Genomic DNA, 57,671 nt, shown 5'->3' with positions numbered 1-57,671 from the left:
TGAGCAGACATGGAGTTTTTCAGTGCAGTTTCTAAGCGTTTTAAGATGAGCTTCGCCACACCTTCACAGGTTTTTAGCGCAACATTACCGACAAAGCCATCACAGACTATCACGTCAGCCTTGCCGGAAAAAATGTCATTACCTTCGATGTAGCCAATGTAATTGATATCCGCACATTCGGATAAGAGTAAGGAGGTTCTTTTGATTTGATCCGAACCTTTAATTTCTTCTTCGCCCATATTTAGCAAAGCTACTTTGGGTTTGACTATGCCTTCCACCTCTTCGGCCATCACAGCACCCATCACGGCAAACTGGAATAAGGTGTCAGAATCACAATTCACTGTTGCGCCCAAATCCAGCATAAAGACCGGACTGCCGACCGTAGAAGGCAAACTGCTGATTAAAGCAGGACGTTCAACACCATTGAGCATCTTCAATACAAAATGCGCCATAGCGATCAAAGCCCCGGTATTACCGGCACTGACACAAGCGGCCACTTTGTTTTGTTCGACTAAATCCAACGCAATACGCATCGACGACTGGCGCTTATTGCGCAAAGCCACAGAAGGTTTGTCGGTCATCAAAACTAATTGGGAAGCATGCTGAATAGAAAGCTGAGGATGGTTTAAATAACCCGCCTGTTCTAATTCATTGGTAAGTATTTCTGAATCGCCGCAGAGGACAAGATCTACATGGGGGAATTCGCACAGAGCTTCAATAGCTGCGGGAATAGTTGATTGGGGGCCATGGTCGCCCCCCATCATGTCTAAAGCTATACTAAGTCGTAGTGGTTGCAACAAGTGCATCCAACCTTACTTAATTACTTTACGACCTTTGTAGTAACCATCTTCAGTGATGTGGTGACGACGGTGCGTCTCACCTGAAGTTGCGTCTACAGACAGCGTTGGCCCAGTCAACGCATCATGAGAACGACGCATGTCACGTCTTGCACGAGATTTTTTGTTTTGCTGTACAGCCATTGCCTTTCTCCTAAAAAAACTATTTTTTCTTCAATTCTTGCAATATTGCAAATGGGTTCGGTTTTTCTGGTTCTGGTTCTATTTCTCCCCAGCTCATTTGCACTTTGGTTGGATCGCAAGATCCTTCGTCGTGCATAGGAAACAAGGGTAAAGCCAGAATTAATTCGTCCTCAACCAATTGCCTCAAGTTAACTTCGCCGTGTTCGTTTTTTTCGACCACTTCGTAGCGCTCTGGAATATCGTCATGAGCCGAATCTTTGTCACTCCTAATTGGAGTGTATGCAAAACTGGTATTCAGTTCCAGAGTCATGTGTTCACTACAGCGCTCACACTTCACTTGTACCTGACAACTAGCCTGGCCTTCAATAAAAACCAGGCCCTGTTCATCAGTTCCGCAATTTATTACTACGTCTACATTACCCTCTGAACTTACTAACGAGTCCGTTAATCTGGTTAAATTAACCAGAGGAACTATACCATCAAAGGTTGCACGTTTCTGTGCAGCTCGGGTTGGATCAAGGGTAATTGGAATTTTTACCTTTTGCATAAGGCGCGCATCATATAGATCGAGGCTAGAGCTGTCAAAGGATTCCTGCCTCTTTTTTGTTAATTATTCCCGCCTAAACCGCTGTTCTGACGGCCGTTCTGGCTGAATTCAGCCAAAGTAACTCAAGTTAGAGCGCAACCACATGCTTTTAACACCCACTACGCATCGACAAAGGGTGAAAATGTATGGAAAAAGTACAGCTAACAAAGTTGCAACTTCAGTCAGTAAAGGTATAGTGCGGCGCATTGTCCCAACGAGGTGCTTTTATGTCAACCACAGCTTTGTATTTAGCCTCTACTTCTTTATATCGTAAGGCTTTACTGGAAAAACTAACATCGAACTTTTCTACCGCAAAACCTGACGTCGACGAAACCGCTCTACCGGGCGAAACACCGGAACAACTGGTTAGCCGCTTAGCTGTATTAAAAGCACAAGCTGTAGCCAATAGCCTGACACAAGGTTTAGTCATAGGTTCAGACCAGGTGGCTGTATTTAACAATCAAATCCTCGGCAAACCTCATACCGCGGAAAATGCCTATAAACAGTTAAAAAGCTTTAGCGGCCATTGTGTCACCTTTTTAACTGGCCTGGCTCTGGTCAATGCCGAAACAAAACAGCATCAGCTTTGTGTCGAGCCATTTAAAGTGCATTTTCGTCAACTGACGGATGCTGAGATCCTTGCTTATATAGATAGAGAGCAACCACTGAACTGCGCTGGAAGTTTCAAAAGTGAAGGTTTAGGTATCAGCTTGTTTGAAAAGCTTGAAGGCGACGACCCAAACAGCTTAATAGGCCTGCCGTTGATTCGTTTATTACAGATGCTACGAAATGAAGGCAGGGATTTGCTCACCCAGCCTTGATTGGTGCACGCAGTATCAATAGATGGCCGGATGTAGGGGCCGTGGCTTGTCCCGGCCCGTCACTGAGCACCGCGGTTTAGTGAAGACGGGCGGGTACAAGACCCGCCCCTACAATTTGATATAAACAGAAATCAAAGCGCAGTTAACAACTCTGGCAGCGAATCAATAATAGCTTTGGGCTGATAACGGCTTAGCTCTTCCCTGCCATGCACTCCATGAGTCACCCCAATGCGTGGCATTTCTATGGCTTGCGCCATTGCCATATCGTGAATAGTGTCCCCGACCATAATAGCTCGGTGAGCGGGTAAGTTCAGTTCAGCCAGAATTTGCTTTAGCATATCAGGGCTGGGCTTCGATTCTGCTTCATCGGCGCAGCGGCTGGTGCTGAAGTACGGTTCTAATCCGGTTTCTTCAAACATCCGCTTTAAGCCTTTACGGGCTTTGCCTGTCGCCACAGCCAATAAAACACCTTGCTGCTTTAACTCTCGCATCACCTGCTCAGCCCCTTCGAATAAAGGTGTCGGCGGATGCTCATGCGATAAATACTGATCGCGGTAATGTTCAAACACAGTCTGACGCTGTGTGCCATTGATACCAGGGAATAAAATATCAAACACAGGGTCGAGGCTCAGGCCAATAATTTGTTTCACCTGATGTTCAGTCGGCACCACTAAACCAGACAGCTCTGCAGCAGAGCGCATCGAAGAAACAATACGCCCCACTGAGTCCATCACTGTGCCGTCCCAGTCAAATACCACTAAAGCAATATCAGAACTCATTATTTTCTCTTCAGTTTTTCAAGCACATTACTTAATGCGTTATCCAAAGGCGCTTCGCAGGTTAACAACTTGCCAGTGCCTGGATGGGTAAAGGTCAGAGTTTTGGCATGCAAATACAACCGGTTTAAACCGAGTTTCTGCATTTGTGAGGTAAATTCGTTATCACCGTATTTATCGTCACAGGCAATAGCGTGACCTTTACAAGCGGTATGCACCCGAATTTGGTGAGTACGACCAGTGACAGGGAAAGCTTCAACTAAAGTGCCTTCTTCATAACGCTGCAAAATTTTAAAACGGGTCTCCGAAGGCTTACCTAAAGCTTCGTCCACCTTCACCACGCGCTCACCACTTTGTAAGGTATTTTTGCGCAGCGGATCTGTGACTTTTTTAATTTTGCTGTCCCACTGCCCTGCCACTAAAGCCCAGTATTTTTTCTCTACTGTTTTTAAGCGCAGCTGTTCGTGCAGATTGGTCAGCACAGAGCGTTTTTTAGCGATCAGTAAACAACCTGAAGTATCACGGTCTAATCTGTGCACCAGCTCAAGATGGCGAGCTGTTGGACGCAATGCTCTTAATGCTTCAATCACTCCAAAAGATAAACCGCTGCCACCATGCACTGCCATGCCTGTAGGTTTGTTCAGCACTATTAAATCGTTGTCTTCAAAAAGAATATGAGTTTCAAGGTTTTTCACCATAGCGAGACCGGTTGATACCGGCTCTTTTTCCGGCTCGTCATGAACGACCAATGGTGGCACCCGCACCTGATCACCAGCTTGCAGCTTGTATTCAGGTTTTATTCGTTTTTTGTTAACCCGCACTTCACCTTTGCGCAAGACCCGATAAATCACACTCTTTGGTACGCTCTTCAAGCGCGCCATTAAGAAGTTATCTATGCGTTGACCGGAATAATCTTCTTCTACATCAATATATTGCACCGGAGTTTTGATATTTTCAGTCATGCGTTTCAGTTACTCTGCTAAGCTTAAATTAAGTTGCTATTGGTCGCTAATTAGTGGGATAATTACCGGGCTAATTATGCCAAAAACGGCAATTAGGGCGCTCAAAGTGACGTAAGAGAAAATGTGAGGCACCGTTCGGGAGGCAGATCATACCGAATTCGTTGGGAAAACCAACGTATTTATACTCTGCGGGCGAGAATAACGCTATTTGTCTGAAGTAATGCTGCGTAATTTATTACTGACAGAGACAAAACACAGATTCCGGTCACTTAGGCAAAAAAAAATTGCGACAACGCAGCGCGGTATCGCGCGATCTCTGTGTCAGATCACAGCAAAAAACATTTAAGTGCGGCCCTGACAAAGCGGCACCAAATATACTGAAGCAGGTTGAAGTTAGAGTAAGTTGACAAGCACGCAAACCAGGTTGGGATCAGAACCCATAAAACAGGCAGAGCAAAAGCAGTCAACTCTAGATAACAATAGCCCGGCAAAAGTATAAAATGAGTTAGCTCAAGCATTCCCAGTCGAGAGACTGCAGCATTGATATGTTTGATCATCTGAAACGCGGACGCAGGATGTCGTTGCGTTGTGGCCTATGCAATAGAGTCACAAAACAATGAAAAGAATGTTAATTAACGCCACGCAGGAAGAAGAAATCCGCGTAGCACTTGTCGATGGACAAAAATTATACGACCTGGATATCGAAAGCCCGGGGCACGAACAGAAAAAAGCCAATATCTACAAAGGAAAAATCACCCGGGTTGAGCCCAGTCTGGAAGCTGCTTTTGTCGATTATGGTGCTGAACGCCATGGCTTTTTACCTCTGAAAGAAATCTCCCGCGAATATTTCCCTGCCGGTTATACCTTTGACGGTCGTCCTAACATTAAAGAAGTGGTCAAAGAAGGTCAGGAAGTCATAATCCAGATCGATAAAGAAGAACGTGGCCAAAAAGGCGCAGCCTTAACCACATTCATCTCTTTAGCTGGTTCTTATTTAGTGCTGATGCCAAACAATCCTCGCGCCGGTGGTATTTCCCGTCGTATTGAAGGTGACGAGCGTCAGGATTTAAAAGACTCGCTGGATCAATTACAACTGCCAGACGGCATGGGTTTAATAGTTCGTACCGCTGGTGTGGGTAAGTCTCACGAAGAGCTGGATTACGACTTAAAAGCCTTATTAAAGCACTGGTCTGCTATTACACACGAAGCGCAAAACCGCCCTGCACCATTTCTGATCCATCAGGAAAGCAACGTGGTTTTCCGTGCTATTCGTGATTACCTGCGCCGTGATGTCGGTGAAATACTGATCGACAACCCACGTATTTTCGAAGAAGCCAAAGTTTATATTCAGCAGTTCCGTCCTGATTTTGCCCACCGTGTCAAAATGTATCAGGGCGAAGTGCCACTGTTTATGCACTTCCAGATTGAAACTCAGATTGAATCCGCTTTCCGCCGTGAAGTGCGTTTACCTTCTGGTGGCTCTATTGTCATCGACAGCACTGAAGCTTTAACGGCTATTGACATCAACTCGTCAAAAGCAACTAAAGGTGGTGATATCGAAGAAACCGCTTTTAATACCAACTTAGAAGCAGCCGATGAAATTGCCCGTCAGTTACGTTTACGTGACTTAGGTGGTTTGATTGTGATCGACTTCATCGATATGACGCCAGTGCGCCATCAACGTGAAGTAGAAAACCGCTTAAAAGACGCCGTAAAACAAGACCGTGCCCGTGTACAAATCGGCCGCATTTCACGTTTTGGTTTACTGGAAATGTCACGTCAGCGTTTACGTCCTTCGTTGGGTGAATCTGCCACTCACGTTTGTCCACGTTGTCATGGCCGCGGCACTATCCGCAGCACTGAGTCTTCCGCTCTGTCGATTTTACGTTTAATCGAAGAAGAAGCGATCAAAGACAACACCAGTCAAATTCATGCTCAGGTGCCGGTTTCTGTGGCCACTTACCTGATGAATGAAAAACGTGATTCAGTGCGTCGCATTGAAAGCCGTCATGGTATCCGGATTTACATCATTCCTAACGAACACATGGAAACGCCAAACTATGAAGTGACGCGCATCCGTATCGACGAAGAGATTGAAGAATCCAGCTACAACATGGTGAAAGCTCCTGCTGTCGGCAGTGCTGTGTATCACCCAATTGGCGAAAACGTCAAAGAAAAACCAGCAGTGTCGGCTATTAATATGGCTGAAGCCTCAGCTGCAGCAGCACCCGCCCCTGCTGCCCGTAAAGTAGAAGTGGCCGAAGTAAAAGATACAGGCCCTGGCTTGGTCGATTCTGTGGTGGGCTGGTTCAAATCGTTGTTCGCTGCAGCACCTGCTCCTGAAGTAAAAGTGGAAGAAGCACCACGCCGCACGAATAATCGTGATAACAACAGACGTCGTAACAACAAGAATCGCCGCCGTCAGGAAGGGGATGAAAAAGTTGCAAAAGACGACAACGCTACTCCAGCGAAAGCAGAGCGCACTTCAGAACGCAGCCAGGAACAACGAGCGCCAAGACAGGATAAACCTCGTCAGGAACGTGGTGAACGCCAGGAACGTGGAGAGCGCGCAGAACGTGCTGAACGACCAGAGCGTACTGAGCGTCCGGAACAGAAAAAACCTGTGGCAGAACGTCAAGCTCCTGTTAAAGCTGTAGAAAACGACGAAGAACATAGCACTAAGATTGTTGAGCGCCGTCAACGTCGTCAGATGCGAAAGTCTGTGCGTCATGAAAAAGAAGGCGTTGCCGCAGTTGCAGTAACAACAGCTGTTGAAGCCTCAGTAGTCGCCTCTCCTGTGATTGACACTTCTGTAGTTGCGCCAGTCGCCACCGACACAGCTGTAGCTGAAATTGCAGTAGCAGCACCAGTACAACAAGTTGTTGCAAAAACTGAAGCTGCGGTTCAGGCAAATGTTCCAGCCGATGTTATTGAAACAGGATCAACTGAAACTGTAACTGTGGATACTGCAGATGCAGAAAGCAATGATGCTGAGAAAGAAGCAGCTGAAGGCCGCAGCCGCAGCCGTCGTTCTCCTCGTCATTTACGCGCTGCTGGTCAGAAACGTAAAAAAGAGCAACAGGACCAGGAAGCTGAAGAAGCTTTAGCTGCCCGTTACCCAGAAGATCAGGACGCTGCAGTAAGCACTGAACAACAATTGGATCTGCCAATCACAACTGCAGCAGAAGAAACTGTAGTTGTAGTTGAAGCTGCGCCAGTGGCTGCTGCACCAGCTCCAGCGGTAGAAGCTGCGCCAGTGGCTGTTGAACCAGCTCCAGCGTTAGAAGCTGCGCCAGTGGCTGTTGAACCAGCTCCAGCGGTAGAAGCTGCGCCAGTGGCTGTTGAACCAGCTCCAGCGGTAGAAGCTGCGCCAGTGGCTGTTGAACCAGCTCCAGCGGTAGAAACTGCGCCAGTGGCTGTTGAACCAGCTCCAGCGGTAGAAACTGCGCCAGTGGCTGTTGAACCAGCTCCAGCGGTAGAAACTGCGCCAGTGGCTGTTGAACCAGCTCCAGCGGTAGAAACTGCGCCAGTGGCTGTTGAACCAGCTCCAGCGGTAGAAACTGCGCCAGTGGCTGTTGAACCAGCTCCAGCGGTAGAAACTGCGCCAGTGGCTGTTGAACCAGCTCCAGCGGTAGAAACTGCGCCAGTGGCTGTTGAACCAGCTCCAGCGGTAGAAACTGCGCCAGTGGCTGTTGAACCAGCTCCAGCGGTAGAAACTGCGCCAGTGGCTGTTGAACCAGCTCCAGCGGTAGAAACTGCGCCAGTGGCTGTTGAACCAGCTCCAGCGGTAGAAACTGCGCCAGTGGCTGTTGAACCAGCTCCAGCGGTAGCAGCTGCGCCAGAGGCTGTTGCACCAGCTCCAGCGGTAGCAGCTGCGCCAGAGGCTGTTGAACCAGCTAAGGTCGTTGAAACTACACCTGTAGCTGCTGAAACTGCGCCTGTTGCTGAAGCTGTGGCAGAAGAAGCGCCAAAAGCAAAAACACGCAAAGCGCCTGTGAAAAAAGCAGTAGCTGAAGTAAAGGCCCCTGTTATTTCTGGTAACAGATACGCGAAAATGGTCACAGCGGATATGACTAAACCTGTGGTAGAGGCTGAAGCTCCGGCTACAGTTCAGACTACAGCTCAAACCACTGGCATGGATAATAGCGAACGACCTCTGGTCATCAGCTCCGAACGTCCAGGAGGCTCTGCCTCTGCCCGTCAGATGAGTGTTGCTCCTATGACTAAACCTGGTTCAGTTGAATAAGCTGGCTTAAAACCAAAAGTGAGGCCACCGCAAGGTGGCCTTTTTGTTTGCTATATACTGACGCTATCTCTGCCGCTTAGTATTTTTACTCTGATGCAAAATGCGCCAGCACCTTGTCCAGCACCTGCTGACGAATTTCATCCTGCTCGAACAAGAGTTCGTGTTTAGCGCCTTTAATCACCTGCAAACCACCGACACAGCCTGAATTTGAGTTTTCCGCCAACAGGGTGCAAAACTCTTGTTGTGCATGTGCTGACACTATAGTGTCCAGCTCTGCCTGCATCACCAGCACTGGAATTTTTATGGTCTTGGCTTGCTGCCGCATTTGAGGTAATACGGCGCAAGCCTGATCCAGCCAGCCCCAGGTAGCACCGCCTAATTGCAGCTGTGGATTATCCTGATACAAAGTTTGCATCCACTGATAACGCTGTTTTGAGCCAGTCAGCTCATTGCCATCAAAAGAACCGGCCACATAAGGCTTGTCAGCAAAACCGGCATAACCTTCTGTGGAAAACAATGTCACTGTTGATGCCAGACGACAGGCGTCCCATTCGTCATATGCCAGCTTGCCATTAATGCCATGCATAGGAGCGGACAAAGCCGCTTTTTGAAATACGTCGGGGTGCTGCTGTAAATACAAGGTACTGATAGCGCCCCCCATAGAATGGCCTAGCAGATACAAAGGTAGTTTTTTATCCACTTGCTCTTTATCTGCCAGCACAACCCGACTGACCAGTTGATGCATATCATCAATATAATGCTGAAAATCGTCTACATGACCTTTGTGTGGATTATCGGTTAAACGACTCGACAGGCCCTGTCCTCTGTGATCAAACATCAACACCTGATACCCCTGCTGGGTCAGTTGATAAGCCAGTTCCTGATACTTCAGATAAGATTCAGTGCGGCCATTAACCACCACTATTGTGGCTGTTACCACAGTGGGTGTGATGACTACATAATGTAAGATGTTGCCATCTGACAACTTCAGTTGCTGTGGTGTCACAGTTTGCCAGAAGGGTTGAATCTGCTGTTGATATGCGGCCGTATAATTATCCGCAGCCTTGACGTCTTTGATAATAAAACCAGATAACAACGCAGCGGCTATTAATGTGTAGTGAAACTTCATCCCTTGTCCTTATTCATTTGACTCAGCATCTGAATGACTGAGCGCCTTAATTTGTCATGATAATAAGCGGCTCTGGCGAGATTGGCCGGGTCCAACGATTGATTCTCCAGCACGACTAAGGTCAGTTGATGCTGAGGGAAATGATTAAAAACTGAGACATAACCAGGAATATAACCGCTATGACTCCATTCAACTCCTGCTGCAGTGTGCGAAATTTGCAGCCCATAACTGTAATAGACTTCACCCCATCGGTGCGGACGTAACAGCTGTGGTGTTGTCATTTGTTGCAGACTCGTTTTTGTTAGCTGCTGTCTCATGCACAAAGGTAACAATGCAATATCAGCAGCGGATGAAACTAAACCACCACTGGGCTCTGCTTCAACTGGCATAAAACCTGTGATGGTTTTTAGCCGGCCTTGCTCTTCATGCCAGCCCTGATTTACCACGTCAGCCTTGTTGGCAAAACCAGAGCTGTGCATCTGGCATTGCTGCAACAATTGCTCAGCCAACTCAGCATATGGGCGCTTTGTGACAGCAGTCAGAATTTGCCCCAACAACTGGAAATTTAAATTGTTATAACGAAACTGACCATAGCTCTGCTGGGTACTGATATCCACCAGACCAGAACTATGGCTCAGCAAATCAGCAACTCGTACTGACGCAGTCCAAGGCTGTTTAAGTTCAGGTAAATAGTGTTTGACCGGTGCCTGTAAATCCAGAGTACCATTCTGCACCTGCTGCATCACTAACACAGCAGCCAGAGTTTTACTGATGGAGCCAACAAAAAATGCGCTATGTTGATCAAAAGGCTTACCCTGTGAAGTGCTGCCTTGCTGATAGTGCCATAAAACTTCTGTCCATTGCATGAGCAGGGCTGAGCCCTGAAACTCGGGGCGACCTTCCATTTTTTCTTGTATCTGTTTAGATAAAAATTCTGCATTAGAGGCAGAAAGTGGCGCATCTGCACCCACTATATAACCAGAGAAAAATAAAAAAGGGATAACGAACATCTTGAACATAAGCTATTGAACTCACAACTGATCATAAAACAAAAGCCAAGTCTACCTTGAGCCTTCACCGCTGTAACCAGAGTCAGTGAGTATTTATTTTACAGGGAACGCCATTAACCAATCCACAGCCTCTGTGATCACTGCAGGCTGCTGAAAAAGCACCAGATGGTCAGAATGTTGAAGTTCTATATACTGACCACCAGAGCGCTCTGCCTGTTGTTTGCTCCAAACATCCCCTTCCTGCTGCCAGAGTAGAAACTGTGATTTTTGTTCTGGGTTTTGGTTGATTTGTTGTTGCTCAAAGTCTGAATTAATCACAGACACTGGCCGCTTAGTGTAAAAAGGCAGAGCCTGATAGGCATCCAAATCGTCAGCGTAGGCAGCAATTTCTTTCGCCCTGTTTTGTTGACGTTCAATTCGTAGTCGCTGCTGTGCCATAAAGTCAAAATAAGTCCAGTCCATGTAGCTGGCATAGTCTGCCGGCACTAACTTTTGCACCAGTAGCCGTTCCTGCTGCAGCTTTTTCGCAGTACGCTCTGTCCAGACCCCGGTTTTTAATGCAGGTAAAAGTTGTGCCAGATTCGCCTTATACCAATAGGCCGGATAACCTTTGTACAAAGCAATGGAGCCAGGCAGAGGAATATCAGGGTCAATCAGCAGCAGCCCAAGGATCTTTAGTGTGGAATTCTGATGAGCAAATAACAAACCGGCCACAGAACTGCTGGCAAAACTAAGCAGCAAGATTTCCGGTTCATCTAACTCTGCCAAAACTAAGGCTAAATCCTCTGCAAAACGCCTGTAGGATGGATTATTTACCTCTGAACTCAGGCCCTGCCCCAATCTGTCTATGGCATAAGTTCGGTACTTTTCGGCCAGTACCGGTTGCAGTAGAGCAAACCAACCACTGTCACTATGCCAGTGCTCATTGGGGCCAGACAGCAATACGACGGCAGGCCCTTTGTGTTCCAGCCCTGCAGAGCGCAGCTGAAACCCGGCGCCGCCAGCTTTAATGATCCTCACGCCTTCAGGTAAGGCTTCTGCAGCTTTGACTTCTGCCGTACTTATCCAGCCAATCACAGCGTAAAACAACAGCGACTTCAACAGGGTCATTAGGGTTCTCCATCAATAAAACTCTGATGTTGCATCAGAAAAAGACGGCAATAACACAAGTGTTAAGGACATTTTTATGATAAAAAGCTTACCCTTAGCCAAAGCATCTTTCCGGACTTTTTGATCTATGCCTGCACACCACACTCATCAGCGATTATTGATTGGTCAACTGACCTTTGATCCCAACAGCCGTGAGCTAAGCTCGTCAACAGAAAGCTTGTATCTGGAACCTCAAGCCTATCAGCTGTTGTCGCTTTTTATTGCAGCAGAGCAAGGCCAACTGAGCCGAGATCAAATGATTGAACAGCTGTGGGCAGGTCGCGTGGTCAGCGAAAGCGCCATTAATAAGTCGGTGTCGTTATTACGCAAGGCTTTTGCTCAGCTGGACTCTGCAACAACTTACATTGAAACTCTGCCTAAGGTTGGCTATCGGCTTTGTCAGCCTCTGACTGTCGAATCACTACAACAGCAAAAGGTCGAATCAGTTACAGAGCCTGCCCTCATAACTCAAACTGCAACACCTGCAGTTGTTGCAGTGAAAAGCTCCGGCTTTAAAACCAAATTGGGATTAGCCTTACTTTGGACATCCCCTTTGCTATTTTTTGTCTGGTGGTTTTTTATTACGTTAGCTCCTGCGCCAGAACAACTAACTACGCCTTATATGACAGCCCCAGTACCCGTCAGCCATGCTCAGGGTGTTGAGTATGATCTCAGCCTCAGCGCTGATGGCGCTGTACTGTTGTATTTCTCTTCACAGGCAGAAAAAAAACAGCTGCTGTTACAACAGGGTAAAGACCAACTCCAGCTGTTGTCAGAGGAAAATGACATCAGCACCGCAGCATTAAGCCCAGATGCTTTGCAAATTTTATGGGTAAAACAAAACCAGCAAAGCTGTGTTGTCGAGTGGTTTTTACTCGACAAGCCTGAGCAGAAAAAAACAGTAGCCCAGTGCACTACAGATGCAGCTGTAAAGCTTAGTTGGCAAAACGACAGTAAAGGTTTTTATCTGCGCGACAGAGCCGACAAAACCCAACCTTATGCTTTGAGCCGTTACCGTTTGGATACCACAGCTAAACAGCAGATCACCAATCCGCTCAGTTCAGAAAGCCCTACCGGAGAGTTGACTTTTGCTGAGTCCGATGATGGCAAAAAGCTGGCAGTTTTACGTTATATGGAAAATCAGCAGACTTTGCTGCTGATTCTCGACAGCAGCAGTTTTGTGGTGTTACAGCAAAAAATTCTGCCGCTTAAAGCCACGCAGATAGACTGGTTAGGCAATCAGTTGTTACTAAGCAAAGGCGCTGAATTGCTGCAATACAGTTTCGACACAGACCAGCTGGAGTTTTTATTTTATACAGGCCGTACTGTGCAGTCGCTTGCGGTTTCCAATCAACAGATCTATTACGCTGATTATGAGCTGAACGCCGATATCTGGCAGCAGGATTTGAGCAACAATAAAGCAAGGATCCGTATAGGCAGCAGTAAAATTGACCGCATGCCGAGGGTGAACCACAAAGGCGACTTAGCCTTTTTAAGCCAGCGCCATGGCAAAGATCAGATCTGGTTGCAGCCTGCTGGCCAAAACGAATACCTGTTGGCGGATTTGCCTGGCGTCCCTGCTTTTGTGCGTCTGCAGTGGTCCCCGGATGGCGAATCGTTAATCTTCAGCAAAGACGGCGCCTTATGGCAACTTATTGTGGCTTCAGGCCAGCAGCGGGTGCTGGTCGCGCCTGAACATCAGGTGGAAGTGGCTAACTGGATAGCGGATGGTTCAGGCATTATTTACAGCAGTCAACAAAGTGGCGACTGGCAACTATGGCAACTGGATTTAAGCACCGCAGCCACCACTCAACTGACAACTCAGGGTGGTTACAGCGGTTATCTGCTGCAGGGACAGCTGTATTTCAGCAAATTTCATCAGGACGGCTTATTTCAGCTGGATTTAACCACCGCAGAAGAGCAGTTACTGATCGCTGATTTTAACAAAATCAACTGGCTCAACTGGAGCTTATCCGAAGGGCAGATTTATTATTATCAGCCGGATCAGGGCATACGACAGTACCAGCTACAGAGCAAGGAAAACAGCCTGCTGCTCGAGACGCCCGAACGTTTTGTCCATCATTACGCTATTGAAAACCAACAGCTTTTTTATGTCAAAGCTGGCTTGCCCAAAGGCGATATTTATAAGCTGGTGCCTGATGCTAGTAAATCCAACTGATAAGTAGGTACTGAATAAAGGACTTACAACAGCACTTTTTCTCCGAACTGAAACAGGGCCTTGACGATAAGACCCTGTTTCACCTGATAACTGCATAAGAGTTCAATCTGACCCCGGCCTTCTGGGAAATTACGCTGAATAAGTTCGTGGTCAATCACCCACTCCCCCATCACTATCCGGTTTAGTAGCTGCGCATGCAAATCAGCTTCAGCAAAACGCTGGCTGATCCGCTGCTGCATTTCACCGTGACCGCGCGCCAACACTAGGCCGTGAAAATCCAGCTGTACTGCATCAGGATGATAACAAGCCAGCCAGGCTGAGGTATCTTTGCTGTTATAAGCGTCCAGTTGCTGCTGTATCAGTTGCTCTGGTGTGATCTGTTTTTTGCTGTTTGTCATCTGAGCTTTACCTTGTGATAAAACTCAGATAATGGCCAAAAGCGCAGTAAAACACCAGTGCTGCTTTGGAAACTCAAAGTTGCCTCATCAATACTGTGTTATGTCAGCTGGTTTTAATCGACTGACAATACGAGCCACCCTTTGGCCCAGATAAAAAGCAGTTTCCAAATCTGGCGCTGCTATTGCGCCATCCACTGCTCTGACAATCAAACCCGCCTGAGCACCAAGCCGGTTTGGCGCCTTTGCATCACCAGCACCTGCTAAATCCAGTCCTGTCCACAACATGCCGTGCTGGGCCGCCAGAATTTGCAAATAATGCAGGCAATGTAAGGTATCGCCACAGTAGCCAGTGCCCACAGTAAAACCAGCTACGACTTTGTCCGCCCAACGCTGCTCAACCCAATAATCGCCAGCTGTGGCATCAGCAAAAGCTTTGAACTGCGCCGATACAGAGCCCATAAAAGTGGGAGAACCAAAAATGACGGCCTCAGCCTGATCAATGACTTCAAGCATTACTGAATTCTTGTATCGCCCTTGCTGTATATCCGCCCCTTCAATGCGAAGTAATTGAGGCTCTGCAGCTGCGACTGAACGACAACCTGCGGCCACAGCTTCAGCCAACTGTGCTGTGGTACCAGTGACCGAATGATAAACAATAGCTATCTTCATTGGCTTGCCTCCGCTTTCACTGGCACCACTGGAGCTGCCATTTTATGCTGACCAAGCCAGACACCGGTCAAGACCAACAGCATGCCCAGACTTTGCAGCAGCGTCAGATGCTGATCCAACACCACAATACCAAGCACAGTTGCACTTAAAGGGCTGAGTAAACTAAAACCTGTGACCGCACTGGCTGACATCCGCATTACGCCTCGCAGCCAGAAAATATAAGTCAGGCCAGTACCTATCAGACCAAGCCAGAGATAACCCAGAATATGAGTCAGGTTAAGGCTTTGCGGCAGGGTTTCGACACTTAAAGCAAGCGGCAACAAAAACAAGCCGCCAACACTAAGCTGCCAACTGGTGAGTACCATAGCACTGACCGGAGGCTGCCATTTTTTTGTTAGTAAAGTGCCACAGGCCATTGCCAAAGCACCAGCTGCAGCTGCTAGTACACCTAGGCCATCCAACTGAGCTGCAGGCCCTAACACCAGCAGAGCCACACCCAATAAACCCAACAACGCAGCAATCCAGCTTAGCCACGATGTGCGGCCATCCAGTACAGCCCAACTTAAAAAAACCACAACTAAAGGCTGAATAGCGCCAACTGTCGCAGCAACACCACCAGGTAAACGATAAGCAGCGACAAAAAGCAGAGCCTGAAATACACCAATATTTAAACAACCTAACAGCAGAATTTTGCCCCACCAGCCAGACTGCGGTAGCTGCCGTAACCATAACAACATCAAGAGCCCTACCGGCAAGCTACGTAAAGCGGCAGACAATAAGGGGACATCAGGAGGCAAAAACTCTGTGGTGACTAAGTAGGTACTACCCCAAATCAGCGGGGCTAAAGCGGTTAACCAGGGATCATACCAACGGGATACAACAGAACTCATGAACAAAGCCTCCTTTTACAGTGCATAGCGCACAGATTTAAAATCAGCCGCCACTGTAAAAGCTCAAGCTAACTTGAGGTCAAGAAGAATTTAAATGATTATTAACAGCTTATAATTTCCGCCACATCAAATAACCCGCAACAGTTCTGCCTTGCACTATGGCCACTTGCGGTATGGTTTCCATTTTTTGAAAACCGGCCTTTATCAGCACCCGCTCTGACGCCAGATTTTCTGTCGATACGCAGGCAAATAAAACCATTAATCCCATTTGCTTTGCATGCTGTATTAATTGACACAGAGCAAAGCTGGCAACACCTTGACCTGACCAGTGTTCAGCAATGCGATAGCCGACATAAGCCGATCTTGTCACCGGATCTATGTCTTTGATGTTAGCTCTGCCAATCAGCTCATTGTCTGTATTAAAAATCAGTGTGGGCCAGGCCAACGTCTGCTGTTTTAGCAGCAAAAACTCCGCTATATGCTGCTGGACTGCTGCGGGCTGATAAAAATCATCCGGTCTTGCTTCAATACTTTGTTCAAAAAAGCTTTTGTGGGCTAACTCAAACTGAAGCACTGCTTCGACATCATCTGAATGCAAAGTTCGGATCCGATAACCGGACATTAAACAGGCCCACTCGCGGGTAGCACTGTTGTACCCTGATGAAATACCATTTGCCAGCCAAGGCTATTGAGTTGCCATAAAGAGCTGCGTAACGACAATTTGCTTTGCATCTCTCCTGCTTTACGTAATTTGGCTTTGTACAATACCTGAGCTAAATCGGCAGATAACAGCCTGACTTCAAAATCAAAAGCTTCCACCGAAGGTGCTTGCTCTTCTGGTAGTCGCTGCAATACATGAGCTTTGTCAAAACGCACCCCAGAGGCTGCGATTTCTTCAAAACCATTGGCCAGCAACAGATTTAACCGGGTTTGACTTCGCCTTGTTTCCGGTTGATGCAGTTGTAATTCCAGAGCAATCAACTGTTTTGTTAGGGCCTTTTGTTGTTCTGATGTCACGATCACCTGCTTTGTTAGGCTTTTAAGCTACTATCGTCGTTTTACCTCAGTTAACAGAACAGGCGCAAGTATTTCTGCATAGAGCAAGCCGAAGTACGTTAACGCACAGACAGCAAGCTCAAGCAAAGCCACTATCTTAGGTAACCCAGCCCCCACGCATCACCCAACGGAGACTTTATTATGAAATTATCTACTGGTTTTACCTTGTCTGTCTTACTGCTTTCATCAGTAACGCTGACGGCTTGCGATAAATCCACACCAACCTACCCTGGTGCTGTTAAAACAGCCGACGATCAGGCTGCTTTAATGCCAGAAACAGACAGTGCAGAGCCTCTGACTATTTCAGATATCAATATCAACCAAGATGTAACAACGGCACTATTAGCGGACAATGAGTTAAAACACTTTGATATTACTGCAGTATCCACCAAAGGGGACCTTCGTTTGACAGGTGAGGTAGATAATCAAAGCCAAATTAATCAGGCCCTGTTGCTTGCTGAAGCTGTTACCGGCGTGAAAACTATACATAACGAACTGACGGTCAAGCGTTAATATAATCACCGCTTCCCTGAAAGAGGCGGTGTTATTCTGCATACGATCAAATACACAGGCAGAATAGCGCCCTTGTCATGGGCAAAAGCCCAGTCCGGCATAGAACGGGCCCCCTATTCCAAAGCTTCCCCTCTAAATTCAGACCCGCTAATTTGTTGTTTTAACTCAGATCTATTGCAACTACCCCACCTTTAACTGATGGTTAGTTGATAAAATAATCATCTGTAGGAAAAGCGATGCGCTTATCTTTGTTCAGTCTCTTGCTTTGTTGTTCTTTTAGTCAAGCCGCAGAGCCACTGCAGCATATTACTGTAGAGCAAGCTGGCATACTAATGCAGCAACAGAAACTCAGTTCTGTTGAATTAACCCAGTATTATTTAACACAAATAGCCAGAGTGGACGATGCAGGTCCGCAGCTCAATGCCATAGTAGATATTAATCCTGATGCACTGCAGCAAGCAGCTGTGCTGGATGAAGAGCGTAAAGCTGGCAAAATTCGATCAGCATTGCATGGCATGCCAGTGGTGTTAAAAGCCAACATAGCTACTGCTGATAAACTGCCGACCACAGCAGGAGCTCTGGCTTTAAAAGACTTTACAACAACCAGAGATGCGGCCTTGGTTACTCAATTGCGCTCTGCTGGTGCTGTGATACTGGCAAAAGCTAATTTATCTGAGTGGGCTAATTTTCGTGGCGAAGGCTCTGCCAGTGGCTGGTCTGCTCTTGGCGGGCAAACCAAAAACCCCTATTTACTAACTCACAGCCCCTGTGGTTCCAGTTCTGGTTCAGGCGTTGCGGTAGCAGCTGATTTAACCTTGTTAGCTGTAGGCACTGAAACTGACGGGTCCATAGTCTGCCCCGCATCTATGAATGCAGTAGTCGGAATTAAACCAACCCGCGGGTCAGTGGCCGGAGCTGGTATTATCCCTATCGCGGATTCACAGGACATCGCAGGCCCTATGGCCAGAACAGTAGCCGATGCGGCTGCTTTACTTGAAGTACTGCAAACGTCAGAAGCCCAACAAAAAACCGGCCCGCTGCAAGCCAGTGCCTGGCTACCAAAAAAAGTAGTACTAGTGAGAGCTTTTGACAAAGACTACCCAGCTGTAAAATTGATGCTGGATAAAGCGGAGGCGGCCTTGTTAGTCGCAGGTGTACAAGTTCAGACAGTTCAAAGTTGGCAATTACCCGCTGAATTATATCAGGATGAACTTCAGGTACTGGTCTATGAGTTTGGCAGAGATTTGGCCCGCTGGTTGACAGATTATCAAGCTCCGGAACAAGTGAATACTGTACAAAAGCTGGTCGACTTTAACCATGCTAACGGGAAAGCCGCCTTGGCCTTTTATGGCCAGGATTATCTGCAACAAGCTGCGACTCTGGATCTCACCAAAGAACACCTAAACTACCAGAAGGCGTTGAAGAACAGCAGAGTTTTGGCTGAGCAACAGTTAGACCTGTATTTAAAACAAGCAAAGGCTGACCTGATTTTAATCCCCAGCTATGGGCCATCCTGGCCTATCGATCATGTAAAAGGGGATAGTTTCAGCTTTGGTACCTCCACAGCAGCTGCAGTAGCAGGTTATCCAAACCTCAGTTTGCCGGGCGGTTTTGCTGCAGATTTACCTCTTGGCCTGAGCCTGATCGGGCTACCTTGGTCAGAACAAAAAATGATAAGCACTGCTAGCTTTCTTGAACAAAAACTGCAAGCCCGTAAAGCCCCTGAATTTCTGCAACAAGCCCGTTAGTTCGGGCTTGTTGCTTTTTAACTTGCAACTTGTCAGAAATTAAACAGCATCACTCCGACACCCATACTATTTTGGCGAAAGTTGTAATCCAACAAAGTTTCGCCGTAGCCGGAAAACACCTGTAAATGCCAGCGTAAGCCGTCCAGCTTACTGCTATCGACCGGATAGGTTAGATCCAACTGCCAGGAACCACGGCTTAAGTGAGAAAAATCATTGCGCCAGACCAACTGGGCCGTTGCATGGCCTGGCAACCAACTGGCGCTTATTTCATGACTACCAATATAGTCAATTAAATCCGGGTTATCGTCTTCTTCACCGCTTTCAGAAATACGCTGGTTGTATCGCCAGTTCAGACCAAACTCGCCCTTATCCACAGCAAAACCGGCATAAATTTTATTCCAGCTGCGCGATAAAGGCTTCGCTTGCCCATTCGACTGGTGAGCTATACCAAATTGCAACATGCGTATTTGCCAATCACCCGGCAAGTCGCCCCACGCATCGGCCACAGGCACTATATACATCAGCTCAGGCTGATAGTCGGTGTTACGAAAAGGTGCAGAATCCTGATCATTCCACAATTGCCACATCGACCTCTGGCTAAAGGCAAACCACAAGTCAGCACCAGGCAACAGCAGCTCTGTCATCAGCTTGGCACGTAATGATACCTGGATTTTACTCTCCATTTGTTTGTAGTTTTCGTTGGCATCGGCTTGCCCCCGGGTTGGGCTTTGTGGCGCTTTGTTAATATTGGACGTGATATGAGCAGGTAAAAAGAAGTTAGGCTGGTAAGTGCGAAACACAAAACGATCACGTTTTTCTTCAGGCGTCAGTTCCCAGTATTTTTGCATCACTGTGGCAATTGGAATTTGAACTGCACTGACTTCTGCTGCCTGAGCTTTCACATCTTGTTTTACTTCTACATCTGCTTCTGCTGAGTTCGTTGCGGCTGAAGTTTCGACAATTTCGGCGCTGCTGGTGCCAAAAATACGGTCATAACAGGCCAGACGTAGATCTTTATTCGTGGTTTCACGACAATTTTTAACGTCCTGAGCAGAAACCCCGGCACTGACTGCACTTATCAGTACAAAAGCCGTTAGTCTTGATACTTTCTGTAGTTTTTTCACGCTCACTCCCGTAGCCTAAATACTGTCCTGCATAAGAAAGGTTATGCCCCCTTAGATAGATACCCTCTGGCAACCATCATTATAGGACCTAACTATAAACAAGGACTTAACCAGTATAAAAATAGCATTGAAGCAAGAAGCCTTATTTACTCCAAAGCCTTAAGTTGTGCTAAATGCCGCGAAAACTTCAGCGCCGGTCAGTTCTTTGGTTTGGTTAGCAAAACAGTACCAGTCTGGTTTTTGCTCTATGAAAATCTGATGATCGAGCACCAGATTAGTCAACGGGTCCAATAAACCCACAGGAATGAAATACTGACCATTTTGTTTCAGCCGGTAAAACAAATGCGTGCCACAGTTGTTGCAAAAGCCGCGCTCTGCCCAGTCAGAAGAATTAAAAGTGGAGACAAAACAAGCTCCATCCAGTTTGACCTCTGTGCCAGCATCAAGCGTAAATAGCGGCCCGCCGCCCCACTTCTGGCAATACTGGCAATGACAAACTCCGGCCTGCACTACCACTGCGCCTGCCTGAATTTTCACTTTGCCACATAAACACTGACCATGAGCTTTTTGCAATGAAGGCTGAACTGTTGCAGAGGACGCTGACATACACCACTACCCGCTAGAGACTATACAGAGTATCAGCCTACTGGATTTTGTTTTAGCTGTTAAGCAATTGTTGCAATAAGCCGGGTCAGATGCGGTAAATTCACAGCCTGAGCCTTTAAATGCAGCTGTTGAGTGTTGATGGCGACCGAAAAACAGGCATCAATCAGCGAAAGTTGCCGCACTTTAAACTCAGTACGACCGGTTTTTTTAAACCAGTAAGGAGCCAGTGAACATTGAGCCGAACCTGTGGCTATATCTTCGTTGATACCAATGCCAGGGGCAAAATAACGTAATACATAGGTATCTGGTGGGCTAAAGGCGCTAACAATCAATGCATGTTGTTCTAATTGTTGTATCAAAGTGAAATCGGGTTGAAATTGCTGTACTGCCTGCTCGTCGGCAAGCACCAGTACTAAATCGCGGGTCTGAAAATAATCGATGCTCTGACAAGCCAGTAAAGCCGGGGGTAATTCAGTTTGTGTTTCAGGGCACGGCAGCCACTGTGGTAAAACCATCTGCAAAGCAGAAAAACTGGCTGTTACTTCTAAATCGCCATGCTGGCTTAAAAACTGATAACAGCCCTCACCTTGAAGCTGACGCACCAATGCAGCCGCAGCCAAAGTGCCATGGCCACATAAGTTGATTTCCTGCGAACAGGAAAACCAGCGGATCTGGTATTGATAAAGGGCATCAGCAACAGGCACTATAAAAGCTGTGACCACCTGTTCGGCTTCAGACGCAATAGCCTGTAACACATCAAGATCAGGCCAATGGCTTAATAAAGCGCAAGCCGCCGGGTTACCCTTAGTTGGGTTGTCAGTAAATACTTTAAAAAATTGCAGCTGCGCTTCCATGCGTTCGGCCCTGTGAACTCTCGCCTTTAGTCTTCCGAGCTTTCGCGGTATTTGATCTGCACAGCTTTTATAAAGTTACGCAGAATTTGATCCTGACACTGACGAAAATGATGATGATCTGCGCGGCGGAAAAACGCACTTAATTCAGGCTTACTGACACGAAAACCAATATCCGTCATCATTTGTACTATGTCGTCGTCTTTTAAATCCAACGCAATTTTTAACTTACGGAAAATAATATTGTTGTTTAAACGGCTTTCAGGCACGGGTTGTTCGCCATCTTTACGACCGCGTTTTTCGATGATCAAGCCATTTAAAAAGTTGGCTAAAGTCACATCATCACAAGGCTGAAAGGCTTCATCTTCATCTTTTTTCAGCCAGTCACTGACTTGAGCCCGGCTCACTGTTAAGCCAGCATGGCCAAATAAATTCATCATTTGTTGATCGCCAAAATCAAAGGCGTAACGTAAACGGCGTAAAACATCGTTGTTATTCATAAAAATTCGCAAAGCGCTCCAGTCAAGTTGCCAGCATTTTAACAGACACAAAGCGTTGCTGGCTGATTTTCTTTCAGGGTTTCAAGCAGATGCCATGCTATAGTCGGGCTAATCTTGTTTTGGGTTCTGTTTTTTTATGACTAAAATCGCCGTTTTTGTCGATGTACAAAACATCTACTACACCACCAAGCAGGCTTACGGCCGCTCTTTTAACTACCGTAAGTTTTGGCAGCAATTACAGCTTAGAGGTGACATCAGCTACGCCTATGCCTATGCCATTGATAAAAAAGACGATCAGCAAATTAAATTTCAGGACGCTTTGCGTCATATCGGTTTTGAAGTAAAACTCAAGCCTTTTATCCAGCGTGCCGACGGCTCTGCCAAAGGCGACTGGGATGTTGGTATTACCATTGATGTTTTAACCTTAGCGGCCGAAGTTGACACTGTCGTCTTGTTATCCGGTGATGGCGATTTTGATTTGCTGTTGCAGGCAGTGTACAAACAACATGGGGTTGATACAGTGGTGTACAGTGTGCCCGGGCTAACAGCTCAGTCGCTGCAACAAAGCTGCGCTCTGTGGCGCCCTATCGAAGCGGACTTATTGCTGTAAAACCCTGTAAAAAATAGGGCCTTTCGGCTACACTACGCGCCCTTTTAAAGCTGTACCGAATTAAATCAGGACCCGTCATGAGCCAATTCCCTGCCTGCCCACAATGCAATTCTGCTTATACCTATGAAGACAATAGTCTGTTTATTTGCCCTGAATGTGGCCATGAATGGTCGACAACTGCCGCTGCTGATGCAGTTGAGGGCGAAAAAATCATCCGTGATTCAGCTGGCAATCTATTGCAGGATGGTGACACTGTCACCGTGATCAAAGACTTAAAAGTTAAAGGCTCCTCTTTGGTGGTCAAAATTGGTACTAAAGTCAAAGGTATAAGGTTAGTGGAAGGCGATCACGATATCGACTGTAAAATTGATGGTTTTGGCGCTATGAAGCTAAAGTCTGAGTTTGTTAAAAAGCAGTGATTTGAACACAAAAGGGGCAGGGGTAAAACCCTATAGGTTCCGAATTGGATGTTGGACGGGCGGGGATAAACCCGCGCCCCTACTGGCTTTGCTTACCGTCGTATTGATGGATCTCTAACGCATCCAGATCAATATCCTGTAAACAGCGTACATTTATAGCTGCGACTTCATTGCCTTCTGGATCCACACCTAAGCCAAAAGGTGAACAACCACACAGGGCAAAACTGATGTTTTATTTTATGAGTATTAAAAGTGTAGCTGGTTAATGGCTGCTCAGTGTTTAGCATCGTCAGATTGCTACCAGGTACAAAGTTCAGCAAATAGCCTTTTCTGCTACAGATTGAACAGTTACAACTTAAAGCAGAGCTGATATCAGCCTCCACCTGATAAGCCACAGCACCGCAATGACAACTGCCTTGGTACATCATAGTAAAGCCTTGTTTTTGCTTTAATCCCTGTACACTATGACGCAAATCATCTATTTTCAACCTGCACTGCACCAGGAACTCAAGCCGTATTTGTGCTCAATACAGAGCAGTGCTATCCAGCCTTTATCAACCTCAGGGAAGACCTATGTCAGGCCAACAACAGTTACCCAGATCCATGATGCTCCTGCTTGCTTTACTGCAGGGATTGTCGCTTTATCTGTTGCATCAGTCGATCAGTTTTGACTTTTGGCCGTCGACCCAACCAGAGTGGCTGTTTTTCCTGTATAGCCTGGTTTTTGTTGCACCTTTAACCTTGTTACTGTCACTGGAAAAAGGCCAGGAACTGAAACTAGCGCTGCGCTTAGTGCCTTTTGCTTTGCTTATTGCCGTTCTTGGTTTTTATGCAGGTTTACAGGTGACGCCACTCGAACATATCAGTGCTCAGCCTCTGCTGTTTGGCTTTATCTTCTCCATGCTGATCGCCAGCTTTAAAGCCTTGCTGTACATCCAACAGCAGGCGTCTGGCATGCCATTGAGTTACAGCCTGCTGTTCCTATACTCCTGGCGTAATTTTTTAACTCTGGGATTGTCTCTGCTTTTTACTTTGGCCGTTTGGGCCGTGCTGATGTTGTGGGCTGCTCTGTTTAAAGTGATCCAAATTGAGTTTTTCACTGACTTATTTGCCAAACCATGGTTTTATTACCCCACTCTGAATCTGGCGTTTGGCTTTGGCGTTATTATTTTTCGTAATCAAGCCAGTGTGATTGACACTATTACCCGTATTCATCAAGCGCTGATGAAGTTTTTGCTGGTGATTTTGGCACTGGTTTCTGTACTTTTTATGCTGGCCTTGCCCTTTACCGGCTTAGACCCCCTATGGAAAACAGGATATGGCAGTTTATTGATTTTATGGCTGCAGGCCTTGATGTTGTTTTTCGTCAATGCGGTGTATCAGGCCGAAGCCGACAGCCGCCCTTACCCACTCTGGTTACATCGTGCCATCTTCCTTGCGATAGCTTTGTTACCTGTCTATAGCCTGATCGCCTGTTATGGCCTGATGCTGAGGGTGGAACAATATGGCTGGAGCGTTAGCCGCTGCTGGGGTTTTGTGTTGTGGGCCTTATTGGCTTTATTTTCTGTGGGTTATTTGTGGGGCATACTGAAAAAACGTGATCTGTGGTTACAGCAATTAAGCTGGGTCAATCTGCGGATGGGACTGGTGGTATTGGCAGTGATGCTGATTGCAAACTCCCCTCTGCTGGATTTTCGCAAAATAACACTAGAGAGCCAACTGGCTCTCTTACAGGATGGACGCACAAGTTTGACAGATCTTGATCTTCGCTATTTCCGCTACAACCTGGCAAAGCCAGGTTATGACGCTTTGCAGCAGTTAAAAGCAGATAAGGCGAACACTGATCCTGCCCTGGTGCTGCGTATTGATGCTTTGTATAACCCTGACCGGCATTCCGAATTACCTGAAGAAAGCAGTACCGAACAGCGACAACAGTTTCTGGCAGCCTTGAGTCTGCCTCAAGCAGTGCAACTGCCTGAAGCGTTAAAATTGGCTTTGTACCAATGGCAACAGGAGAATCGCTGGCAGCTGCAGTATATCAGCCAGTACCATTTGCGGCCTTTGGATTTGAATAATGACGGCCAGCAAGACTATGTGCTGTTAACCTACTCTCATCAGTCTATCTCTGCAGTGTTATTTAGTTTAAAAGAGGGGGAATGGCAAAGCACTGCCATGACGTCCAGCACTAAAGCAGAGCCTGATATAACACAGCCAGAGCCACAACTTGACGCTTTAGAATTAAAAACCATTCCGCCACAATGGCCATTATTGCAAGTGGGCGACAAAACGTTTCAGGCAATACAGAATTAATCTGCCGAAACAGTACAGAAGTTATTGCGATGCGCGCAGTTCAGACACTGTGACCATACGATAACCTTTTGCTTTTAAGCCTTTGATGATCAGTGGTAAAGCTGCGCGGGACGCCTCGCGGCTTTTGTACATGACATGCAGTAACACAATGGAACCAGGCTGAACATTCTCCAGTACATAACTGGCAATGGCTTGCGGATCCTCGGCTATATCGCCATAGCTTTCAGGCTCCAGATCCCACATCACAGTGGTTCTGTTGGTCTGAGCCAGATACCAGGGCAGCATAAACAGCTTTTTGCCATAAGGTGGCCGGAATAAAATGTCGCCTTGAAAACCAGCCTCGCGAATTTGCTGATCCGTCCCTTCTATTTCACGGCTAATATCATCTAAAGACATCAACAGCATCCGGTTATGAAACCAGCTGTGATTGCCAAGCTGATGACCAGCAGCCACTATTTGTTTGGCTTGAGTCATGTAACGTTGGCTTTCTGCACCCGTGACAAAAAAGGTCGCTTTGACCTGATACAACTCTAATAGCTGCAAAATACCGGCGGTGTACTGTGGTGTTGGGCCGTCATCAAAAGTTAATGCCACCAGCTTTTGTTCTGTGTCCACCTTATCAACAAGCTCACCAAACAGCTGAAACTGCCTGCTGGATGAGAGCTGCCAAAGGGTGATTAAGGTCACCAAAAGCAGCAGAACAAGTTTCAGCCATAGCTTAGTATTTAGCATGTTGCTGCTCAGCCGTTGCATCAGTGGTTGGTGTTGGCGCATCCGACAGCATGACGTCTGCAAAAGCTTCTGGTGGACCAAATAAGAGTTTAAATTTATTACGCCAGCCATGCAGCCGTGGCCATAACAAGGTGACTTTTCGCCATTCATAAAAGGTAATAGTAATAGGGTTATTCGACTGAAAATCGTCGGTAATGCCATAACGACAGGCTTCTTCTTCTGGCACAAAAGTACCAAAGAGCCGGTCCCAAATCACTAAAACCCCGGCATAATTGCGGTCTATATACTGAGGATTACAAGCGTGGTGCACTCTATGCCAGGCCGGAGTATTCAGCACCCAGCCCAAAATGCCCCAGTGTTTACCAGATTGAGTATGCACAAAAAACTGAAAGGCTAAGTTAATTGCCACTACAGCCAGCACCAGTTGTACTTCAAAACCCAGCAACACCAGCGGTAACCAGAATAACCACATGCCAGAAATTGGATAAGTTAAAGACTGACGAAAAGCTGTGCTGAAGTTCATTAAACGGGAGCTGTGGTGCGCCACGTGAGAAGCCCATAACCAGCGCACTCTGTGCGCGCAGCGGTGAAACCAGTAATACAAAAAATCCTGAGCGATAAAAACTAAAAACAAGTTCAGCGCCGAAAACTCAATAGAAAACAAGGCGAACTGCGATAACCATAACATCAGCGGCAACAGCACCAGCAACGCAATAAAATCGCCCGCCTGATGCAAAGCGGCTAAAGCAAAGTTAGCTGCTGTATCACGCCATTGGTACAAGGCTTTGCCGCGTTTTTCGCTATGAAGCCATTCAAAAGCAATAAAGATGAAAAAAATTGGGCTCAGTAGCAACAAAATAAACTCAACTGGGATCACGCTGTTACTCCTGTGCCATCACTTTTAAGTTGTTTTTGTGTAGATTAAATCTGCAAAAAATTTACCACCTATCTGATAGCCATTATGCTGGCGTTCAATCAGGCTGAAACCACATTTTTCCAGCACTCGGCCTGAGCCAAGATTGCCCTCAGTTACCACGGCCTGCCACTGTTTCATGCCAAGTTTAGCCCCGTAGTCCAGGCAGGCTTTTAACGCCAAAGTCGCATAGCCTTTACCGAAAAACTCTGGTAAAAATAAATAGCCTACTTCAGCTGTTAAAGGCGCATCGATATCAGACTCTAAGCAATGAAAACCACTGATACCAGTCGCAGCACCACTTTGTTTTTCCACAACCACCAGACTCAACCAATGCAGATCACCGGCTTGCCAAGGACGTAGACGCTCCTCAAAACGCTGACGAATTTGCTGATCAGATAGAGGGTCTGCGACATACTGCAGCACTTGTTCATAGCGATGTAACTCGAGGAATAAAGGCCAATCGGTTTCAGTCAGCAAACGCAACGTCAAACAGCCAGCGTCTAGCGGTTTCATGGTTTCCTCTCTACTTCTGTCTTAGTGCTATGGTCAGGGTCTTGGTGTTTACTGTCTTGTTGACTGACTTGTACATAGTCCCAAACTCCCTGCTCCTCCAGCAAGACTTTGCCAGAACTGCCTATCACCTGTAATACCCCAGATTCATGCACCAAATAACGAATACGCCCATTGTTGAACTGATAGCCTAAAAAGCGACATGGTGTTATGCCATCAGCACAAAGGCTATGCCAAGCCGTGCCTGTTAATTCGATACTGGCACCTGAGACTTTAGAGGTGCCTCTGTATATCACTTGGGGACACCGCACTTCACCCTCAGGACATAGTTGCTGGATTTCTACTTTGTAATTGGGAGTATCCAACTGATGAGCCACACCAGAGGCAGAGTAAAGAAACAATAAAACAGGGAAAATAAGTTTCATTAAACATCTCTCTGGGGTCAGGCCTTGAATGTTGAATCTCTTTGCAACATTCAAGGCCTGCCCCCTCAACTCTACATACTAATACCGCCATCCACTTCGACGACACGGCCAGTAAAGAAGTCGTTTTCAAAAATATACTTCGCAGTATGAGCAATTTCGGTGGCCTCGCCTAAACGACCCACAGGCTTCATTGCGACTAACCGATCACGGGCTTCAGGTTTCATCGCATCTGTCATCGCAGTGCGGATCACACCTGGAGCTATAGCACCCACACGAATACCGTAACGACCTAACTCACGAGCCCAAGTCACAGTCATAGCCACTACACCGGCCTTGGAGGCTGCATAGTTGGTTTGACCCATATTGCCTGAACGAGCTACGCTCGACATATTGATAATCACACCTTTACGGCCTGATTTCACCATTAAAGCCGCGGCTTCTCGGCCACATAAAAACACGCCCGTTAAATTCACGTCAATGACTGACTGAAACTGTTGATGCGACATTTTGCTGACCAGCGCACCGTCTTTGAACTTCAGCAGCAAACCATCACGCAGAATACCAGCGTTGTTAATCAGGCCATCAATAGCGTCAAAATCTGCTGCAATAGCAGCAAAGGTCGTTTCGACACTATCTTCATTGGCAACATTACAAACATAAGTACGCACAGTTACACCAGTGGCTGCCAACTCATCTTTAGCTGTCGCCAATTGCTCTGCATTCATATCCAGCAAAGCTAAATGAGCGCCTTCAGCAGACAACATCCGGGCCATTTCTAAACCCAGGCCCTGAGCACCGCCTGTCACTACTATGATTTTGTCTTTTAAATTCATTATCTTATTACCTGTAAAAACGGCCAGCCTCAGAACGCTTAGTTCTTTTTGGCAAACATCTGAAAAATACCTGAGAAATCTTCTTTACCGTGGCCCTGACGCTGATGCGCCACATAGAGGCTACGAGCTAAAGTTCCCATTGGAGTACTGGACTGGCTGGACAATGCGGTTTCTATGGCTAAAGACAAATCTTTTGCCATTAGATCCACCATAAAACCACCCTGATAGCCATTGCTTGACGGCACATTTGGCATCACACCGGGGCATGGATTATACAGCTCTAAAGTCCAGTTACGGCCTGAGCTTTTCAGCATAATATCGGATAAAACCTTTGGATCCAGACCATTGTCTATGCCCATTTGCAGCGCTTCGCTGGTGCCTACCATTAAAATAGACAACAGCATATTGTTACAAATTTTCGCGACCTGACCAGCCCCAACATCGCCGGCGTGGAACAGATTTTTACCCATAGCAGCTAATACTGGCTGAGCACGCTGAAAATTATGCTCTGAACCACCTACTATAAAAGTTAAAGTGCCAGCTTTAGCTCCACCTACACCACCTGATACAGGAGCATCGATAAAGGCTATGCCCTGTTCTGCCAGTTCAGCACCTACTTTGCGGGCTGTGGCAGCGTCAATAGTAGAACAATCAATCACCAGCGTATCTTTGCCAAGCACTGAAGCTATGCCCGTCTCGCCTGTATACACCATAGCAACATGCTTACCAGCAGGCAGCATGGAAATAACAAAATCAGCACCTGTTGCGGCTTCTACCGCAGAAGCGCAGGCTTTCGCGCCTTCAGCGGCCAGTTGAGCTAAAGCAGTTTCGGATAAATCAAAAGCCTGGACCTTAAAACCTGCTTTTAATACATTACTGGCCATTGGGCCGCCCATATTACCTAAACCAATAAATGCAACTGTACTCATATCAATGCTCCAATGAACCTAAATGGTTTAACGGGTGTAACTCGGCACTCCAGGGCGACAGAAATAGTTGATCTATAACCTCTGCCGGAACTTCGGACACAGTTTTATAACTCCAGTCTGGCTTTTGATCTTTATCAATCAATAGTGCCCTGACGCCCTCTGTAAATTCACCTAACTTGCCACATTGCACGCTTAAACCCAGCTCCAGCCGAAACGAATCTGCCAGAATTTTGCTTTGGCCCAGTTGTAATAAGCGATAGACAATATGAGCGGTGATAGGGCTGCCGTAATTCAACGAGGCTTTGGCTTTGGTGAGCCAGGCGTCTTCATTCGGCATAGCCAGAATAAGCTCAACAGCCTGTTGCAAAGAGGTAGCTCTCCCCACTGCACTGATGGAGCTCTGATGCAAACGTATTTGGCTGGGTGGCATCTGACTTCGGCACATATCTTCTATGCCCAATAACAAGTCTGTCAGCTTCTGATGATTCAGCGCTATGGTATTACCCCATTTCACCTGGGTTAATTTATCCAGTACAGCAGCTTTTTTATCATGAGTTAAAAAATGGTCGGCTAAATCTATGAGTTTGGCATCGGCTGAATTGATGGAAGCACCTGTTAAACCAAGGAACAAACCACAGCCTTGCGGCATGCGGTTTAAAAACCAGCTGCCACCCACATCAGGGTATAAACCTATCGCCATTTCCGGCATAGCGATACGGCTGCTGGCTGTGACTATACGGTGCGAGGCACCTGCCATCAGGCCTAAACCACCGCCCATCACTATGCCATTGCCCCACACCAGCACTGGTTTCTCAAAGGTATGAATTAGGTAGTCTAGACTGTATTCTTTGGTGAAAAAATCTTCGACATAAGGTTGATAGCTATCAGGAGCTGCTTTCATCGCTTGATACAAATCGCGAATATCGCCGCCGGCGCAAAACGCTTTATCACCGGCCCCCTGTAACACAACCAAAGCAATATTTTTGTCATTTTTCCATTGCTGCATTTGTGGCAACAACAGCTCTACCATTGGCAAACTCAAAGCATTCAGCGACTTTTCTGAGTTTAAGGTGGCAATACCAATAACTTTTCCGCCGACACAAGCGATTTCTTCAAACAGCACAACATCCTGCTGAATTGTGGTTTCTGTCATTCTATTTACCTTATCCATTAATCCAGCTGGCTTTACGTTTTTGTAAAAAAGCCTGCACCCCTTCGACCTGATCTTTGGTATCAAACAACTTGACAAACAGCTCTCGCTCTAAGGGCAACGCCGTTTGCACAGGAGCACTACGTCCCTTTTGGATCAGCTGTTTACAGGCTGCCACTGCAGGCGGGCTTTGCTCTGCTACTTTGTCTGCAAGCAGTAAAGCCGCTTCCAACGCCATGCCAGTGCCTACCACTTCTTCGACTAAACCTATTTGTAAGGCTTTGTCGGCGCCAATTCGTTCCCCACAGAGGATCATACGTTTAGCCCAGCCTTCACCGACCAATATAGCCAGATTCTGAGTACCACCGGCGCAAGGTAATAAACCTACTTTGGCTTCAGGTAAAGCCATTTGCGCCTGAGCTTCAGCAATACGGATATCACAAGCTAAAGCCACTTCAAGGCCACCACCCATGGCATAACCATTAATGGCGGCAATAGAGACTCCACGAAAAGCAGTTAAGGTTTCAAAGGCTTCACCAAAAATGGCTGACATATCAGCAGCAACAGCTTTGTCGCCAGAGGCAAACAGATTTAAATCAGCACCAGCAGAGAAGAATTTTTCACCTTCACCTGTGATCACTAAGGCGTAGATAGTTTTGTCCTGCTCCAAAGATTTCACCGCATCACGCAATTGCGTCAGGGTGTCTTTGGTCCAGGTATTGGCAGGAGGATTTGCCATGGTAATTAAAGCGGTATGGCCGCGTTTTTCGAGTTTGAGTTGTGCCATAAAATCTCCATTTAAACCGGGCTTTTTATAAGCTTTTACCGGTTAGCTTTAATCTTTAAATAACACAAAGCAGGCTACTCACCTGCTTTGTTCAGGGCTGTACCTTTTAAAGAATATCGCTAGCTGCTTCGTCCAGTAAACGACGACCAATAATCAGTCGCATAATTTCATTGGTGCCCTCTAAAATCTGATGCACCCGAACATCACGGAAATGCCGCTCCAGCGGATATTCTTTGATATAACCATAACCGCCGTGAAGCTGCAGCGCCTGATCACACACCTGGAACCCCACATCTGTAGCGAAACGTTTGGCCATAGCACAATAGGCTGTTTTTTCCGGATCGTCAGCATCCAATTTAAAAGCTGCCAAACGCACTAATTGACGGGCAGCGACCAGTTCTGTTGCCATATCAGCCAGTTTAAACTGCAAGGCCTGAAACGCCGCCAGTGGCTTACCAAACTGCTGACGTTCCAGCATATAGTTACGAGCCGTATTTAAGGCTTGTTGCGCTGTACCAATAGAGCAAGTGGCGATATTAATACGGCCACCGTCTAAGCCTTTCATTGCAAAGCCAAAACCTTCGCCTTCATTGCCGAGCAAGTAATGAGCCGGAATACGCACATTATCAAAAGTGATTAAGCGGGTTGGCTGAGCATTCCAGCCCATTTTCTCTTCGGCTTTGCCGTAAATGACGCCTTGTGCATCGGCTGGTACGATAAAAGCGGAGATGCCTTTAGGACCGGCTTCACCGGTGCGTGCCATCACTACTAACACTTCAGTTTCGCCAGCACCAGAGATAAACATCTTGGAGCCGTTCAGCACATAATGATCGCTGTCTTTTTTCGCACTAGTGCGTAAAGAGGCTGCATCTGAACCAGAACCAGGTTCAGTTAAACAATAAGACGCCAGCTTTTCGCCCGTGACCAACACTGGGCACCACTGGGCTTTGGCAGCTTCAGTGCCCCACGTGGCTATCATCCAGGTCGCCATATTATGAATAGTGAGCATGGCAGTTGTTGCAGTGCAGCCCATAGACAGCTGCTCAAAAATAATACTGGAATCTAACCGGGATAAGCCCAGGCCACCTTGATCTTCAGGCGTATATAAAGAACAAAAACCCAGCTCACCGGCTTTTTGGATCACATCTTTTGGAAAATGATGATCCCGATCCCAAGCTGCGGCATGTGGTGCCAGCTCTTGTTCAGCGAATTGTTTGGCGACCTCAACAAAGGCCTTTTGATCGTCTGTTAAATTAAAATTCATCACAACACCCTAGGATTGGCAACAGAACAGTGTCTATGCACTTTGATGTACCTGCTGATTGTTCTTCATACGTTTATACGCATTTAATCTGGCTTGGTTGTTTGCCTTCAGGCTTTTTTCCTCAGGCTTTTTTAAAGAAGCGCTCTGATTTGGAACAGAAAAACAGAACGCTTTTACCCTGTGCGACTTAACGCAGGTTAATCGACATATTTGGGCCTGACACCGGAATGGAGTCGTCAAACCAACGGGCTGTGATGGTTTTAGTTTCTGTGTAGAAACGCACCGCTTGTTTACCATAAGCATGTTGATCGCCATAGAACGAGCCTTTCCAGCCTGTGAAAGAGAAAAATGGCAGGGGCACAGGAATTGGAATATTAATACCAACCTGACCTACTTCAATTTCATGCTGGTATTTACGCGCTGCTGCACCGCTGGCAGTAAAAATAGAAGTGCCATTGCCGTATGGGCTGTTGTTGACAAGCTCAATGGCTTCATCCAAAGAAGCTGCATTGACGGTTGCCAACACGGGGCCAAAGATCTCTTCTTTATAAATGGTCATATCAGCAGTGACGTCACTAAATACGGTAGGACCAACCCAGTTGCCGTTTGGATAACCAGCCACTTTGACGTCTGAGCCATCGACTAAACAGGTTGCACCTTCTACTTTGCCTTGTTCTATTAAAGACAAAATGCGCGCCTTAGCTTGCGGACTGATTTGTGGACCGTAGGCTGCTTCCGGATCCGTGTAGACACCAGGACGAACTTTGGCGATAGCAGCAGCCACTTCAGGGATCCACTGCTGCGAATCACCAACAAAAACAGCCACAGAAATCGCCATACAACGCTGACCTGCAGCACCTACTGAAGCACCAACTAACGCATTAATCACCTGCTGTTTATTGGCATCTGGCATCACCACCATATGGTTTTTGGCACCCGCAAAAGCCTGTACTCGTTTTAAATGATCAGTGCCAGTTTTATAGATGTACTGGCCCACATTGACAGAGCCAACAAAGGAAATAGCTTTGATGTCCGGGTGACGTAATAACACATCCACCTGCTCCTTGTTGCCATGCACTACCTGCAGTACGCCTTTAGGTGCGCCAGCTAAAGCAAAGAGCTCAGCGATTTTATTCACTGTCATCGGATCTTGTTCAGAGGGTTTTAAAATAAAAGTGTTACCGCAGGCGATAGCCATTGGGAACATCCACAGCGGGATCATAGCCGGGAAGTTAAAAGGTGTAATACCAGCACAAACGCCTAAAGGCTGAATATAGCTGTAGGTGTCAATGCTGCGCGCTACGTTTTCAACCGTCTCGCCCATCATCAAAGAGGGAATGTTGGCGGCCTGCTCTACCACTTCAATACCACGCCAGACATCACCTTTGGCATCTTCCACTGTTTTACCTAATTCACGGCAAATAATGTCGGCAATTTCAGCCTGATGTTCTTTTAATAAATGGGCAAAACGCATCATTAAACGGGCGCGTTCTGATACCGGCACTTCTTTCCAGCTTTTAAAGGCTTCTTTGGCGGATGCTATAGCAAAAGCCATTTCTTCTGCTGTAGTGCAAGGCACTTGAGCTATCACGTCCTGCGTAGCAGGATCTGTGACCGGAATAAAACGTTCGGACTTGGACGGGACAAATTCACCGTTGATAAATAACTGAACCTGGTGGGCCATAATACTTCTCTCCCCTTTATAGCCTTCGTACTTGACGCCACAGCGGCGTTGACTGCGCTTCTCCCCGGTCAGCTAGCATAACTATTTTACTGAGGACTGATTCGCTTGTCGCCTTGCTGTAACGCCAATTACTTTGGCTATTGTGTTATTGGATTAAACCTGTTGATTTAAATATATTTTTTATTAAATTTTTAAAGCAAAAGGCGCAGTTTTTACCGCGCCTTTTTTAATTTATTACGGCAGCTCTACCGCTAAAGCTACTGCTTCGCCGCCACCTATGCATAAAGTAGCGATACCACGCTTTAAACCACGTGCTTTTAAAGCATGAATTAAAGTCACCAGAATACGGGCACCTGAAGCACCTATAGGATGACCTAAAGCACAAGCGCCACCGTTGACGTTGACTTTGTTGACGTCAAGCTTCAGCTCTTTAATCGCCAGCATAGTCACCATGGCAAAAGCTTCGTTAATTTCCCACAAGTCCACATCGGAAGTGGCCCAGCCTAATTTGGCTAACAGCTTAGTCACAGCGCCTACCGGTGCTACAGTAAATAGCTCTGGTTCCTGCGAATGGGTGGCATGACCAACGACGTGAGCCAATACAGTTTTGTTTTGTGCTTTGGCGTCATCAGAGCGCATCAGCACTAAAGCTGCGGCGCCATCAGAAATAGAACTGGAATTCGCCGCAGTGATAGTGCCGTCTTTGGCAAAAGCTGGTTTTAAGGTAGGAATTTTGTCGACTTTCGCATTGCCAGGTTGCTCGTCTGTGGCAAAAGTCACTTCACCTTTACGGGTCTGGAAAGTCACAGGGGTGATTTCTTCAACAAAAGCGCCAGAGCTTATCGCTTGTTGTGCCCGGGTTAACGACAATACAGCGTAGTCGTCCATCTGAGTGCGGCTGAAATCATGCTCGTCAGCCGTTTTCTGGGCAAAACAGCCCATGGCTTTGCCGTCGTAGGCGTTTTCCAGGCCGTCCAGCATCATATGATCTTTCACTTCGCCATGGCCCATGCGCATACCGGCTCGGGCTTTTGGCAGAATATAAGGAGCGTTTGACATCGACTCCATGCCACCAGCGACCACTACATCAGCAGAACCAGCGCGTAACAGATCTGAAGCTAACATCACAGATTTTAAACCTGAACCACAGACCTTATTGATAGTGGTCGCACCGGCAGACAAAGATAAACCAGCTTTTAACGTAGCCTGACGGGCTGGAGCCTGACCTAAGCCAGCAGGTAAAACACAACCCATAATAACTTCGCTGACCTTGGCGCCATCAATAGCCGCGTGTTCTAAGGCAGCTTTAATAGCCTGAGCGCCTAAATCAGTGCTGCAGACGTCAGACAAACCGCCCAAAAATCCACCCATCGCCGTTCTTTTGGCTGCCACTATGGCAATTTTTTCGTGCTGCGCCATGTTCATTTCTCCGTCGTTCAGAAGCATGATGAAAAAGTTTGGCCTGAGACTACACCAAATTTACGTTTACGCCAACGTCAACCACTTAACGCTATGGTGCTATGACCAGTGAAAGGTTCATAAAAATGCACGCTCTGTAGCCGTCTTTTGGCACCTTAACTTTACAAAGGTCTGGTCAAACCTGTCGCCAGCCCTTATTTGACGCGAACACAGCTTTACCTTTACGTAAACTTCACTTATAGTTATCGCCACTTTACCGGAAGGCCAATATGACTGTTCAAGCGACTGCCCAAATGACAGAAAAAGACGATAAAACCTACAGCATCAGCGAACTGGCAAAAGAGTTTGATATCACTACCCGCAGCATTAGGTTCTACGAAGATCAGGGGTTAATTACCCCTTTGCGCCAGGGGCAAACCCGTATTTACAGTCGCAGAGACAGGGTACGTCTGAAACTGATTTTGCGTGGCAAACGGCTGGGTTTTAGCTTGTCAGAAACAGGCCAATTGTTTGAGTTGTACGATGCAGATAAAAGCAGCGTGACTCAATTAAGTACCATGCTGAAATTGATAGAACATAAAAAAGCTGAGCTGCACCAACAGATGGACGACATCAAAGTAGTGCTGATGGAATTAGTGACAGTAGAAAAACGCTGCCGCGAAACCCTGGACCAGGCCAAGCAAATCAAAGAACCGAATTAAATAAAAAACACATTTACACAAAATCAAATCAAACAGTGCCCAAAATAGTTGGCGTTGCAGTCATGCAACCAGAGACGAAAGGCAAACGGGGATAGACCGACATGATTAGCACATACAAAACATTAAATTACGATCTGGGCGAAACCGTCGACATGATCCGTGAACAGGTCAACAGCTTTGCCCGTGACGAAATAGCGCCTCGTGCAGCACAAATCGACCATGACAATGAATTCCCAAATGACTTATGGCGCAAGTTTGGCGACCTGGGTTTATTAGGTATCACTGTCGATGAGCAATACGGTGGTTCAGGTATGGGTTACCTGGAACATATAGTCGCAATGGAAGAAATCAGCCGGGCTTCTGCTTCTGTGGCTTTGTCATACGGTGCGCATTCGAATTTATGTGTTAATCAAATTGCCCGCAACGGCAACGAAGCGCAAAAACAAAAGTATCTGCCGAAGTTATGTTCTGGTGAACATATTGGCGCTTTGGCGATGTCTGAACCCAATGCCGGTTCAGATGTAGTCTCGATGAAACTACGCGCAGATAAGCAAGGTGACCGTTATATTTTAAACGGCAACAAAATGTGGATCACTAACGGTCCTGACGCTCATACCTATGTGATTTACGCCAAAACCGATATCAATGCCGGCTCGAAAGGCATGACAGCTTTTATTGTCGAGCGTGGTTTTAAAGGTTTTAGCCAGGCACAAAAACTCGACAAGCTGGGTATGCGCGGTTCAAACACTTGTGAACTGGTGTTTGAAGACTGCGAAGTACCGGAAGAAAACGTATTAGGCACCATAGGTACAGGCGCCCGCGTGCTGATGTCTGGTCTGGACTATGAACGTGTCGTGTTATCCGGCGGTCCGCTTGGCATTATGCAAGCCTGTATGGATGTAGTTGTGCCTTATATCCACGACCGCAAGCAGTTCGGCCAATCCATTGGTGAATTCCAACTGGTGCAAGGCAAAGTAGCTGATATGTACACCAAAATGAATGCGGCCCGCGCTTATGTCTACACAGTCGCCAAAGCCTGTGATCGCGGTGAAACTACTCGTAAAGATGCAGCTGGCGCGATTTTATACAGCGCTGAGCTGGCCACTCAAATGGCATTGGATGCCATCCAGCTGTTAGGCGGCAATGGCTATATTAATGAGTACCCTACAGGGCGTTTATTACGTGATGCCAAACTGTACGAAATCGGCGCTGGCACCTCAGAAATTCGCCGTATGTTAATTGGCCGCGAGTTATTTAACGAATCGAATTAAATAGAATCCTGACAGGCTCAACCGAACGTTGGAGAAAAGCCGGACTAAACAAGCAGACCGTAGAGCGCCATGGATGGCAGCGACACGAGCCCCCCATGGATGGGTTCACGGGCGTGTCAGCGTTTTAGTCCGGCTTTTCTTAATCCAAACACCAACGGAGCCTCAACCCTACTGAATCCCGATAGCCAAAGGTGGTGAACGTGGCCAGACTGAATAGCAAAATTAATCCACGCAGTGACGAATTTATCCAGAACGCTCAGGCGATGCAACTGCTGGTGGATGATTTAGAGCAAAAAGTGCAACAGATTAAATTAGGCGGCGGCGAAGCTTTAATTGCCCGTCACACATCACGCGGCAAGCTGTTTGTGCGTGATCGTATTCAAAAACTGCTGGACCCGGGCTCTCCCTTTTTAGAAGTAGGCCAATTTGCCGGCTGGGAATGTTATGACGACTATGTACCAGCTGCTGGTGTGGTCGCAGGTATTGGCCGGGTGAATGGTGTCGAGTGCATGATTGTGGCCAACGATGCTACGGTTAAAGGCGGCACTTATTATCCGCTGACGGTAAAAAAACACTTACGTGCGCAGGAGATTGCCGAAACCTGCATGCTGCCTTGTATTTATCTGGTCGACTCAGGTGGCGCTAACCTGCCCCGTCAGGACGATGTATTCCCTGACAAACTGCACTTTGGCCGTATCTTTTTTAATCAGGCTCGTATGTCCGCCAAGGGTATTCCACAAATTGCGGTAGTAATGGGCCTTTGTACTGCTGGTGGTGCTTATGTACCGGCCATGGCGGATGAAAGTATTATTGTTAAAGATCAGGGCACTATCTTTTTAGCAGGCCCACCTTTAGTTAAAGCTGCCACAGGTGAAGAAGTGACAGCAGAAGAGTTAGGTGGCGCTGATGTGCACTGTAAAATCTCTGGTGTGGCCGACCACTATGCGCTGAATGATGAACATGCGCTGCAACTGGCGCGTAATGCCGTCAGTCGTCTCAATCATCAAAAACCAGTGCAAGGTGACGTGCGCCCTGTCGAAGCCCCACTTTATGATGCCAGTGAGCTGTACGGTATTGTCGGCACCGATCTGAAAAAGCCTTTTGATGTACGTGAAGTGATAGCCCGACTTGTCGATGCCTCTGACTTTGACGAATTTAAACAGTTTTATGGCGCTACTTTAGTCTGTGGTTTTGCCCGTATTTTTGGCCAGCCCATTGGCATAGTGGCCAATAACGGTATTCTGTTTTCTGAGTCAGCGCAAAAAGGCGCGCACTTTATTGAGCTTTGTGCCCAGCGCAAAATTCCACTGTTGTTCCTGCAAAACATCACAGGCTTTATGGTCGGTAAAAAATACGAAGCCGAAGGTATTGCCAAACACGGCGCCAAAATGGTGATGGCTGTGTCTTGTGCCAATGTGCCGAAATTTACCGTATTAATTGGCGGCTCTTATGGCGCTGGTAACTATGGTATGTGTGGCCGCGCCTATGACCCAACCATGATGTGGATGTGGCCCAATGCCCGAATTTCCGTGATGGGTGGCGAACAAGCTGCTGGTGTAATGGCCACTGTGACGAAAGACGCCTTGGCACGTAAAGGCGAAAGTTTAACCCCTGAAGCCGAACAAGCAATACGTCAGCCTATTGTCGCCCAGTACGAACAACAAGGTCACCCTTATTATGCCAGTGCGCGGTTATGGGATGACGGCATTATAGACCCGGCACAAACCCGTATGGTGGTTGGCCTGGCTCTGACCGCAGCGCTGAATGCGCCTGTCGCCGAATCCAAATTTGGCGTGTTCAGGATGTAATGGCCAGGAGTAGACACAATGCAAAACTATAAAACTATTACGACCTCGTTAAATTCAGCCGGTGTTGCAGAGCTGGTGCTAAACCGTGCTGAAGTGCATAACGCCTTTGACGACAGCATGATTGGCGAATTAATTGACGCCTTAAAAACTCTGGCTGCTAATCCAGCTGTGCGAGTACTGTTGCTGAAATCCTTGGGTAAAAACTTCAGTGCAGGTGCCGATCTGAACTGGATGCGCTCTATGGCAGAGAAAAACTACCAGCAGAACCTCGAAGATGCAGGCCAGTTAGCAGAGCTGATGCGCCAATTAGATTGCTTCCCTGCCCCCACTATTGCGTTGGTACAAGGCGCTGCTTTTGGTGGTGCTTTGGGTTTAGTCTCCTGCTGCGATATAGCCATTGCCGAACAAGGCGCCAGCTTTTGTTTAAGCGAAGTAAAAATCGGTTTGATACCAGCTGTGATCAGCCCCTATGTGATGCGCGCTATTGGCGAACGCGCCAGCCGCCGTTATTTCTTAACGGCAGAGCGTTTTGATGCATCTACAGCGCTGAATTTAGGTTTAGTGCATCAATTAGTGGACGCCGGTGGTCTTAGTGGCGCAGCAGAACATTTTGTTGGCACTTTGCTAAATAACAGCCCTGCGGCGCTGCGCTCAGCCAAAGAGCTGATGGCAGTGGTTAACAATCAGCCTATTAACCAACAGCTAATCGACAGCACCTCTGAGCGCATTGCCTCTATACGTGTATCAGTTGAAGGTCAGGAAGGCTTAACTGCCTTTTTACAAAAACGTACTCCGGCCTGGATCCGGTCAGAATAAGGAAAAACAGACTGATGTTTCGCAAAATTTTGATCGCCAACCGGGGCGAAATCGCCTGCCGTGTGATAGAAACAGCCCATAAACTGGGGATCCGTTGTGTGGCTGTGTATTCAGAAGCTGACGCCAATGCCCGTCATGTGCATATGGCCGATGAAGCCTTTTTGTTAGGTCCTGCACCTAGTAAGGAATCCTATTTACGCGCTGATAAAATTCTGGCCATCGCCAAATTAAGTGGCGCCGAAGCTGTGCACCCTGGTTATGGCTTTTTATCTGAAAACGAAGGCTTTGCACAAGCCTGCGCTGAGGCTGGTGTGGTTTTTATTGGCCCACCAGTGCCGGCTATTGCTGCTATGGGCAGTAAAAGCGCAGCCAAAGAAATTATGACCAAAGCCGGTGTGCCTTTAGTGCCGGGTTACCATGGCGATAACCAAGACCCTGCCTTTTTACAACAACAAGCTGATCTGGTGGGCTACCCGCTGTTACTGAAAGCCGCATACGGCGGTGGTGGTAAAGGTATGCGTGTGGTCTGGAATAGTGGCGAATTTGCCGAAGCTTTGGCTGGCGCCAAACGTGAAGCCTTAAACGGCTTTGGCAATGACAAAGTGCTGATGGAACGCTATCTGACTAAACCCCGCCATGTTGAAATTCAGGTGTTTGCCGACAGTTTTGGTAATGCGGTGTATTTAGCTGAACGCGACTGCTCTATTCAGCGCCGTCACCAAAAAGTGATTGAAGAAGCACCAGCACCGAATTTCAGCGCTGAGCAGCGCAAAGCTATGGGCGAAGCTGCAGTCAAAGCCGCTCAGGCTATTGCTTATCAGGGCGCCGGTACTGTTGAGTTTTTATTTGATGAAGACGGCTCTTTCTATTTTATGGAAATGAACACCCGTCTACAGGTCGAACACCCGGTGACTGAAATGATCACAGGTCAGGATCTGGTGAAATGGCAGCTGTTGGTCGCCAGTGGTCAGCCTTTGCCTTTAACTCAGGACCAAATCACTATTGATGGCCATGCCATTGAAGTGCGGGTTTATGCTGAAGATCCGGAGCACGATTTCCTGCCAGCTACAGGCAATCTAACCTATTTACGCCAGCCTGAAGCCAGCCGTTATGTGCGGGTCGATACAGGTGTGGTCGAGAATGACGAAGTCTCGCCTTTTTACGACCCTATGATTGCGAAACTCATTGTCTGGGATGAAAACCGTGATCGCGCCATAGCCCGTATGTTGCGTGCTTTGGATGATTACCGTATTGCTGGTGTGAAAAACAACCTGAATTTCTTAACCCGTTTAGTGGAGCAACCTGCTTTTGCCAAAGCAGAGCTGGATACGCATTTTATTGAACGTCATAAAGAATCCTTGTTTGCGCCTGGTCAGTCTGAAACCGAACAAGCCAGTTTATTGGCAGCCTTGTATCTGTTATTGAAAGAGCGTTCAGACAATGTGGACGATCAAAGTCCATGGGCTTTGTGTTCAGGCTGGCGTTTAAATGAAGTTCCAACTGTATCTTTCCCGCTGATTTATCAGGATGAAACCCGTCTGGTCAGCGTCAGCTCTGAAGGTAAACAGCTTAGCTTAACGCAACAAGGCGTAACAACCTCAGCTACAGCCAGCTTACAAGGCGATGAACTGCAGACCAATTTAAATGGCCATCAGGTCAAAGTGCGGGTCAGCCAGTATCAGGACATAGTGTCGGTGTTTATTAAACATCAACGTTACGACTTTATTTACCAGACCCAAGTGCAAGTTGTGGTTGATGACAGCGCCTCTGCCGGCAGCCTGACGGCACCTATGAACGGCACTATAGTAGCTGTGATGGTAGAAAAAGGCGCTACTGTCAGTGCTGGTCAGACGCTTTTGGTGATGGAAGCGATGAAAATGGAATACAGCATCAAGGCGCCTAAAGACGGTGTGGTGGATCAGCTGTTTTATGCCGCTGGTGATCTGGTGAAAGACGGCGCTCAACTTCTCGACTTTACCCCAGCGGACTAACACAGGCCTATTTTGGAGAGAATGATGTCACTGATAGTAAACCCACAGCATACAACTGGTTTGCCCAAAGCGGTGCGTATCGTCGAAGTAGGCCCACGCGATGGCCTGCAAAATGAAAAAGCCGTGTCGCTTGAAGCAAAAGTTGAGCTGGTCAACCGTTTGGCTGAAACTGGCCTTATCACCATTGAAACCGGTGCTTTTGTATCACCTAAGTGGGTGCCACAAATGGCCGACTCTGCTGCTGTATTTGCACAAATCAGCCGCAAAGCAGGTATTCAGTACACGGCTTTGACCCCTAATAAGCAAGGTTATGAAGCAGCCAAAGCAGCGGGAGCCACTGAAGTTGCGGTATTTGGCGCTGCATCCGAGGCCTTCACCCAGAAAAATATCAACTGCAGCATAGCGGAAAGCCTCGAACGTTTTGCCCCAGTGATGGCGCAAGCCAAACTGGATGGTATTAAAGTGCGAGGTTATGTTTCTTGTGTGGTCGGCTGTCCTTATCAGGGTGAGGTTGCCCCCCCAGAAGTAGCACGGGTTGCTAAAGCCTTGCTCGATATGGGCTGCTATGAAATTTCGTTAGGTGACACCATAGGCGTCGGTACCCCTGCCAAAGTGAATTCCATGCTCGATGCGGTGCTGGCGGTTGTGCCTGTAGAGCAGTTAGCTGTGCATTTTCACGACACTTATGGCCAGGCGTTAACTAATATTTACGCAGCGCTACAACGTGGTATTGCTGTGGTCGACAGTTCAGTAGCAGGTTTAGGCGGCTGTCCATACGCTGCCGGTGCGTCAGGCAATGTTGCCACTGAGGAGGTGGTGTATTTACTGAACGGCCTTGGCATACAGAGCGGTGTTGATTTACAACGGCTTGCACCTATTGGCTGGTTTATCAGCGAGCAGCTGGGGAAAGCTCCTAGTTCTAAAGTAGGATTGGCGCTTAAGGCCAAATGCCAGCAGAATTAATGATTGATAGCATCTTTTAAGGATACAAAATGGCAGGGTTTAATAAAGTTGTGACCAGCTACGAAGAAGCGCTGGCAGGCCTGACCGATGGCATGACAGTGATAGCCGGTGGTTTTGGTTTATGTGGTATTCCGGAAGGTCTGATAGCTCAGATCAAAAAAATGGGCACCCGTGATTTAACAGTGGTTTCTAATAACTGCGGTGTCGATGGTTTTGGTTTAGGTGTTTTATTAGAAGACCGTCAAATCAAAAAAATGATCGCCTCTTATGTCGGCGAAAACGCCTTGTTTGAAAAACAGTTGTTATCAGGCGAACTTGAAGTGGTATTAACACCTCAAGGCACGCTGGCTGAAAAAATCCGCGCTGGTGGTGCTGGTATTCCGGCCTTTTTCACGGCGACTGGTTACGGTACTCCTGTGGCTGATGGTAAAGAAACCCGCGAGATTAATGGCCGCAATTATGTGCTGGAAGAAGCCATTACCGGAGATTTCGCCATAGTACGGGCCTGGAAAGCCGACCGTTACGGCAATCTGGTGTTCCGTCATACCTCGATGAACTTCAACCCTATGGCAGCTACTGCAGGCAAAATTACTGTGGCTGAAGTGGAAGAAATCGTCGAGCCGGGAGAACTGGAGCCAAGCCAAATTCACACACCAGGTATTTATGTGCAACGTGTGATCAAAGGAAACTTTGAAAAACGCATTGAACGTCGTATGGTCCGTCAGGCTTAAGGAGCGCAGCAAATGGCATTATCACGTGAACAAGTCGCTATGCGGGTGGCTCAGGAATTACAGGACGGCTATTACGTCAATTTAGGCATAGGTATCCCCACCTTAGTGGCCAACTATGTGCCTGCAGGTATTGAAGTAATGCTGCAATCGGAAAACGGTTTATTAGGTATGGGCCCCTACCCAACCGAAGCTGAATTGGATGCCGATATGATCAACGCAGGCAAAGAAACAGTCACCGCCATTAAAGGCGCTGCCATTTTCAGTTCAGCTGAAAGTTTTGCCATGATCCGCGGCGGCCATGTGGATTTAACAGTACTAGGCGCTTTTGAAGTGGATCAAAATGGCAATATCGCCAGCTGGATGATCCCTGGCAAACTGGTCAAAGGCATGGGCGGCGCTATGGATTTAGTCGCTGGCGCACAAAATATTATTGTCACCATGACCCACGCCGACAAATACGGCAGTTCCAAATTACTGGATAGCTGTACTTTGCCGCTGACTGGCGTCAACTGTGTGAAAAAGATAGTGACTGATTTGGCTGTGCTGGAGGTCCGGGATGGCGCTTTTCATTTACTGGAAAGAGCACCAGGCATCAGCGTGGAAGAAATTCAGCAAAAAACTGCGGGTAAGTTAGTGATCTCTGGTGATATTCCGGAAATGCAGTTCTGATGTAAAACATGAAAGGGTCAGAGGTACGGCTTCTGACCCTATCGAAACGCCTTAGCCTGTAAACCAGCCCCAGCATTATCCCTGTTAATATCGCCGCTAATTAAGGCGATAGCATTTTTAGTGCTGACCACTGTTACTTTGTCTATATCGCCAATGAGCATCACAAAAGCAGTTTGTCGATTAGCCAGTCTGTACCAGCCTACTTTGTAGTTAGGCAGATGAATAGCATTGACAGCGACTACAGGTTTGAACTCACCCAATTCATCACAAAATAACACTGACACTTTACTTTGTGCCGAGTGAATGTCATCAATTTTGGTTTGATACAATCCCGCTCTAAGTTCTAAAGAGTTCTCAGTCATTAACAAAGTGTTATGGCTAAACTGTAAACTCAGCACTAAGAAACATAAACTGCACAAGCTGAAAACCCATAACGATTGCCTTAACCAATGAGGTTTAAAATAGAGCAAAGCCGTCAAAATCAAAGCAGGTAGAAGCACACAAACAACAAAAAGCAGTGCATAAAGATGCCAGCCGATCTCGGATAAATACATTTAATTTACTTTCATCAATGAATTGGCCACACAATAATAGCACAAATCAAACTTTTCCTGATTCACTTGTTAAAATTTGTTAATTAACAGCGCTGCGATTCACTATGCCGCAGACTCCCGCTCAGGGTCACTGACCGGACAGCAGTTAATTTGTGGCTCAAACATAAATTTTTGCCGGTAGGCTTTCGGTGTCAAGCTGGTGTAATGCACAAACAACTTTCGAAAAGACGAAATATCCTCGTAGCCAACTTGCTGCATGATTTCTTCTGCAGTCCATAGGGTATTTTCCAGCAAAGACTTCGCCCTCTCAATACGTAAACGCTGCAGATAAGCCATAGGAGTTTCGTCTAAATGTTGCTTAAAACGCCGGATCAAAGTTCGGGGTGTTATGGCAAAAGTTTCGGCTAATTGCTCCAGACTAACCGGCTCAGCCAGATGAGCTTGCAAGTACTGTTGAATTTCTGCCAGCTTCGCATCTTTGTGTTGAGGTGCAAGTTGCAGAGATAAATAAGGTAGTTGTGAAGTTCTGTTTGGATCGGTCAGCATGATTTTCGCCATTTGCTGGGCAAAAGCAGTATCCATAAAGAGTTCAACAAAACGAAGGCATAAGTTCAGGTAAGAGGTGGTAGCACCGCCGGTCAAAATGGTCTGTTGCTGCACCACCAACTGCTGTAAATCCAGTTTGACCTGCGGAAACATTTGACGGAAATAGTCTTTAAAAAACCAGACCGAAGTAGATTGCAGGCCATTTAACAAGCCCGTTCCGGCCAGTGCAAAAGTGCCATTACAAAAAGCTCCCAGCCACTTTCCCTGTTGCAGCATCTGCTGTAATTCAGCCTTGTAGGGTAGCAACTCCTGACTCACACGCTGCAGATCGTTAGAGTTATAGGCGTAAAATCCAGGGATCAACAGCATATCAATCTGATTAACATCAACAGGTTCAACCTCAATAGTAAAAGGTCCCTGCTGCAGCCGCTGTTGTGGGCCCATTAAAACAGTTTCAAATAACTGCTGATCGCTTTGCTGTATTAATTGCCAGTATTTATTACAGAAGGTAAAAAAATCCATCACCCCTGTCACACTGCTCATCACTACGTCTTGATTTACCCATATGCCAACGCGCTTCATAATGTCACTTACCACCCCAAATACGTCATTAAAGACACTTTAGCCCCTACTAACCTAAGAGTAAAGTATCAGCATCAACAACAGGAGGTAGTTATGTTTCAACGGTCAAAACGCACAACAGTATGGACTTTATTAGCTTTGGTCTGGGCTATGGTGGTAGGACTTGCTCTGCAAATAACACCAGATCCTATGCTGCATCTGGTGCAAATTCCTATACTACTGGTGCTGACCTTAGGTTTGGCCAGCATCAGTCTGGAGGACTAAAAGCGCTGAAATGTTAAATTTTGCGCTGCAATACGGTCAGTAAACTGGACGTATCCCAGCGACCGCCGCCCATAGCCTGTACTTGAGCGTAAAACTGATCGACTAAAGCAGTCAGTGGCAAAGTAGCTCCATTGTGACGGGCTTCGTTTAGAGTGATCGCTAAGTCTTTGCGCATCCAGTCGACCGCAAAGCCAAAATCGTATTTGCCTTGCAACATGGTAGAGCCGCGGTTTTCCATTTGCCAGGACTGAGCAGCGCCTTTGCTGATGGTGTCTAAGACAGCCTGACCATCCAGTCCGGCCTGTTGGGCAAAATGCATAGCTTCAGCCAAGCCTTGTACTACGCCGGCAATACAAATCTGATTGACCATTTTGGCCAGTTGACCAGAACCAGCAGGCCCTAATAAACGTGCACTGCGGGCGTATTTCATCAATGTCGCTACCGCTTTGGCAAAATCAGCGGCTTCCCCACCCAGCATAATGGTTAATAGGCCATTCTGAGCGCCAGCTTGTCCGCCTGAGACTGGTGCATCTAAGAAGCCTATACCCCTCTCTGCACAGGCTAACGCGAGCTCCCGTGCTAAATCGGCAGAGGCTGTAGTATGGTCAACTAATACAGAGCCTGCGCCCATAGTAGCTAAAACGCCCTGCTCGCCATAGACCACAGAACGTACATCATCATCATTGCCCACGCACAACATAACAAGATTGGCACCAATAGCGGCTTCTGCAGGAGTTGACGCAGCTGTACCTCCATACTGCTGAACCCAATCTAGTGCTTTCTGATGAGTTCTGTTATACACACAGACCGACTCCCCCTTTTGCTGTAAATGACCTGCCATAGGAAACCCCATAACACCCAAACCAACAAAGGCAACTTTTTGCTGAGATAAATTTGACATAATTTTGACTTATTTCTGTGACAGACTTGAGTGCTAAGAAGCTTACTAGAATCAGGGGCTCTGACGCAAAAGCATCAGACGAGTTGCAAAAAAGGACAGTTATGCCAAAGGTTCACCATTTCAAGGTAAAGGACAGTCAAGGTGAAGATGTCGATTTATCTCAATACAGGGACAAAGTGGTTCTTATCGTAAATACAGCCAGTCAATGTGGTTTTACCTCGCAGTATCAGGAGCTGGAAGCGCTGTACCGACAATACAAGGATCGTGGCTTTGTTGTATTAGCCTTTCCTTGCAATCAATTTGGAGCACAGGAACCAGGATCTAACGCAGACATTCAACAGTTTTGTCAATTGAACTACGGTGTCAGTTTCCCTGTTTTTGCTAAATTACAGGTGAACGGTCTGGATTCAGATCCACTATTTGAATATCTGAAAGATCAGGCTCGCGGTTTGATGAAAACACGCGCCATTAAATGGAATTTTACTAAGTTTCTCGTTAATCGTGAGGGCGACGTAGTTAAACGTTATGCACCACGCACTAAACCTTCCAGCCTTCATCAGTCTATCGAAGAGGTTCTGAACAGTTGATGCTTTGATTAAAAACAATATAGACAGTGACTTTTTGCGTTACTCTGGGTTTTGGAATAGCAAGCAAGGAGCCTCACCATGAAAGTCGCAGTTTTTAGTTCAAAAAAATATGATCAGACTAGCTTTGCTCAATGGGCAGATGCGCGCCTTGAGTTTAGTTTCTTTGACGGCCCATTAGACCTACAAAGCGCAAAATTAACCCAGGGTTACGCGGCAGTCTGTGCTTTTGTAAATGACAACCTGTCTGCTCCAGTGCTGACTGAATTGAAGGCTGCTGGTGTGGGTATGATAGCGTTACGCTGCGCTGGTTTTAATAACGTCGATTTGGCTGCAGCCAAAAAGCTTGACCTGCGGGTTGCCCGCGTACCCGCATACTCACCTGAAGCGGTCGCAGAACACACGGTGGCGATGATCTTGTGTTTAAACCGTAAGTTACATAAAGCCTACAACAGAGTACGGGACGATAACTTTGCACTCGATGGCTTATTGGGCTTTAATCTGCATGGTAAAACGGCAGGTCTGGTCGGTACAGGCCGCATAGGAGCGGCCACGGCGAGGATCCTGCTTGGTTTTGGTATGCAAGTGCTCTGTTACGACATTCAGGTGAATGATGAACTGGTTAAAGCTGGCGTACGTTATGTGCCTTTGGAAAAACTTTGGACAGAATCAGATGTAATCAGCCTGCATTGTCCGTTAAATCCTCAAACCCAGCATATAATCAACGCTGATAGTCTGGCGTTAATGAAAGACGGAGTCATGGTAATTAACACTAGCAGAGGCGGGTTAATTGATACCAAAGCCGTTATTAAAGCTCTGAAGGGCAGAAAGATTGGTTATTTAGGGCTTGATGTCTATGAGCAGGAAGCGGATTTGTTTTTTCAGGATTTATCCGGACAGTTGATAGAGGATGAAGTATTTAAACGTCTGCTAACCTTCCCGAATGTGTTAATTACCGGACACCAGGCATTTTTTACTGCAGAAGCTTTACAGCAAATTTGTCAGGTGACCAGTGATAATCTGCTGGCTTTTCAAGCCAACAGATTAAATGGCAACGAATTGTGATAAATGGCGGGTTAAATACCCGCCCCCATTATTGTTTTAATTGACGCTCAAAAAATGCAGTCATGGTTTTATGTAAATGGGTTTGCACCGGCTGACCAAACATAGAGTGTTTGCTGCCCGGATAATCCATACTTTCAAATAATTTACCTTGTTGCTGTAACTCAGAGTACAACTTGGTACTGTGGGTAAAAAGTACGTTATCGTCCGCCATCCCATGGTAAATCAGCAGATTGCCCTGATAATCTTTCACATAAGGAAAGACTGAGCTTTGCTCGTAACCATCCTTATTTGCCACTGGATGGCCCAAATAACGTTCAGTGTAATGAGTGTCATATAAAGCCCAGTCGGTGACAGGAGCACCTGCTACACCCGCTTTAAAATAATCTCCTGCTTTGAACATCGCCATAATCGCCATGTAACCGCCATAGCTGTGGCCATAAATGCCAATCCGCGTTGCATCGATATAAGGCAAAGTCCGCAGATACTCGACGCCGGTAATTTGATCGATAAGCTCTACATCTGCCAGCTTTTTATAGATTGGGTCTTCAAAAGCTTTGCCGCGATTATCCGATCCTCTATTGTCCAACTGAAATACCACATAACCATTTTGTGCTAAATACTGGAAATACAAATCTCTGGCACTCCAGCTATTAGTTACACGCTGTGCGCCAGGTCCACCATAAACCCCAACCACTACAGGATACTTCTTACCCTTTTCAAGTTGTTTGGGCTCAAATACCCGGTAATACAAAGTTTGGCCATCTTTTGCTTTTAAGGTGCCAAAACGCGGTTTGACCAAAGCCTCTTTGAATGGTGCTAATGGATGAGAACCACTGACATCATTACTTTCCAATACAGTAAGCACTTTACCTTCTACAGTCATAAGTTCGACTTTGGTTGGTTGCAGTACGCTGGAATAGCTATCAATAAAACTCTGGCCTGTTTCAGCCATAACGACTGCATGCGAAAAATCAGCCTTAGTTAAACGCTTAAGATCGCCGCCTTTGACTGGTACTGAATATAGATGGCTTTCCAGCGGTGTATCCTTTCGCCCGGTAAAGTAAATCATTCCTTGGTTTTCGTTGATCGCTTCTATTTTATTGACCACCCAGTCGCCTTGGGTCAACTGACGTACCAAAGTGCCATCCAGCTTATACAAATACAAATGTTTGTATCCATCCCGCTCAGATGCCCAGACAAAATGCTGTTTATCCTTTAAGAAATGCAAATCGTCATTTAAATTTAGCCAGGTTGGGCTCTGCTCTTTTAGTAGTACTTTGGTATCACCTGAGGGTAACTCAACAGAACGTAATTCCAGATGTTGCTGATCTCGGCTTTGCCATTGATAGGTCAACAAAGAGGCTGTTTTGCTCCAGTTCACCCGAGCCAGGTAAATATCCTGCTCTTTCCCTAAATCCAGCCACTGCACTTGAGGTTGTTCAATCCCCACCACACCCAACTTTACCTTCACGTTAGCAGTACCGGTAAAAGGATAACGCTGATTAAAAAGTTTAATTTCATCAGCATAAATTTCATTGCGCACAGCTTCAGCCACAGGTGACTCATCAATCTGGCTAAATGCAATTTTGCTGTCGTCAGGTGCCCACCAGTAGCCAGTCATTCTGCCCATCTCTTCCTGAGCAACAAATTCAGCCATGCCATTTTTGATCAGACCTTTGCCGTCTGTCGTTAACTGAGTTTCTTTTCCTGATTTCAGATCCAACACAAAAATATTTTGTTCCCGAATAAAGGATACATACTGACCTTTGGGCGATATTTTTGCATCGGTTTCGAATGCTTCGGTATTGGTCAACTTGCGAGCGCTCTTGCTGGCTAAGTCGTAATAAAACAAATCGCCATTTAACGGAAACAGCAAGGCTTTGCCATCTTTAGACCAGTTATAACTGACAATACCACTGGCAAATAAACGCAAACGTTCACGTCGGGCTTTTTCTTCATCTGACAGTAACTCTGGACCACTAAACAATAGATTTGAGTCAACCAAAAGACTGTGCTTGCCAGTTTTTATTTGGTATTGCCACAGATCTAACCTGTTGGCGTCGGTGTCTTTTCCTTTGAGGTATGTTACGCGGCTGCCGTCAGGCGAAAAACTTAAAGATCGGGGTGCAGTGCCGCTTAATGCTGGTTCTGAAAACAAACGCTCTAAAGGTAAAACGGCATTCGCTAACGCAGAGTTTGAGATAAACAACGATGCAAGAAATGCTGGGGTAATAAAATTTTTCACCAGTATAAATCCTTAATTTTAGTTTCCCTCCTATCAGAATCGACTTTAGATAAAACAGCAAGTGCGAACGGACATTTTTCAGCTATTTAGGTTCAAATTATTGCTTTTTTTTATGGAAAAAAAAACCTCAAAAACTAGCCAAATAGCCAGCTTGGTGCGACAAAGCACCAAAATGCAGCGCTCAACTAACATCAAATCGCGATAGACAAACGAAAGTTTTTCAAATATGGTCAGCGCAGAGCCCCTAGATAAAAAAATGGGCCATCACAAAAATCCAGATGAGAAGGCAACATTCATGAAGAACAAAATATCTCACTACCATCCAGTCGCTGCAGCAATAAAAATCGCATTATGCGGTAGTTTATTATTCAGTACCTCGTTACTGGCGCAGGAAGCGACCGAAGCGGCTGTAGAGACAAAATCGGAAAACGCTGCAGTAGAAAAAATTGCAGTTATAGGTGCACGTGGGGCACCGCGCTCTGTCGGTGACTCCGCTGTACCTGTAGACGTTATAGGTGGCGAAGAGTTCTCAAAAACTGGAACAAGCGATATGGTCAGTCTAATGACTGCTGCGGTTCCCTCTTTTAACGTCAATGCGCAACCTATAAATGACGCTTCTACACTAATACGCCCAGCCAACTTACGAGGTCTGCCACCAGATAGCACCTTGGTTTTAGTGAACGGAAAAAGACGTCACCGTGCTGCTGTCATCACGTTTTTAGGTAGTGGTATTTCTGATGGTTCTCAGGGACCAGATATCTCCGTTATTCCATCCATTGCACTAAAACAAGTCGAGATATTACGAGATGGTGCAGCGGCTCAGTATGGTTCAGATGCGATAGCAGGTGTAATCAACTTCCGTTTAAAAGATGCAGCTGAAGGTGGCTCTTTTGAAGTAAAAACGGGTCAACATTATGAAGGCGACGGCGATTTACGCCAGGTATCCGGTAATATAGGCTTGCCTTTCACAGACAACGGTTTTGCCAATATCAGCGGTGAGTATAAACAAGCTGACCCAACCAGCCGTTCTGTGCAGCGCAGTGACGCCGCAGGCTCTGCTGCGGCAGGCAATCCTTTTATTGCCGATCCCGCACAGGTGTGGGGCTCACCGGAGTTCAAACGTGATGCAAAATTATTTGCCAACATAGGTCTGGAAGTTGCCAAAGATCGCGAATTCTATTTATTCACTAACTGGGCAGAACGTGATGTTGAAGGTGGTTTTTATTATCGCCATCCAACGACCCGCGATGGAGTCTACTCAAATGACAAAGGCGCGACGCTGCTCATTGGTAATTTGGATGAAAGTTTAGGCAGTTGCGGTTCTATAGCAGCCAAGACTGGAGATAACTTTCGCAACCATGCAGATATTCAGGCAGACGTAGACGCACTGCCGGCTCACTGCTTTACGTACTACGGTATGTTACCTGGTGGCTTCACACCTAAGTTTGGTGGTGTAGTGACTGATACAGCCCTAGCGTCAGGAGTAAAAGGCGAATTGGAGTCAGGCTGGGCTTTTGATGCCAGTATGTCTATCGGCCGCAGTGAAGTAGAATTTTACATTAAAAATACACTAAACCCTTCTCTTGGCGCTGATACTCCGAGAGATTTTAAACCTGGTAAATATGTACAACTTGAGAAAGCAGCCAACTTAGATTTCAACAAACCATTTGATATCGAAGGCCTGCCTTATCCATTAAACGTTGCTGGCGGCGTAGAATACCGTGACGAAACTTTTGAGATTTATGCCGGAGACGCCGCGTCTTTCGAGGTGGGACCTCTGGCTTCGCAAGGCTTTGGCATAGGTTCAAACGGTTTCCCAGGTTTTAAACCTGAAGATGCCGGTTCTTTTAACCGCTATAGTTATGCTGCTTACACTGAATTAGGTGCTGAATTCAGCGATAATTTCAGGATGGACTTTGCATTACGCTTCGAAGACTTTGAAGACTTTGGTAATACTACCAATGGTAAAGTTACAGCCCGTTATCAGGCAACAGATGAAATAGCATTCCGTTCAGCGGTCAGTACTGGCTTCCGTGCACCGACAGTTGGACAAAGCCATGTGCGTAATGTGACAACCTCCTTTAGTCCTGAAGGTCTGGTTGATACAGCAACTTTACCACCAGACCACCCCATCTCTTTACAAAAAGGTGGTAAACCTTTAACTCCTGAAAAGTCGAAAAACTTCTCTGCAGGTACAGTACTTGAAGTGAATAACTGGTATGTCACTTTAGATTATTTCCATATCAAAGTAGATGACCGCATCAGTCAAACATCTGGCTTAAAATTAAATCAAGCAGATATAAATGCTTTACTGGCGCTCGGTGTAAAAGATGCCAGTAGTTTTAGTAGTGTTAAATATTTTACCAATGACTTTGACACCACGACTCAGGGCCTGGACTTAGTCGCCAACTACGGCTTTGACCTGTGGGATGGCAGAACCACTTTGGCCTTTGCATATAACTGGACTGACACTACTGTGGATCGGATCAGCGAGTACATTGTTGACGGTAAACTAACGACTAATATCAGTGACGCCAAAAAGGAACAGTTAGAACGTGGTTTACCTCGTGTCCGCGGCAGTTTTACGGTCAATCAGGACTATGGTGATTGGAGAGGTTATGTACGCTTGAATCATTTTGGTGCTTTTTATGAGGACCATTTAGATAATGGCATATTGTTAGAAGCTGATGAGGGTATACCTATTGAAGTAGGTTCTGCTATTACAGTAGATGCCGAAGTCAGTTACAGCATCAGTGACAGTTATGAAATCAGTATCGGTGCACAAAACTTATTTGACGCCTACCCTGATGAACATAAATGGCAGGGTATAGCGGGGTCCAAATACCCAACGACTGCAGTAATGGGCATCAACGGTGGTTTCTATTACGTCCGGTTGAACTACAGCTTCTGATAGTCAAAGGTGAAGTAAACAAGCCCGGTTTAATACCGGGCTTGTTTTATATGCCAGATAATCATTGAAGTAAGTTAGCTCAAACGCTTTAGATCATTTCCTGTTTGCAGATCTGTGGCTACCATGGCAGAGTGCATGCAAGTTTAGATACAAAAGACTAACGATGGAATTAACTCCCTGGAGCTATGCTACACAATACGGTTTTACGCTCAGAGGTTTCTACACAACCCCAAGTGCGAAACCTGTGTTGCATATCTTGCACGGCAACGGCTATTGCAGCCGAATGTACCAACCTTTTCTAGCTCAGCTTGTTCCCTATTTTGATTTATTTTTATCCGACGCCCAAGGCCATGGCGATAGTGACCATGGCGGTGATTTTATAGGCTGGAACCAAAGTGCAGATTTAGCTCTCGATGCCTGGCTTGCACATAAAGATTTGTTTGGAAATGTTCCATGTTATGCGGTGGGACATAGCTTTGGCGGTGTATTAACAGCACTGATTAACAGTAAACAGAGCAGTCCTTTTGATGCTGTGGTCTTGCTTGATCCAGTTTTGTTTACTCCAGGCATGCTGGTACTGATGCAAAGTCTGGATTGGTTAGGATTATACAAAAAAAACCCAATGGCAAAAAAGGCGCTTAAGCGGCGCCAACACTGGCCAGACAAAGACTCTGCTTATGCATATTTGCATCAGAGAGGTATGTTTAAAAACTGGCAGGATGAAGCGCTGGCAAGTTACATCGATCACGCGTTACTCCATAGTAGTGATGGACTCAAGCTCAAATGTGCAGCAGAGCGTGAAGCTGAAATTTTTGCCTCTTATCCAAAACAATTATGGACTCAATTAAAGCAGCCCTGCAGTCCTACACTTCTCGTTTATGGTCAAACAACTTATGGTTTTGTTAGCAAATCTGCAAAAAAGTGGCATCTATTGAATCATTCTATCCAGTTGCGAAAGGTGACTGGTGGCCATTGTTTTATGCAGGAAAAACCGAATGAAAGTTCTGGATTGATCCGAGACTTCCTGTTTGCACTACGAAAAGACGAAATATGCTGATGTTTAATCATTAATACCATCGACTGCCCACACAGTTGCATTATAATGACGCCAATTTTCTCTGGATCCGTATAGATATGAGACATAGTGTTATTGTAAGCGCCCTACTAATGGCGTTGTCAGGCTGTAGCCAACTACCAGCTCAAAAACCAGCCCCGATCGAAGAAATCAGCCAACCTATGGTTGTTGCAGAACCTGAACTTGTCGAGAACGAAGTGTTAAATGACAATATAGCGCAGGCGCAAGCTACTGACTTTGGTCATATTTTTATCGACAGAGACATGAGTTTCACTGGAGTGTTGCCTTGTGACCGCTGTCCTGGCATAAAATACCACGTCAACTTATTTCAAGACGGTAAGTTTGAAGCCCGACAAGAATTTATTGATCGGCATGAAGTGAACCTGGTGAAAGGTACCTGGTTGTTAGAGGGACGCATTATTCACCTGATGTCTCAGCAAACCAAGATCCCGTCATTCCAGTTTGTTAGCAATAACAAAGTGGTCTTGTTAGATGAGGCAGGTAAACCTGTAGTATCAAAAGATAATTACGAGCTGCTGCGATCAAACGATTTCATAAAACTTGATACCAGTGTTCAAATGCTTGGCATGTATCAGGTTATTGATAATCAGGCCTTTTTTACTCCCTGCGATAATGGTGATAAAACTACTGTTGCGATGACACAACATCACATTCCAATGTTACGTGCTTATCAGACAGATAAAAATCTGAATGGTAAGGCTGTTATTGCAACTATGATTGCCCGCCAAAGCCCCAAAGAAGATAAGATGTTATTTGTTGAGAAGTTTGAACAGTTTTGGCCTGGCGCTAGCTGCCCTGACGTGCTGAATGTAGCTAAAGTTCAAGGTATTGTTTGGCGGGTGGAACGGGTAAAGTTTATCCAGGTGCCTCAACAATATAACTTACGTATGCTATTTAATGACAATGCAAAGTTATATGGCTTCTCTGGCTGTAACGTGTTCAATGCCAGTTATAGTCAAAGTTCTAACTTGTTAAAAGTAGAACCGTTGGTCAGTACCAGGAAGTATTGCGCTCAGAGTAATTATTACGAGTCAAATTTTACACAGCACTTGCAAATGGCCGATCGTATTGAATTAAACGGCGACAAACTACAATTGTTCCATAACAATGAAGTGGTTGTGGAAATGAGACCAGCGTTGAATTAATTTCTCAACAAGCCTTTGTGATGTAATATGGCATCACAAAGGCTCTGCTTTATCCCTTATAGTTCCCATCACATCTTCAAGCGCTTGTTGATTTCTATCTGTATCCAACCTTATTGCAAATTCACAGTGGTCTTGTTGTAACCAAAACATTCTATTTATCAACCGTCTTTGTCGACTCCAGTGCCCTTTTCTGTGATTCAGACCTGCCCTTGCACTGAGCGTTAAACTTGGATTTCCTCCGAGTATGGCGTTTAGTAATCGGCTTAATGCTATAAATACATTGTTACTGTAAGTGCGTAGTGAATTTGACATGATTGGCGTTAAGTCTTTATTTCTTTGAATTGGAATACTTTTGCATGAATCTAAGCAAGGTGCAATCGCCTGTATAGGTGCGTGTTGGTGGTGATTTGGGCGGCTTTGTTCGTAACTCAAGCAGATTTGCTTTGAATTCTGGGCCGATGAGGAGACAACGGGCTGTCTCGTCCGGCCATTGCTGACCCATCCAAGGTCTCGTTCGTCGCTCCGCGACCCGCAAAAGCGGTCCCAAACTGCTCCCAGCAGTTTGGTCGCAGAGCTCAAGGCGTGAAACAGGCGGTGAACTACTTTGCTCACCCCGTCCTGGGGTTCGTCCCTGCTGGACCCGCTGA

The 57,671-nt window shown here is 46.5% G+C and carries 56 protein-coding genes (1 of these 56 running past the window's edge); 22 read left to right on the top strand and 34 right to left on the bottom strand.

What is annotated here, in order from left to right; translation table 11 throughout:
- The 3 genes in view from plsX to yceD are tightly spaced (at most 19 nt apart) and all read right to left on the bottom strand, a layout consistent with a single transcriptional unit that may run on beyond the window.
- Positions 1–806, bottom strand: the 5' portion of a protein-coding gene (plsX, locus tag EMM73_RS14480; RefSeq protein ID WP_186435238.1) for a phosphate acyltransferase PlsX. Its footprint begins 235 nt before the window's first position; 806 of the gene's 1,041 nt are visible here — the first part of the coding sequence; it begins with the start codon at positions 804–806; its stop codon lies off the left edge, out of view.
- Between the two features lie 6 nt (positions 807–812).
- Positions 813–980 (bottom strand): 50S ribosomal protein L32, encoded by a 168-nt coding sequence (gene rpmF, locus EMM73_RS14475; protein ID WP_008898943.1) that lies wholly within the window; start codon positions 978–980, stop codon positions 813–815.
- Between the two features lie 19 nt (positions 981–999).
- Positions 1,000–1,527: a 23S rRNA accumulation protein YceD gene (yceD, locus tag EMM73_RS14470; RefSeq protein WP_127687476.1), complete on the bottom strand. Its 528-nt coding sequence runs from the start codon at positions 1,525–1,527 to the stop codon at positions 1,000–1,002.
- Between the two features lie 266 nt (positions 1,528–1,793).
- Here yceD and EMM73_RS14465 point away from each other — a divergent pair, with 266 nt between their 5' ends.
- Positions 1,794–2,387 carry a Maf family protein gene (locus tag EMM73_RS14465; protein WP_127687474.1) on the top strand — a complete coding sequence of 198 codons (594 nt, stop codon included), beginning with the start codon at positions 1,794–1,796 and terminating at the stop codon, positions 2,385–2,387.
- A gap of 131 nt (positions 2,388–2,518) precedes the next feature.
- On the opposite strand, the gene EMM73_RS14460 is transcribed toward EMM73_RS14465, so the two are convergent.
- Both EMM73_RS14460 and rluC read right to left on the bottom strand, forming a co-directional pair.
- Positions 2,519–3,166 (bottom strand): HAD family hydrolase, encoded by a 648-nt coding sequence (locus EMM73_RS14460; protein ID WP_127687472.1) that lies wholly within the window; start codon positions 3,164–3,166, stop codon positions 2,519–2,521.
- Positions 3,166–4,125 (bottom strand): 23S rRNA pseudouridine(955/2504/2580) synthase RluC, encoded by a 960-nt coding sequence (rluC, locus tag EMM73_RS14455; protein ID WP_127687470.1) that lies wholly within the window; start codon positions 4,123–4,125, stop codon positions 3,166–3,168. The genes EMM73_RS14460 and rluC overlap by 1 nt, the downstream gene beginning before the upstream one ends.
- Positions 4,126–4,741: 616 nt before the next feature.
- Between rluC and rne the strand changes: the two genes are divergently transcribed.
- Positions 4,742–8,371 carry a ribonuclease E gene (gene rne, locus EMM73_RS14450; RefSeq protein ID WP_127687468.1) on the top strand — a complete coding sequence of 1,210 codons (3,630 nt, stop codon included), beginning with the start codon at positions 4,742–4,744 and terminating at the stop codon, positions 8,369–8,371.
- 85 nt (positions 8,372–8,456) lie between these two features.
- Here the strand turns inward: rne and EMM73_RS14445 are convergent, their stop codons facing one another.
- The 3 genes from EMM73_RS14445 to EMM73_RS14435 all read right to left on the bottom strand — a co-directional run bounded on the left by EMM73_RS14445 (position 8,457) and on the right by EMM73_RS14435 (position 11,620).
- Positions 8,457–9,500: an alpha/beta fold hydrolase gene (locus EMM73_RS14445; RefSeq protein ID WP_127687466.1), complete on the bottom strand. Its 1,044-nt coding sequence runs from the start codon at positions 9,498–9,500 to the stop codon at positions 8,457–8,459.
- On the bottom strand, positions 9,497–10,519 hold the full coding sequence (locus EMM73_RS14440; RefSeq protein WP_127687464.1) for a serine hydrolase domain-containing protein: 1,023 nt from the start codon (positions 10,517–10,519) through the stop codon (positions 9,497–9,499). The genes EMM73_RS14445 and EMM73_RS14440 overlap by 4 nt, the downstream gene beginning before the upstream one ends.
- 84 nt (positions 10,520–10,603) lie before the next feature.
- Positions 10,604–11,620, bottom strand: coding sequence for an alpha/beta fold hydrolase (locus EMM73_RS14435; RefSeq protein ID WP_127687462.1), 1,017 nt, complete (start codon positions 11,618–11,620; stop codon positions 10,604–10,606).
- A gap of 127 nt (positions 11,621–11,747) precedes the next feature.
- On the opposite strand from EMM73_RS14435, the gene EMM73_RS14430 reads away from it, so the two are divergent.
- A complete protein-coding gene (locus EMM73_RS14430; RefSeq protein ID WP_127687460.1) occupies positions 11,748–13,838 on the top strand; it encodes a winged helix-turn-helix domain-containing protein in 2,091 nt (696 codons plus the stop codon).
- Positions 13,839–13,861: 23 nt separating this feature from the next.
- On the opposite strand, the gene EMM73_RS14425 is transcribed toward EMM73_RS14430, so the two are convergent.
- From EMM73_RS14425 to EMM73_RS14405, 5 genes are all read right to left on the bottom strand, one after another.
- Positions 13,862–14,236 carry a nuclear transport factor 2 family protein gene (locus EMM73_RS14425; protein WP_127687458.1) on the bottom strand — a complete coding sequence of 125 codons (375 nt, stop codon included), beginning with the start codon at positions 14,234–14,236 and terminating at the stop codon, positions 13,862–13,864.
- Positions 14,237–14,323: 87 nt separating this feature from the next.
- On the bottom strand, positions 14,324–14,905 hold the full coding sequence (locus EMM73_RS14420; RefSeq protein ID WP_127687456.1) for a flavodoxin family protein: 582 nt from the start codon (positions 14,903–14,905) through the stop codon (positions 14,324–14,326).
- A complete protein-coding gene (locus EMM73_RS14415) occupies positions 14,902–15,795 on the bottom strand; it encodes an EamA family transporter (RefSeq protein WP_127687454.1) in 894 nt (297 codons plus the stop codon). The genes EMM73_RS14420 and EMM73_RS14415 overlap by 4 nt, the downstream gene beginning before the upstream one ends.
- 109 nt (positions 15,796–15,904) lie before the next feature.
- Positions 15,905–16,417 (bottom strand): GNAT family N-acetyltransferase, encoded by a 513-nt coding sequence (locus tag EMM73_RS14410; RefSeq protein WP_127687452.1) that lies wholly within the window; start codon positions 16,415–16,417, stop codon positions 15,905–15,907.
- On the bottom strand, positions 16,417–16,812 hold the full coding sequence (locus tag EMM73_RS14405; protein WP_127687450.1) for a nuclear transport factor 2 family protein: 396 nt from the start codon (positions 16,810–16,812) through the stop codon (positions 16,417–16,419). Before EMM73_RS14405 ends, EMM73_RS14410 begins: the two co-directional genes overlap by 1 nt.
- 180 nt (positions 16,813–16,992) lie before the next feature.
- Between EMM73_RS14405 and EMM73_RS20210 the strand changes: the two genes are divergently transcribed.
- A complete protein-coding gene (locus EMM73_RS20210) occupies positions 16,993–17,364 on the top strand; it encodes a BON domain-containing protein (RefSeq protein ID WP_222422672.1) in 372 nt (123 codons plus the stop codon).
- 236 nt (positions 17,365–17,600) lie between these two features.
- Positions 17,601–19,112, top strand: a complete 1,512-nt coding sequence (locus EMM73_RS14395) for an amidase (RefSeq protein ID WP_127687448.1) — start codon at positions 17,601–17,603, stop codon at positions 19,110–19,112.
- A 32-nt stretch (positions 19,113–19,144) separates the two neighbouring features.
- Here EMM73_RS14395 and EMM73_RS14390 read toward each other — a convergent pair whose 3' ends face one another.
- The 4 genes from EMM73_RS14390 to EMM73_RS14375 form a co-directional block, all read right to left on the bottom strand.
- Positions 19,145–20,236: a phospholipase A gene (locus EMM73_RS14390; protein ID WP_127687446.1), complete on the bottom strand. Its 1,092-nt coding sequence runs from the start codon at positions 20,234–20,236 to the stop codon at positions 19,145–19,147.
- Between the two features lie 159 nt (positions 20,237–20,395).
- A complete protein-coding gene (locus tag EMM73_RS14385; protein ID WP_127687444.1) occupies positions 20,396–20,842 on the bottom strand; it encodes a GFA family protein in 447 nt (148 codons plus the stop codon).
- 59 nt (positions 20,843–20,901) lie between these two features.
- Entirely contained in the window at positions 20,902–21,696 is a 795-nt protein-coding gene (locus EMM73_RS14380; protein ID WP_127687442.1) for a PhzF family phenazine biosynthesis protein, read from the bottom strand.
- Between the two features lie 26 nt (positions 21,697–21,722).
- Entirely contained in the window at positions 21,723–22,193 is a 471-nt protein-coding gene (locus EMM73_RS14375; protein WP_127687440.1) for a YehS family protein, read from the bottom strand.
- A 136-nt stretch (positions 22,194–22,329) separates the two neighbouring features.
- Here EMM73_RS14375 and EMM73_RS14370 point away from each other — a divergent pair, with 136 nt between their 5' ends.
- Positions 22,330–22,803, top strand: coding sequence for a LabA-like NYN domain-containing protein (locus EMM73_RS14370; protein ID WP_127687438.1), 474 nt, complete (start codon positions 22,330–22,332; stop codon positions 22,801–22,803).
- A 77-nt stretch (positions 22,804–22,880) separates the two neighbouring features.
- Positions 22,881–23,222, top strand: coding sequence for a zinc ribbon domain-containing protein YjdM (locus EMM73_RS14365; RefSeq protein WP_127687436.1), 342 nt, complete (start codon positions 22,881–22,883; stop codon positions 23,220–23,222).
- A 167-nt stretch (positions 23,223–23,389) separates the two neighbouring features.
- Here EMM73_RS14365 and EMM73_RS20605 read toward each other — a convergent pair whose 3' ends face one another.
- Positions 23,390–23,647, bottom strand: coding sequence for a GFA family protein (locus EMM73_RS20605; RefSeq protein WP_458351831.1), 258 nt, complete (start codon positions 23,645–23,647; stop codon positions 23,390–23,392).
- 148 nt (positions 23,648–23,795) lie between these two features.
- Here EMM73_RS20605 and EMM73_RS14355 point away from each other — a divergent pair, with 148 nt between their 5' ends.
- Complete coding sequence (locus tag EMM73_RS14355; RefSeq protein WP_127687434.1) at positions 23,796–25,532, top strand: DUF4153 domain-containing protein; 1,737 nt, start codon at positions 23,796–23,798, stop codon at positions 25,530–25,532.
- A 21-nt stretch (positions 25,533–25,553) separates the two neighbouring features.
- Here EMM73_RS14355 and EMM73_RS14350 read toward each other — a convergent pair whose 3' ends face one another.
- The 11 genes from EMM73_RS14350 to EMM73_RS14300 all read right to left on the bottom strand — a co-directional run bounded on the left by EMM73_RS14350 (position 25,554) and on the right by EMM73_RS14300 (position 36,181).
- Complete coding sequence (locus EMM73_RS14350) at positions 25,554–26,219, bottom strand: polysaccharide deacetylase family protein (protein ID WP_261373446.1); 666 nt, start codon at positions 26,217–26,219, stop codon at positions 25,554–25,556.
- 31 nt (positions 26,220–26,250) lie between these two features.
- The gene (locus EMM73_RS14345) at positions 26,251–27,141 is read right to left on the bottom strand and encodes a sterol desaturase family protein (protein ID WP_127687430.1); all 891 of its coding nucleotides are present in this window, start codon (positions 27,139–27,141) and stop codon (positions 26,251–26,253) included.
- Positions 27,142–27,165: 24 nt separating this feature from the next.
- A complete protein-coding gene (locus EMM73_RS14340; RefSeq protein ID WP_127687428.1) occupies positions 27,166–27,693 on the bottom strand; it encodes a GNAT family N-acetyltransferase in 528 nt (175 codons plus the stop codon).
- Positions 27,690–28,115, bottom strand: a complete 426-nt coding sequence (locus tag EMM73_RS14335) for a hypothetical protein (RefSeq protein ID WP_186435237.1) — start codon at positions 28,113–28,115, stop codon at positions 27,690–27,692. The genes EMM73_RS14340 and EMM73_RS14335 overlap by 4 nt, the downstream gene beginning before the upstream one ends.
- Before the next feature lie 71 nt (positions 28,116–28,186).
- Positions 28,187–28,948: an SDR family oxidoreductase gene (locus EMM73_RS14330; protein ID WP_127687426.1), complete on the bottom strand. Its 762-nt coding sequence runs from the start codon at positions 28,946–28,948 to the stop codon at positions 28,187–28,189.
- Between the two features lie 38 nt (positions 28,949–28,986).
- Positions 28,987–29,877, bottom strand: coding sequence for a 3-hydroxyisobutyrate dehydrogenase (mmsB, locus tag EMM73_RS14325; protein WP_127687424.1), 891 nt, complete (start codon positions 29,875–29,877; stop codon positions 28,987–28,989).
- Between the two features lies 1 nt (position 29,878).
- Positions 29,879–31,030, bottom strand: coding sequence for an enoyl-CoA hydratase/isomerase family protein (locus EMM73_RS14320; protein WP_127687422.1), 1,152 nt, complete (start codon positions 31,028–31,030; stop codon positions 29,879–29,881).
- Between the two features lie 10 nt (positions 31,031–31,040).
- Positions 31,041–31,814, bottom strand: coding sequence for an enoyl-CoA hydratase (locus EMM73_RS14315; RefSeq protein ID WP_127687420.1), 774 nt, complete (start codon positions 31,812–31,814; stop codon positions 31,041–31,043).
- A 106-nt stretch (positions 31,815–31,920) separates the two neighbouring features.
- Positions 31,921–33,078 (bottom strand): acyl-CoA dehydrogenase family protein, encoded by a 1,158-nt coding sequence (locus tag EMM73_RS14310; RefSeq protein ID WP_127687418.1) that lies wholly within the window; start codon positions 33,076–33,078, stop codon positions 31,921–31,923.
- A gap of 187 nt (positions 33,079–33,265) precedes the next feature.
- Positions 33,266–34,762: a CoA-acylating methylmalonate-semialdehyde dehydrogenase gene (locus EMM73_RS14305; protein WP_127687416.1), complete on the bottom strand. Its 1,497-nt coding sequence runs from the start codon at positions 34,760–34,762 to the stop codon at positions 33,266–33,268.
- 234 nt (positions 34,763–34,996) lie between these two features.
- Positions 34,997–36,181 carry a thiolase family protein gene (locus EMM73_RS14300; RefSeq protein ID WP_127687414.1) on the bottom strand — a complete coding sequence of 395 codons (1,185 nt, stop codon included), beginning with the start codon at positions 36,179–36,181 and terminating at the stop codon, positions 34,997–34,999.
- A gap of 269 nt (positions 36,182–36,450) precedes the next feature.
- On the opposite strand from EMM73_RS14300, the gene EMM73_RS14295 reads away from it, so the two are divergent.
- The 8 genes from EMM73_RS14295 to EMM73_RS14260 all read left to right on the top strand — a co-directional run bounded on the left by EMM73_RS14295 (position 36,451) and on the right by EMM73_RS14260 (position 45,131).
- Positions 36,451–36,882 carry a MerR family transcriptional regulator gene (locus EMM73_RS14295; protein ID WP_315851047.1) on the top strand — a complete coding sequence of 144 codons (432 nt, stop codon included), beginning with the start codon at positions 36,451–36,453 and terminating at the stop codon, positions 36,880–36,882.
- A 101-nt stretch (positions 36,883–36,983) separates the two neighbouring features.
- Positions 36,984–38,153: an isovaleryl-CoA dehydrogenase gene (locus tag EMM73_RS14290; protein ID WP_127687413.1), complete on the top strand. Its 1,170-nt coding sequence runs from the start codon at positions 36,984–36,986 to the stop codon at positions 38,151–38,153.
- Positions 38,154–38,353: 200 nt separating this feature from the next.
- Positions 38,354–39,961: a carboxyl transferase domain-containing protein gene (locus EMM73_RS14285; protein WP_127687411.1), complete on the top strand. Its 1,608-nt coding sequence runs from the start codon at positions 38,354–38,356 to the stop codon at positions 39,959–39,961.
- Between the two features lie 18 nt (positions 39,962–39,979).
- The gene (locus tag EMM73_RS14280; protein WP_127687409.1) at positions 39,980–40,777 is read left to right on the top strand and encodes an enoyl-CoA hydratase/isomerase family protein; all 798 of its coding nucleotides are present in this window, start codon (positions 39,980–39,982) and stop codon (positions 40,775–40,777) included.
- 14 nt (positions 40,778–40,791) lie between these two features.
- Positions 40,792–42,768, top strand: a complete 1,977-nt coding sequence (locus EMM73_RS14275) for an acetyl-CoA carboxylase biotin carboxylase subunit (RefSeq protein ID WP_127687407.1) — start codon at positions 40,792–40,794, stop codon at positions 42,766–42,768.
- A 24-nt stretch (positions 42,769–42,792) separates the two neighbouring features.
- Positions 42,793–43,731: a hydroxymethylglutaryl-CoA lyase gene (locus EMM73_RS14270; protein WP_127687405.1), complete on the top strand. Its 939-nt coding sequence runs from the start codon at positions 42,793–42,795 to the stop codon at positions 43,729–43,731.
- Between the two features lie 29 nt (positions 43,732–43,760).
- Positions 43,761–44,462, top strand: a complete 702-nt coding sequence (locus EMM73_RS14265; RefSeq protein ID WP_127687403.1) for a CoA transferase subunit A — start codon at positions 43,761–43,763, stop codon at positions 44,460–44,462.
- Positions 44,463–44,474: 12 nt separating this feature from the next.
- On the top strand, positions 44,475–45,131 hold the full coding sequence (locus EMM73_RS14260; RefSeq protein ID WP_127687401.1) for a CoA transferase subunit B: 657 nt from the start codon (positions 44,475–44,477) through the stop codon (positions 45,129–45,131).
- Between the two features lie 38 nt (positions 45,132–45,169).
- Here EMM73_RS14260 and EMM73_RS14255 read toward each other — a convergent pair whose 3' ends face one another.
- Both EMM73_RS14255 and EMM73_RS14250 read right to left on the bottom strand, forming a co-directional pair.
- Entirely contained in the window at positions 45,170–45,685 is a 516-nt protein-coding gene (locus EMM73_RS14255; protein WP_127687399.1) for a hypothetical protein, read from the bottom strand.
- Positions 45,686–45,787: 102 nt separating this feature from the next.
- Entirely contained in the window at positions 45,788–46,774 is a 987-nt protein-coding gene (locus tag EMM73_RS14250; RefSeq protein WP_186435236.1) for a GlxA family transcriptional regulator, read from the bottom strand.
- A 132-nt stretch (positions 46,775–46,906) separates the two neighbouring features.
- On the opposite strand from EMM73_RS14250, the gene EMM73_RS20080 reads away from it, so the two are divergent.
- A complete protein-coding gene (locus EMM73_RS20080) occupies positions 46,907–47,077 on the top strand; it encodes a hypothetical protein (protein WP_186435235.1) in 171 nt (56 codons plus the stop codon).
- A 13-nt stretch (positions 47,078–47,090) separates the two neighbouring features.
- On the opposite strand, the gene EMM73_RS14245 is transcribed toward EMM73_RS20080, so the two are convergent.
- Positions 47,091–47,978: an NAD(P)-dependent oxidoreductase gene (locus tag EMM73_RS14245; protein ID WP_127687395.1), complete on the bottom strand. Its 888-nt coding sequence runs from the start codon at positions 47,976–47,978 to the stop codon at positions 47,091–47,093.
- 101 nt (positions 47,979–48,079) lie between these two features.
- Here EMM73_RS14245 and EMM73_RS14240 point away from each other — a divergent pair, with 101 nt between their 5' ends.
- Entirely contained in the window at positions 48,080–48,565 is a 486-nt protein-coding gene (locus EMM73_RS14240) for a glutathione peroxidase (RefSeq protein ID WP_127687394.1), read from the top strand.
- Positions 48,566–48,643: 78 nt separating this feature from the next.
- Positions 48,644–49,627: a 2-hydroxyacid dehydrogenase gene (locus EMM73_RS14235; protein ID WP_127687392.1), complete on the top strand. Its 984-nt coding sequence runs from the start codon at positions 48,644–48,646 to the stop codon at positions 49,625–49,627.
- 28 nt (positions 49,628–49,655) lie between these two features.
- Here the strand turns inward: EMM73_RS14235 and EMM73_RS14230 are convergent, their stop codons facing one another.
- Positions 49,656–51,872 carry a S9 family peptidase gene (locus tag EMM73_RS14230; protein ID WP_127687391.1) on the bottom strand — a complete coding sequence of 739 codons (2,217 nt, stop codon included), beginning with the start codon at positions 51,870–51,872 and terminating at the stop codon, positions 49,656–49,658.
- Between the two features lie 295 nt (positions 51,873–52,167).
- On the opposite strand from EMM73_RS14230, the gene EMM73_RS14225 reads away from it, so the two are divergent.
- From EMM73_RS14225 to EMM73_RS14215, 3 genes are all read left to right on the top strand, one after another.
- Positions 52,168–54,783, top strand: coding sequence for a TonB-dependent receptor plug domain-containing protein (locus tag EMM73_RS14225; protein ID WP_127687389.1), 2,616 nt, complete (start codon positions 52,168–52,170; stop codon positions 54,781–54,783).
- Positions 54,784–54,946: 163 nt separating this feature from the next.
- On the top strand, positions 54,947–55,840 hold the full coding sequence (locus tag EMM73_RS14220) for an alpha/beta fold hydrolase (protein ID WP_127687388.1): 894 nt from the start codon (positions 54,947–54,949) through the stop codon (positions 55,838–55,840).
- A 77-nt stretch (positions 55,841–55,917) separates the two neighbouring features.
- Positions 55,918–57,024 (top strand): META domain-containing protein, encoded by a 1,107-nt coding sequence (locus EMM73_RS14215; protein WP_127687386.1) that lies wholly within the window; start codon positions 55,918–55,920, stop codon positions 57,022–57,024.
- Positions 57,025–57,057: 33 nt separating this feature from the next.
- On the opposite strand, the gene EMM73_RS14210 is transcribed toward EMM73_RS14215, so the two are convergent.
- The gene (locus tag EMM73_RS14210; RefSeq protein ID WP_127687385.1) at positions 57,058–57,456 is read right to left on the bottom strand and encodes a hypothetical protein; all 399 of its coding nucleotides are present in this window, start codon (positions 57,454–57,456) and stop codon (positions 57,058–57,060) included.
- Positions 57,457–57,671 lie beyond the last annotated feature (215 nt).

Origin of the sequence: Rheinheimera sediminis, assembly GCF_004005375.1 — a bacterium.
Taxonomy (GTDB): domain Bacteria; phylum Pseudomonadota; class Gammaproteobacteria; order Enterobacterales; family Alteromonadaceae; genus Pararheinheimera.
This window is presented reverse-complemented; position numbering and strand designations above follow the sequence as displayed.

Excerpts from the sequence above, each read along its gene's own strand:
- rpmF (WP_008898943.1), bottom strand. The coding sequence starts at position 980 with ATGGCTGTACAGCAAAACAAAAAATCTCGTGCAAGACGTGACATGCGT.
- yceD (WP_127687476.1), bottom strand. The coding sequence starts at position 1,527 with ATGCAAAAGGTAAAAATTCCAATTACCCTTGATCCAACCCGAGCTGCA.
- EMM73_RS14465 (WP_127687474.1), top strand. The coding sequence starts at position 1,794 with ATGTCAACCACAGCTTTGTATTTAGCCTCTACTTCTTTATATCGTAAG.
- EMM73_RS14460 (WP_127687472.1), bottom strand. The coding sequence starts at position 3,166 with ATGAGTTCTGATATTGCTTTAGTGGTATTTGACTGGGACGGCACAGTG.
- rluC (WP_127687470.1), bottom strand. The coding sequence starts at position 4,125 with ATGACTGAAAATATCAAAACTCCGGTGCAATATATTGATGTAGAAGAA.
- rne (WP_127687468.1), top strand. The coding sequence starts at position 4,742 with ATGAAAAGAATGTTAATTAACGCCACGCAGGAAGAAGAAATCCGCGTA.
- EMM73_RS14445 (WP_127687466.1), bottom strand. The coding sequence starts at position 9,500 with ATGAAGTTTCACTACACATTAATAGCCGCTGCGTTGTTATCTGGTTTT.
- EMM73_RS14440 (WP_127687464.1), bottom strand. The coding sequence starts at position 10,519 with ATGTTCAAGATGTTCGTTATCCCTTTTTTATTTTTCTCTGGTTATATA.
- EMM73_RS14435 (WP_127687462.1), bottom strand. The coding sequence starts at position 11,620 with ATGACCCTGTTGAAGTCGCTGTTGTTTTACGCTGTGATTGGCTGGATA.
- EMM73_RS14430 (WP_127687460.1), top strand. The coding sequence starts at position 11,748 with ATGCCTGCACACCACACTCATCAGCGATTATTGATTGGTCAACTGACC.
- EMM73_RS14425 (WP_127687458.1), bottom strand. The coding sequence starts at position 14,236 with ATGACAAACAGCAAAAAACAGATCACACCAGAGCAACTGATACAGCAG.
- EMM73_RS14420 (WP_127687456.1), bottom strand. The coding sequence starts at position 14,905 with ATGAAGATAGCTATTGTTTATCATTCGGTCACTGGTACCACAGCACAG.
- EMM73_RS14415 (WP_127687454.1), bottom strand. The coding sequence starts at position 15,795 with ATGAGTTCTGTTGTATCCCGTTGGTATGATCCCTGGTTAACCGCTTTA.
- EMM73_RS14410 (WP_127687452.1), bottom strand. The coding sequence starts at position 16,417 with ATGTCCGGTTATCGGATCCGAACTTTGCATTCAGATGATGTCGAAGCA.
- EMM73_RS20210 (WP_222422672.1), top strand. The coding sequence starts at position 16,993 with ATGAAATTATCTACTGGTTTTACCTTGTCTGTCTTACTGCTTTCATCA.
- EMM73_RS14395 (WP_127687448.1), top strand. The coding sequence starts at position 17,601 with ATGCGCTTATCTTTGTTCAGTCTCTTGCTTTGTTGTTCTTTTAGTCAA.
- EMM73_RS14385 (WP_127687444.1), bottom strand. The coding sequence starts at position 20,842 with ATGTCAGCGTCCTCTGCAACAGTTCAGCCTTCATTGCAAAAAGCTCAT.
- EMM73_RS14380 (WP_127687442.1), bottom strand. The coding sequence starts at position 21,696 with ATGGAAGCGCAGCTGCAATTTTTTAAAGTATTTACTGACAACCCAACT.
- EMM73_RS14375 (WP_127687440.1), bottom strand. The coding sequence starts at position 22,193 with ATGAATAACAACGATGTTTTACGCCGTTTACGTTACGCCTTTGATTTT.
- EMM73_RS14370 (WP_127687438.1), top strand. The coding sequence starts at position 22,330 with ATGACTAAAATCGCCGTTTTTGTCGATGTACAAAACATCTACTACACC.
- EMM73_RS14365 (WP_127687436.1), top strand. The coding sequence starts at position 22,881 with ATGAGCCAATTCCCTGCCTGCCCACAATGCAATTCTGCTTATACCTAT.
- EMM73_RS20605 (WP_458351831.1), bottom strand. The coding sequence starts at position 23,647 with ATGTACCAAGGCAGTTGTCATTGCGGTGCTGTGGCTTATCAGGTGGAG.
- EMM73_RS14355 (WP_127687434.1), top strand. The coding sequence starts at position 23,796 with ATGTCAGGCCAACAACAGTTACCCAGATCCATGATGCTCCTGCTTGCT.
- EMM73_RS14340 (WP_127687428.1), bottom strand. The coding sequence starts at position 27,693 with ATGAAACCGCTAGACGCTGGCTGTTTGACGTTGCGTTTGCTGACTGAA.
- EMM73_RS14335 (WP_186435237.1), bottom strand. The coding sequence starts at position 28,115 with ATGAAACTTATTTTCCCTGTTTTATTGTTTCTTTACTCTGCCTCTGGT.
- EMM73_RS14330 (WP_127687426.1), bottom strand. The coding sequence starts at position 28,948 with ATGAATTTAAAAGACAAAATCATAGTAGTGACAGGCGGTGCTCAGGGC.
- mmsB (WP_127687424.1), bottom strand. The coding sequence starts at position 29,877 with ATGAGTACAGTTGCATTTATTGGTTTAGGTAATATGGGCGGCCCAATG.
- EMM73_RS14320 (WP_127687422.1), bottom strand. The coding sequence starts at position 31,030 with ATGACAGAAACCACAATTCAGCAGGATGTTGTGCTGTTTGAAGAAATC.
- EMM73_RS14315 (WP_127687420.1), bottom strand. The coding sequence starts at position 31,814 with ATGGCACAACTCAAACTCGAAAAACGCGGCCATACCGCTTTAATTACC.
- EMM73_RS14310 (WP_127687418.1), bottom strand. The coding sequence starts at position 33,078 with ATGAATTTTAATTTAACAGACGATCAAAAGGCCTTTGTTGAGGTCGCC.
- EMM73_RS14305 (WP_127687416.1), bottom strand. The coding sequence starts at position 34,762 with ATGGCCCACCAGGTTCAGTTATTTATCAACGGTGAATTTGTCCCGTCC.
- EMM73_RS14300 (WP_127687414.1), bottom strand. The coding sequence starts at position 36,181 with ATGGCGCAGCACGAAAAAATTGCCATAGTGGCAGCCAAAAGAACGGCG.
- EMM73_RS14295 (WP_315851047.1), top strand. The coding sequence starts at position 36,451 with ATGACTGTTCAAGCGACTGCCCAAATGACAGAAAAAGACGATAAAACC.
- EMM73_RS14290 (WP_127687413.1), top strand. The coding sequence starts at position 36,984 with ATGATTAGCACATACAAAACATTAAATTACGATCTGGGCGAAACCGTC.
- EMM73_RS14280 (WP_127687409.1), top strand. The coding sequence starts at position 39,980 with ATGCAAAACTATAAAACTATTACGACCTCGTTAAATTCAGCCGGTGTT.
- EMM73_RS14275 (WP_127687407.1), top strand. The coding sequence starts at position 40,792 with ATGTTTCGCAAAATTTTGATCGCCAACCGGGGCGAAATCGCCTGCCGT.
- EMM73_RS14270 (WP_127687405.1), top strand. The coding sequence starts at position 42,793 with ATGTCACTGATAGTAAACCCACAGCATACAACTGGTTTGCCCAAAGCG.
- EMM73_RS14265 (WP_127687403.1), top strand. The coding sequence starts at position 43,761 with ATGGCAGGGTTTAATAAAGTTGTGACCAGCTACGAAGAAGCGCTGGCA.
- EMM73_RS14260 (WP_127687401.1), top strand. The coding sequence starts at position 44,475 with ATGGCATTATCACGTGAACAAGTCGCTATGCGGGTGGCTCAGGAATTA.
- EMM73_RS14255 (WP_127687399.1), bottom strand. The coding sequence starts at position 45,685 with ATGTATTTATCCGAGATCGGCTGGCATCTTTATGCACTGCTTTTTGTT.
- EMM73_RS14250 (WP_186435236.1), bottom strand. The coding sequence starts at position 46,774 with ATGAGCAGTGTGACAGGGGTGATGGATTTTTTTACCTTCTGTAATAAA.
- EMM73_RS20080 (WP_186435235.1), top strand. The coding sequence starts at position 46,907 with ATGTTTCAACGGTCAAAACGCACAACAGTATGGACTTTATTAGCTTTG.
- EMM73_RS14245 (WP_127687395.1), bottom strand. The coding sequence starts at position 47,978 with ATGTCAAATTTATCTCAGCAAAAAGTTGCCTTTGTTGGTTTGGGTGTT.
- EMM73_RS14240 (WP_127687394.1), top strand. The coding sequence starts at position 48,080 with ATGCCAAAGGTTCACCATTTCAAGGTAAAGGACAGTCAAGGTGAAGAT.
- EMM73_RS14235 (WP_127687392.1), top strand. The coding sequence starts at position 48,644 with ATGAAAGTCGCAGTTTTTAGTTCAAAAAAATATGATCAGACTAGCTTT.
- EMM73_RS14225 (WP_127687389.1), top strand. The coding sequence starts at position 52,168 with ATGAAGAACAAAATATCTCACTACCATCCAGTCGCTGCAGCAATAAAA.
- EMM73_RS14220 (WP_127687388.1), top strand. The coding sequence starts at position 54,947 with ATGGAATTAACTCCCTGGAGCTATGCTACACAATACGGTTTTACGCTC.
- EMM73_RS14215 (WP_127687386.1), top strand. The coding sequence starts at position 55,918 with ATGAGACATAGTGTTATTGTAAGCGCCCTACTAATGGCGTTGTCAGGC.